Below are 57,671 nucleotides of genomic sequence, written 5' to 3' on the forward strand. Positions count from 1 at the left end.
TGTGCGGGCCAATCGGTACCGAACCATATGTGTGATCCGATGGCTGAGCCCGGACAGCATGCTGCCCATGGCGCGGTGTCGCCACAAGAAATGATGGGCCACGGCGGCCACGTCGGCATGTCGATGGACCACATGGTCCGCGATATGCGGAACCGATTCATCGTCGCGTTGGTCCTGTCGATCCCGATCATGTTGTGGTCACCGATGGGGCGCAACATGTTTGGGTTCACGCTGCCGGCGCCGTTCGGGATGCGCGATGACGTCTTCACGCTGCTGCTGAGTCTTCCAGTCGTCTTCTACAGCGCATGGATCTTTTTCGATGGGGCCTGGCGTGCGCTGCGGGCTCGCACACTCGACATGATGGTGCTGGTCGCCGTCGCCGTCGGCGCCGGCTGGCTCTACAGCTTCGGTGTGACTCTGACCGGTGGTGGCGAGGTCTTCTACGAGGCGGCTTCGGTACTCACGACGTTCGTGCTGCTGGGGCATTGGTTTGAGATGCGTGCGCGCGGCGGCGCCAACGATGCCATCCGCACGCTGCTCGAGCTCGCACCGCCGACGGCGGTAATCGTGCGCGACGGCACGCCGGTAGAAGTGCCGACTGCTGATCTGGTAGTCGGAGACCTGTTGTTGATCCGCCCCGGCGCAAAGATTCCGGTCGACGGCGAGGTGGCCGACGGGCATTCCGAGGTGGATGAATCCATGGTGACCGGCGAGAGCCTGCCGGTCACCAAAGACCCGGGATCGGCGGTGATCGGCGCCTCGATCAACACCACTGGCACGTTGCATGTGCGTGCCACCAAGGTGGGTTCTGACACTGTGCTCGCCCAGATCGTGCAGATGGTCCAGGAGGCACAGAATTCCAAGGCTCCTGGTCAGCGACTGGCCGACCGTGCGGCCTTCTGGCTGGTCCTGGTCGCTCTCATCGGCGGCGCGGCGACTTTCCTCGTTTGGTGGCTGGTGGGCGCAGGTGTCCAGACCGCATTGTTGTTTGCGATCACCGTTGTCGTGATCACCTGCCCAGACGCGCTCGGGTTGGCGACACCAACGGCCATCATGGTGGGGACCGGCTTGGGCGCCAAACGTGGTGTGCTGTTCAAAAACGCTACGGCGCTGGAGACCTCGGCCCGCATCCAGACGGTGGTGATGGACAAAACCGGCACTTTGACCAAGGGTCAGCCGGCAGTGACCGATGTTGTCGTCGACGGGATCACCGAAGCTGAACTGCTAACTCTGGTGACCGCCGTCGAGTCGGCATCGGAACATCCGCTGGCCGCTGCGATCGTGCGTTACGCGGCGAGCCACGAAATAAGACCGACGCCGGTGGATGATTTCCGCAGCGTGCCCGGGCACGGCGCCACCGCCGTCGTGGAGGGTCGCAGCGTGGCCGTGGGAAACCGAAAATTGATGGTTGAGGAGAAGATTGATTTCGGGGCCCTCATGGCCAAGCGCGATGAGCTTGCTGCAGCCGGCCGTACCGCCGTGCTGGTCGCGGTGGACGGCCGGGGGGTGGGTGTGATCGCACTGGCCGACGCCGCCCGGGAAACGTCAGCGGCAGCGGTGTCAGCTTTGCATGAGCTTGGCGTGGACGTGGTGATGTTGAGCGGGGACAACGAAGCCACCGCGAAACGCATCGCCACCCAGTTGGCGATCGACAGCGTCATCGCCGACGTGTTGCCACGTGACAAGGCCTCAGAGATTGCCGCACTGCAGCGGTCAAACACCAAGGTCGCGATGGTTGGCGACGGCGTCAACGATGCGCCGGCCCTGGCACAGGCCGACTTGGGAATCGCAATCGGCGCAGGCACTGACGTGGCCATCGAAACCGCTGACGTGGTGTTGATGCGGTCAGATCCGCTCGACGTGCCCATCGCATTGCGCATCGGGCGAGCCACCCTACGGAAGATGCGTCAGAACCTCGGATGGGCAGTGGGTTACAACGTGATCGCGTTGCCGATCGCCGCAGGCGTTTTTGAACCGCTGTTCGGGTTGGTACTGCGTCCCGAGATCGCCGCGTTATCGATGTCAGGTTCGAGCCTGATCGTGGCGGTGAACGCACTGATGCTCAAACGCCTGAAATTGCCGACAGACCAACCGGCCTAACCGCACACGAGTGCTCGACAGGCCACGGTGCGGTCCCCCGGCGAGTTGACGCATCGTGTCGGCCGTGCGGTGAAAGTCTTGTGCGCTGCAGCCCTAGATCGAGTCGGCCCGGCTTTGGTTGCCTATCCCCGGAACTCGGCGCCCGGCGCATCGTCGCGGGGCCGCTATTGGCTCTTTGCCGGCTTCGACCGTCCCCGTCGGCCCAGTACCGTGCGAAGCCGTGCCGATCTGTCCGGACCGATCTGTTCGAGGAAGTAGCCGAGCACAACTTCAGCCTGTCCCCCGCCGTCGAGCGCCTCACACATGAGCCGGGCACTGTGCTGCTCACGGGTAAGAGTCGGCCAGTACCGGTAGGCTTTGCCGTCTCGGATCCGCTCCAACCACCCCTTGGTGTGCAGATTGTCCATCGTCGACATCACGGTGGTGTAGGCGATCTGACGCTCGGCGCACAGTTCATCGCAGATGTCGCGGACCGTCACCGGCGTCTCAGATCGACGGGACCAGACGCGGTCCATGATCACCGCTTCAAGTTCTCCAAATCCGCGTATTCTCACTTCATCTCCCGGCAGCTTGGCAGCCAGCCTACGGTGTGCGCAGGATCCTCGCAGTTCAAATACGTGTCCTCTACGTACTCCATAACCACGTAGCCACCTCGTTTCTTTGTGGAGCGGCCGGAGCGCTGTCGAGGCCCGCGGCGCTGGACTATGGCACCGGCCGATAACATACTATCTACGTACATAGAACGTAATTTGGCTTCTGGCCGATTCAGTGTCGGAGGGCTGATGCCATACACCTGCGCGGCACGCGTGTTCGGTATCGCACTGATCGGTGCGCTGGCCACGGCGGGCTGCAGCACAGGCCGTGATGCCGTAGCTCAAGGCGGCAGTTTCGAATTCGTGTCACCCGGAGGCAAAACCGACCTGTTCTACGACCCTGCTCATATCTGGGGCTCATGGTGCGGCCCCTGCCGAACCGAAACGCCGCAGCTGGAGAAAGTCTTCGATGAGACCGAATCCCTGGGGGTGGCGTTCCTCGGTATCGACGTGCGCGACAGCCGCAGTGCTGCGACCGATTTCGTCACCGACCGCAATGTCCGGTACCCCTCGATCTTCGACCCCCCGATGCGTAGCCTCATGGCGCTGGGCAAGGGATATCCGAGCAGCGTCGTCCCGACGACCCTGATACTCGACCGCCGCCACCGTGTCGCGGCAATCTTTCTGCGCGCGCTGTTGGCTGAGGACCTACGTCCGGTCGTGCTGCGAGTGGCACGCGAATCGTGACCACCCACCCTGAGGGTATCGGCAATGCCTTCGCCGATGCGGCGGCGACCGGGCCACTGATTCTGGGCTTCGGCGCATCGGCCCTCGCCGGTTTCGTGTCCTTCGCCTCGCCATGCTGTGTGCCGCTGATCCCTGGATACCTGTCCTACCTCGCGGGCACGGTAGGCGTACCCGGCCGTGGCCAACACCAGGCTTGGTCCCGAGACGCCTGGCGGGTGACCGGCGCCGCGGTGCTGTTTGTCGCCGGCTTCACCGTGGTGTTCGTCGCCGCCACCACATCGGTATTTGGCGTGATCGGCACGCTGGCCCTCAATCGCGAACTGTTGGAGCGGGTCGGCGGTGTGGTGACCATCGTGATGGGACTGGCCTTCATCGGATTGATCCCGTCGTTGCAACGTGATGTGCGATTTCATCCACAGCGGGTCAGCGGCATGGGCGGCGCTCCCCTGCTGGGCGCGACGTTCGCGCTGGGGTGGACACCCTGCCTGGGGCCCACCCTGGCGGGAATACTCTCTGTGTCCGCCGGCACACAAGGCGTCACGGCAGCCCGTGGCGTCCTGATGATTGTGGCCTACTGCTTGGGCCTGGGTGCGCCGTTCGTGGGAATTGCGCTCGGCGTGGGGTCGGTCAACCGCTGGCTGGGATGGACACGGCGCCATTCACGGTCCATTCAAATCGCTGGCGGTGTCGCACTCATGGCGGTGGGCGTCGCGCTGGTGACCGGACAGTGGGCCGAGTTTGTCGGTTGGCTGCGTGATCAGTTCGTCTCGACGACGGTCATGCCGATCTAATACCGCTCCCGCCGTCATCGACAGTGGCGTCCATCTCAACCAGGGGCCCCCGCGCCGTGTAGCGCGGCGGTTGGAACGAACCGTCAGGGACACATTCCTGCACAACATGGGCACGGCTGCAGTCCGTCGCAACAGGATCCACCAGCCATCGGCATGGATATCGGGCGCGACATCGGCATGGACATTTTCATGTCGCCGTTACAGCACCACATTAGCGCCGGCGCGGCACCGCTGGTGGCATAGATGACGGCCATGGGATCGGCACCGGTGACATCGAAGTACAGCTTGCCTGCCGACCGTTGACCCTGCTCAAGGGTGCTGGGCGCCAAGCCGTTTGGGCTGGCAACCTGCCAGAGAACCTGATAGCGCTCACCGGTGGATGACACCGCGTACAGATTGGGGATGATCGGCGTCACGGTGCCGGTTACCGCCTCAACGGTGGCGTCAGCCTCCCACAACCGCCCAGCCGACCCGTAGCCGCCTGGCTGGACAGCGCTGGCGCGCAGCCCCGACACCGACCACCCAGTGACGACCGCACCATTGGCGTCAGTCAGCCGTTGCACGGCACCGAACCGGTGCGGGCAGGGATCGGACGCCGCCGCTGCGCTGGGCGCACCCACAGCCCCGAGGACGACGAGCATGAGCATCGCGGCCACGGCGGCGAGCTTTGGAGGAATACGCACGAGTACATGCCTTTCGCTGGTCAGAAACCCTCACAACAGCCTATCTACGGACTTATGCCGTAGCAACTGTCGCTCCAGCTGTACCGCAGTCGCAGAGTGACCATGCTCGCACACCCTGGAAGTCCGCGCCTTGAGCGGAATTCACGGAGAGCCACGGACTGTATACCGCCCTGGCGGTATACACCAGGGGGGTATAAGGTTGGGTGTTGTATACCCCGCTGGGGTATGGAAAGGGGTTGTTCCGATGACAGTTTCCGAGTATCAGGTATCGGGTATGACGTGCGGCCACTGCGAGCAGTCGGTCCGTGAGGAAGTCACCGGCCTCGACGGGGTGACACAGATCGAGGTCAGTGCGGCTACCGGCCGGCTGGTGGTCACCAGCGCGGCGCCTCTCGCCGACGAAGCGATCGTTGCCGCAGTCAAGGCGGCCGGCTACGAGGCGGTTCGCGCAACTGAGTCACCAACACCGTCGACCTCGCCAGCCTCCTCGTGCGGGTGCTGCTAGCTGACGGCCTACGCCTGTGGCACGGCCTCGCTCAGTGACGGGGTAGGCGTGTCGGGGTAAGAGAATTGCCTGCGACTCTGGGTCACCGCCAATGCTCTAACGCCACACAAGTGAACGGCCACTTTCCACCCGGGCCAGCGTGCCACCCGCCAACTCGACGACATCTTGATACCCCATGGCGGTCAGCGTGGCCGCAGCGATCTGGCTCATCCTGCCCGAACGGCAGTACACGGCAACAGGAGTGGCACGTTCCTGCGGCAACGCATCGCCTCGCGCCTGGATCTGATCGAACGGTATCGACAGATCGGTGCCGGCAATGTCCCCTTCGTAGGGGACGTGGACGTTGATGGTCACGCGATTCGGATCGACGACGATATCGGCGAACTGCTGGGGTCCGACCGAACGCACGTGATGCGCCTCGGCCGAAGTCGACTGCCCAGCCGGCGTCGACACCGTAGAGGTAGGCCGGGCTGCCGACTGGCAGCCGACAAGCGCAACGAGGGCCGCGCTGGCAGCGATGCCGATGGCGCCCCGCGCCAAGCATTTTCTCACGACTCCGATTATGGTCATCTATGGCGATCTCGGCCCCGCTATCGGCAATCGTCTACCGGCACCGCTGCCGTCGAGCGTTCGCAGAATCCTTGGGGCATAACCTTTCGCATCAGCACGGATTCCGAGGCGCAAGGCCGCCCCAAGGGCCGTTAATACCGCGTGATGGTCACAATCGAAAGGACACGTCAATGACAACCCATGCACAGACACCCACTGCACGCCTGCGACGGGTTGTCGGGCACCCGCTGGTCCGAACGATCGCGCAGTGCATCCTATGGTGCGCCGTGGGCGCTCGATCCCACATCCGCACCCAAGATCGCGAAACCAGGTGCTGCCCATAGTCGCTCAAAACGAAACCGACAGAGCCGAGAACGCGGCTAGTCGCGGGGACCCGATGCCCTCGGATGCAAGTGGGCACACCTGCCCGGGTCCGGGGTCGGCTGGGCGCTAGCAGGACACGTCGAGATACACCGTCTTGTAAACGACCCGCTCAACGGTGTGTTCCCGGGTGTTCTTACGCAGCTCGGTGATATCTCGACCGGGCCGCACCGCCGCGACCGTGCAGCGGTCCAGTGGGGCTGCGCCCGTCTTGTTCATGATCACCTTGTAGCCACGTGACTCCAATGTCGACACGGTGTCTTGCACCGCTCCTGGTCCGGCGGGTGCGGCTGCGGCCAGGTGCGCCGGGCCCGCGAGCAGCAGGATGGTACAAGGACCGCCGATCGCGGCCACCACAAGTTTCTTCATGGAAGAACTCCCTTCACGCACCGAGGTCTGCTATCACACTCCGTACGTAGCTACTTAGTAGATGATAAGAGGGTACAGTTCCCTGCGCGATATCCCAGCGCGACGTACAACGCTTCCATCACGTTAAAGTGTCGATATACCAATGTATTTGGGCTCTGTGCACGAGCTCGGCAGGATGTCTCGCCATGGTGGTTGCGAGTCTTCCCATAAGCGGGCGAGCAAAGTGCACCCAACCTGTGCCTCGGTGATCGCGTGCGAGCCATCGCGGGGACGAACTCAGCGCTGGGCTGCCTCCATGGGTTGCTGCGCGACGCTGAGGTGTCCGCGGCGGTCGAGCAGGTAGATCGCCAAGGCGGCGATCAGACCCACCATCACCAGTCCACCCCACAGAAGTTCATCGGCGCCGGCGTCTCGCGCCGCCTGCAGCAGCGAGCCCGTCGCCAGATTCCCCACGAGGATGCCCACACCGACAATCGTGTTGTAGAACCCGTAGTGGGTGGCCACCAGGCGGCCGCCGGCCAAGGAGACGACGGTGTCCATCTCGAACGGGAATACCGCCGCAGAACCGACCGCCAATAGCGCCGCGGCACATAGTAGGGCGATCACTGCGCCGGTCGTGCCGAAGCGGCCGGTGTCGGGAACAGCGACCAACGGCAGAAATGACGCAGCCAAGATCGTCATTCCGATCACCAGGGCGCGTCCGTTTCCCCACCGCTGGGCGAACCAGCGGGTCAGGCGTAGCTGTCCGCCCACTGCCACGACTGCCGATACGACGAATACTGCGGCCACCACGGCCGACGAGTGCTCGGGGGCAATGGTGGCTGCGTGCAACGGCAAGGCCAGATAGACCTGGAAATTCAGCACATACGAGCCGATCATCGCCGCGGCAAAACAGACGAACGACCGATTCGACACCACGGTGCGCCAGTCGTCAATGATGGCTGTCTTCGCTGTCGATTCCGCCACACCCGAAACGTGTTGGGGCAGCATGAACAGCTGGGCGATCGTCAACACGGCGAACACCGCGGCCGCCGCCGCGGCGGCGGTGCGGAAGTCCAGTGCCATCAACGCCAGCCCCGCCAGCGGACCGGCCAGGATCCCGGCCTGATAGAAGACGTTGAACAGGGCGAACGCTTCCAGCCTGCGCGATTCAGAATCGGCTGCCAGGTAGGCGCGCACCGCGGGATTGAACAGTGCGCCGGCGAAACCCGTCGCTGCTGAGGCGATCACCAGCAGCGGCAGGGTGTGGGCGAACACCAGCAAACCGAAGCCCGCCGTGCGCAGCAGACAACCGGCGACGATGAGCGGTTTATAGCCGAATCGGTCGGCCAGGGTGCCGCCCACGATGAACATTCCCTGCTGGGAGAAGTTCCGAACGCCCAGGACCAAGCCGATCACCCACGCCGCCAGCCCGAGTGGACCGGCGAGGTAGCCGGCCAGGTAGGGCATGAGCATATAGAAGCCCAGATTGATGCCGAACTGATTGATCATCAGCATCCTGCTGGGCCAGCCGAAGGTCGTGAACTGGCGGAATACGCCCATCAGCACCGACTCTCGACCGGATCGACGATATGGCGGGTCCGTGTCCAACGAGTGATGACGTGCGTGCCGGGATCGGCCACAAGCTCGGGATCGGCCGGGGGCTGGTTCTGTAACAGTCCATGGCCACGGCAGTAGTCGTCGTTGTAGACGGTGTCGAAATACCGCTGAGGGCCATCGGGGAACACTGCGGCTACCGTGGTATCGATCGGCTCAGCACCCGCCACCCAACCGGCGACGAGCGCTACCGCCCCCACGCTCCAGCCGCCGCTGGCGTAATGCGTGGCGGCCAGGGTGCGGCAGGCCCACACCGCCTCCTCGGGGGCCACCCAGTGGACTTCGTCGAACGCCCCGTAGTCGACGTTGCGCGGGTAGATGCTCGATCCCAGTCCTCGCATCAGCCGGGTGGCCGATGGCTGACCAAAAATGGTCGAACCGACGGTGTCCACACCCACCAACCGTAGATCAGGGTTGAATTCCCGCAATACCCGCGCCACCCCGGCAGAGTGTCCCCCGGTACCCACCGAGCAGACCAGCACGTCGATATCGCCGAGTTGCGCGCGCAGTTCCAGCGCCAGTCCACGATAGGCGGCGACGTTGTCGGGGTTGTTGTACTGGTCGGGATACCACGAATGGCGATGGGTGGCCAGCAACTCGACTACCCGGTCGCGGCGAGCCTGCTGCCATCCACCTTGGGGATGAGGTTCGCGCACTACCTCGACATCGGCGCCATAGGCGGCCAGCATCCGGTGCATGATGGGCTCCATGCCAGGGTCGGCGACCAGGGTCACCGGGTGACCGTAAACCGTCCCGGCCAAAGCAAGTCCTAAACCTAATGTGCCGCTGGTGGATTCAATGATCCGGGCACCGGGGCGCAGGTCACCTCGCGCGCGTCCCCGCTCAACCATGTGCATGGCGGGGCGGTCTTTCATTCCGCCGGGGTTGAAGCCCTCCAGCTTGGCCCAGAATCCCCGCGCATCGGCGGTGAACGGCTCGGATATCCGCAGCACCGGGGTGTTGCCCACCATTGATGCGACTCGTTGATCGCCGGCCAGCCGATTGGGGCCTGCGGCCAGATCTTTGGCGGCAGAAACAGACAGAACTTCGTTCATGGACACACAGCTCCTGTGATGTAGCCGCACGTAGCGCACGGCGTAGTGGTCGACGAGCAGGCGGGCGGGCACCGGCGCAGGCCGTTAGGCCGCGGGCGCCTGCCTGCTCAACGCCGATCGATACAGAAGCGGACCAGCATTTGCCAGCCCGAGGGCCTATTGGCTCCCGCGTGCAGCGGAGGCCCCCGTTGCGTCGCTGCTGCGGCACACATCTCGCAAAGCCACAGCGCGGCTAGCCCGGCGGCGACAGCGAGAAGCGCCAGAACCGTCGCGGCCCGCGGCAACACCGCCGCGGCAGAGGTATCCGGGGCCGCCACCGCGTCGTCTCGTTGAACGTGGGGATGATCCAGGCTGACGACTGCCGCTGCCCCGGTCGCAGCGGCCAGCACATGAGGCGCGTGGCGCTGCGTACCGCCGCTGGACACGGCTCCGGTCAGTCCGGCACTGACGATCATCAGCAGGGCAACGACACCCAGCGTGGTCGCCGACCGCAACCACGCCGTCCCAGAAACGGTTTTGTGCCCCACAGTGTTAACCACAGTAGCAGCCAGTACTGCCTCACTACGTAGATGATCTAGTCGATGCCAGGACGTTACGGGTTTGCGACACCATGACGGAACAACCCGGATGCCTGGTCATCGCAGCGACCAGCCCCCTCCAAGCATGAAAATGTGAACTTCCCCAGAATCGGGTCCACACAGCAAGCGGTCGCGGGGGGGGCTGGGCCGCACTTGCCTCGCCGCTGCGTTCGCTGAATTGCGGCTGGTCGCACCTGCCGGCCAAGCGCAGGTGGGTGTTCACGCGGGCGGGCCGCCCGGGTTCTGATTCGGGATGTCGGTGATGGGCAGGTTGGGCGCTGGCTTGGGTGATGCGGTAGGCGGCAGCGTCGGTGTCTAGTTGGCGGCGATGTCATGGATGGCGTTGACCGGCGGGCCTCCGTCCGGCCCGGGCGGCTGCTGGTCAGCGTGCACCGGCACGTCGGCGGGGCGATCCCACAGCATCACGTTGTTGACCGAGACCGCCACATCCTGGCTGCTATCGGTACATCCGGTCTCCTCGGCGCGACCTTCCCGAATCTCGACATTGTCGACGCGGATAAGCGAGACGCATAGCTGGGTGGCCATGTCGCGCACGGTGGCCGTTATCTGTAGTTACTTGCCGGGTGTACTCGACTGTCGCCGACGATAGGTTGTCACCGCGTTTCAGATCGTGAAGGACAGGCTTATCTGTAGGCCTGTACTCGGTGGTCTGTGAGGCCGGGGATCCATAACGTAAGTTCCACGGGATTGATCTGCCCGCGGCGACGACTTGGTCGCCGGACACGTCTCCCCCAGCAAGGTGATGGGCAGGTTCAGAGCGGGTGATCGATGAATCGATGAATTTCTCATATTGGGTGGATCCTGCGGCGTCACGATCTGGCCATTGTTCATCGGTGTATTCACCGCGCTGGAACCAACCCGAATACGCCTGGGTTAATACGGGGTAGGGGTATGTGAGGTCATGCTAGAATGAACGAGTGTTGCCGTCCGCTAGTGGCTTGCAACCTGTCCGGGAGTTCCCGTCGGGACGCTTCCTGGTGATTTCAGACCGCACCCGACAGCGGTGGTTCGTGCTGGCCGTGTTGGCTGTACTGGTGGCAGCGATCGTCTCGCTGCAGTGCGCGACACGCACACCGCATACCGGGCTCACGGCCACGCCACCCCATCATGCGCTCACGGCCATGGTCGCGCATGACCATATCGGGCTGGCCCCTGCCTACCTGTGTGCCATCCCGGCTGGCCTGACCGCGCAGGTCAGCACCCTGGACGTGCCGCGCGGGTGGTGGACGGCCGGGCTGGTGCTGGTGGCGTGCGTGCTGTTTTATGCGGCATCGGCGGCTTTAACCCGTGCGCCACCTGCCCGGACTGCACCCGCGGCCGTTGTAGGTGGCCGCGCCCTCATTTATCACCTCTGCGTGCTTCGACGCTGACATCGGCAACCGGCCGCTGCATGCCTGTGTGGTATGCGCGGACCGGCCCATAGCCGAGCTTCAGCCATCGCCGCATCACTGATGTGGTCCTCTCACGTAGGGATTCATTGCCATGACCAGGAATTTCTGTGCCCGCACCATCGGATTTACGCTCACCACTGTCGGCTTTGCCGCAGCCGCCGCACTGACAGCACCCGCCGCGGGCGCAACTCCCGGCGCCGGCGGCAACGCTCAAGACGTCATCAACTCCATCAAAGCGCAGGGTGATCAAGTCGTGATCACGAAATCCGGCAACAAGCCACTATCGCAATGCGTTGTCACCTCGGTACGCCAGGACTCGGCGGTGTACGGCCTACCGCCCAACAGTGCTTACCCGGGCAACAGTCGAGTGCTGAAGTACCGGACGTTTCACGTCGATGTGAAATGCTAACGACCGGCGCCAGGGCGCGGTCGCGTCGCGATCCGATCACGTACCTGTCAGGGGTAGCGCCGGGTCGTACTGGCTTGGCTGCCAAGGTGATCCGAGCCAAGCGCATCAACCGTCGACGCGGTGGGCTGCGGTTGGTGGTACTGCTCATCGCCGTGATGTCCGCGCTGCCGATGCTGCACTGCCTCACCGACGAAAGCTCGCACCACGCCGCGCCGGCCGCGCAGGATGCGGTGAGCACCGACGCGCAGACCACCGGAGTGTCGGCGTCGGGCACCGATCTTTTCGCCAATCAGTCGCATGCCGACACCGCCGCGCACGCCGTGGTCTGTCAGACGATTGGTTCGCTGACCGTTATCGCTCGGGGTAACAACTCGCTGCGGGCCGTGCTGGTGGCTGTGGTGGTGGCCACGGCAATACTGGGGGGTACGGTCATCTGCCGGAGCCCGCCGCTGCGTCGACATTTGGGCACCGTGCGCTCGGGGTGGCTCCTCCTCACTGATCTCTGCATCAGCCGCCGCTGACGGCGGTTTTGGGGTACGGCGGACGGATTTCGCCGTACCCGGCCACACCGCCCATGTCAGCTTTGGCCGCACACTGTGGCCCGTACACAGGGGATCAGTCATGAACTGCAGCATCGCTTCATCGTCACCCGTCACGCCCAATCGCTCGGGTGCCCGATTCCACGATTTCGGCACGATGGTCGGCAACACGCCGGTGTTGTGGGTATCGGAGCCGCTCGCCGGGCCCGGCGACGGTTTTTGGGCCAAGCTTGAGGGTCACAACCCCAATGGCATGAAAGACCGTCCCGCCCTGCACATGGTGAAGCAGGCGAGGCTGCGCGGCGACCTCAAACCCGGCGCCAGGATCGTCGAATCCTCCAGCGGAACCTTGGGATTAGGCCTTGCGTTTGCTGGAATCGTCTACCGGCACCCAGTCACGGTGGTTACCGATCCCGGGCTGGAACCGATCATTGCGCGCATGCTCACCGCCTACGGCGCCATCGTCGACGTGGTCGGTGAGCAGCACCCGGTAGGTGGGTGGCAGCAGGCTCGCAAAGACCGTGTCGCCGAGCTGCTATCGGCAGAACCGGACGCGTGGTGCCCCGACCAGTACGAAAACCCGGACAACGTCGACGCCTATCACGGCCTGGCCCAGGAGCTGATCGACCAGCTCGGTACCGTCGACATCCTGGTCTGCTCAGTGGGCACCGGCGGGCACTCGGCTGGCGTGAGTCGCACTTTGCGCCAACATAATCCGCAGCTGCGTCTGATCGGTGTCGATACCATCGGCTCCACTATCTTCGGACAGCCCGCCGGCACCCGACTCATGCGGGGCCTGGGATCGAGCATCTATCCGGGAAACGTCAACTACTCAGCGTTCAATGAGATCCACTGGGTGGCCCCGAATGAGGCGGTGTGGGCGTGCCGGGCACTGGCCGCTACCCATCACGCCAGCGGCGGGTGGAGCGTTGGCGCGGTCGCGCTGGCTGCCGGCTGGGCAGCCCGGCACGCCGAATCGGGCACGTGCGTGGCCGCCGTCTTCCCCGACGGGCCGCTGCGCTACCACGGCACCATCTACGACGACGAATACGGCAAGCGTCACAACCTGCTGGGCCGCCCACCGGCGAGAGAACCCGATACCATCGCCACGCCATCACAGCGCGTCGTGGACCGTTGGACCCGGTGCTCCACCGTCATCGATCCCATCGGACGCACACCATGACTATCCAAACGCGGTACTTGGGTTAAGTCGAGGATCTGTGCACGGTGCCCTGATGATCTGCAGTTGGTATCCGTAGGCCTCGTGACGTGTCCGTAGCCACACATGCCCCTTGCGCCCTCGACGGCCTTCGCGTCAACGCCGGTTCGCATGAAGGAACGGCTGAGGCGCAACCCGAGCTAGGGTGATCGGACCGGCACCTCAGCCGCCCAGCGCATACTATCTTAGATAGTAGATGCCGAAAGTTCGCGTGCCCACGTCCTTCTGTCGTGGCAAGACTGCCAGGCCTGCAGACACCGAGGCGGCTTTCGAAGGACGCTGGAAACGCCGGGAGCGTCACTCACATACCGGCGCGACTCGCAAGAATGCTTGCAGCCATCTCCCGGAGTGCACGAATGCACCTCGCCGGGGCACGCACAAATCCACGTGCCGCCGCCGGCCCCGCCCAACTACCCCAACTATCAAGTAAGGTTAACCCCGTTGCGTGAACATCCTGATCGCCGGCCTTTGATGGCGCGGTCGACGTGGATCGCCAGGGATTCGCGGGTGAACTCGTCAATGATGTTGAGCATCTTGATGGTTCGTCCATCGGCGGTGGTGTCGAACTGAAAGTCCATAGCCCAGATCACGTTCGGCCAGATCGGGCACTTCGCCCCGACCGCAGTCCCGATGCCGGTCAGCCGTTTCTTCTTGCGGCGCTGAGGAACTCGTAGCCCCTCCTCGCGCCACAGCCGGCGGATGCGCTTGTTGTTGACGACCCATCCCGCTTTCGTGCTGCAATCGCCGCTCGTCGCCAGCCCCAGCGGGGCCGGTCGGTGGAAGAACGTGCGCAGCCAGGACCGCAGCTCGGCTTCCTCGTCGGTGATCGGTGATCGGTGCTGGTTGCAGACGCATCGTGGAGCGGTGAATGCCGACCACCGTACAGGCTCGACGGCCTGGTTGGCGACCAGCTTCTTGAGCCGAGCGTTCTCGGCCTCGAGTTCTTTGAGGCGTTTGGCGTCGTTGGCCTTCATCCCGCCGTACTGGGCGACCCAGCGATGCCACGTCGACTCAGTGACCTGCAGATGCCGGCACACCTCATTGAATTCCTGGCCGGTTCCGAGGAGCTTGTTGCCCTCGGCGAGCTTGCGGATGATCTAATCCGGCGTGTGCCGCCGGCGCTTGTTTGATGCCATCTCGTCGTCGATTCTTCCTGCCCAAACACGTGGGCAACAGAGTCGCACAACAAGTGGACCACTACGAAGGGCTCACCTCAAAGCCGCTTTACCCGATGTCCACCAAACGGGGTCAACCCCACAAGGCGGGCCTGGGCGGTGCTTGACCTGAGCGAATCAACGGTCAGTCATCACCTGGGCCAGCTCCGCAAAGCCGGGCTGGTGATATCGGACCGGCGCGGCATGAACGTCTTTCACCGCGTGAAACCCGAAGCCCTACAAGCACTGTACGTGGCTCTCGACCCGAACCGCTGCACCTGCCTTAGAAAGCCAGGTCGTCGGCGCTGCCAGTGGTCTTGGTCCCCGGGTCCGGGATGGTACGCCCCACCGGTTGGGCAGCCGTCTTAAGCACGGCAGCCGCGTGTCAACGCAGGGAGGGGCTCGGGTTAACGCACCGCCGCATGCCCGGCGGGTCGAATCGAACCACTCAACTACAGAGCAGCCCAGATGCGCCAAGGGCGAAGGTGCCCATCGGGGCCAATGCGATGAGAGTGGTGGCGCCGGCGAGGCCGACGCGCGCACCCAGGCGTTTACCCGAGGCGGGTGGGCGTGCCAAACGTTCGGCACGACTCAGCAACGCGACATCAGCGGCGCCGAGGGCCTCAGCCGGTGCGGCACCGGCAAGGGCCAGCAGTCCCGCGAGCAGCGTGCGCTGGCCGTAACGACGGGCGGCGGCATCGTCGGCACACATTTCCAGCAATCGCGTAACGTCGGTGGCTGCTCGGGTCATCAATGCCACCCGCGGCAACACCATTGCCAGACTGCGCAGCACGGTCACTATCGTGGCATGGTGTCCATCGAGGTGCGCCCGTTCGTGAGCCAGCACCGCCGCTAACTCCCGAGGATCGAGAGCGGCGACCGCGCTGCTGGTGACAACGATCGCCGGCGGGTTGCCGGCCACGCAATAGGCGGTGCGCTGCTCGGCATCAACGATGTAGACATGGGGTTGGTCGGTTGGCCGTCCGACCAGGCGCGCCGCTTGGGCGTGAGTGTCGGCATGGGCACGCAACCGGAGAATGGTGTGCAGCAGTTTCACCCCAAGGCCGATCACAGCGACGATCAGGGCAAGCGCCGCCGTCAGTAGCCCCAATTGTGCTGCGCCGCCGGCCCGTCCGGCCGCCAGATCGCACAACAACTGCATACAAGAGGTCAGCAGCGAACCGTGCTGACTGCCGTGGGATAGCACCTCCAGGGCCACCAGAGCGGGAATGGCGATCCCGGTTGCCAACACGCTGCCGATCGCGGTCAGCCACGCCACGATGCCGAACCTGGGCGCCGATCCGCCGCGGGTGAGGAAGCCGAGCGCCTTTGGCCCCAACGCCACCATCACCATGCTGAAAATCAGCAGGCAGGCGGCGACGCTCACCGCTTCTTCGCCCTGTTCGACCGCCTGGCCAGCGTGCGCAGCGCGGCGCGCAACCGATCGGAGTCCTGCGGGTCGATCTGCTCGATGAAGTAGCTGAGAACCAGGTCCGACTGCCCACCGCCGTCGAGGGCCTCACGCATCAACTGAGCCGAATGTTGCTCGCGGTTCAGGGTCGCCCAGTAGCGGTATGCCCGGCCGTCACGGTCGCGCTCCAACCAACCCTTGGTATGCAAGTTGTCCATCGTTGACATCACGGTGGTGTAGGCGATCCGCCTCTCATCGGCGAGCTCGTCGAAAATGTCGCGCACCGTGACCGGCTCTGGGTCACGATTCCAGATGCGATCCATGATGTCGGCCTCGAGTTCACCGAATCCCCGTACGCGCACTGTCACCCTCCACGATCGTTGTTGTGAGCCTACCTCGACGCGCCTGTGCTCCGCCGACTCGACGCGTCGGCAACCACACAACGACCTGTGTCGATGAGGCGTCAGGGGTCCTCGCGCGGATGCCGTATCAACAACAGGCCGAGCACGATCAGTAAGGCGGCCATCGGGAATTCGAGCGCCATTCAGTCCGCGCTCCGACCCGGAGACCGGCCAGGTGCGCAATCGGGTGGGCAACGGCCATGGCCGCTCCGACCAGCACTGCGAGGCCTGCGATCGCGCGCCGATCTTCAGGAGTGAACGTTTTCGATGGCCGCCTAGAGTCGCGAGATTGGGTGGATGCATGCTGGGCTGAGCGCGCAGAGCTGCGGCTGGCAAGGACGACTACATGGATGGGTACGTAGTACTGCCGGGAGTCGTTGTGGACCGGAGCTCAAGGGTGAGCATTGTGTTAGACCGTGGTGCAGGATGCGACGGCGATCACGGCCGACAAACTCAACAACGCTGGCACCCCGACGACAAGGGCCGCGCCGCAATATGCGGCGACACCGGCGAGTCGGCCGGACCCGCGGCAGCTCTGCGCACAAAGGCGGGCCATCCGCAGTTGGGTGCACTCACCGGCGATGCCCAGGGCCGCTGGCGGCGTGGCTGTGTGTTGCAGTGCCCGTAGGGCCTGCAGCAGGCGGTGATGGCCGTGGGAGCGTGCGGCGTGGGCGTCGGCATCCAATTCGACCAATGTGCGCACCAGCGACGGGGATTGACGCATTAGCGGCAACCATCCCAAACCTGAGGCGACCGTATCGGCGAGAGATACGAAGAGATGATGGCGGCGTGCGGTATGGGCGTGCTCGTGGGCCAGCACGGCGCTGACCGTGGCGGCGTCGAAGACCCGGTATAGCCCCGTGGTGGCCACAACCAGCGGCGGTTGGCCGGCCAGGCTGTAGGCCAGGGGCTCGGCGACGGGCAGCCACACCACCGTCCCGGGACGGGGACGATGACCGGTGAGAAGCCAGTTCATCTCGAAATGCCTGCCGTGCAGGCGGTGCCGCATCCGGCTGTGGTGGCTGAAACGCCAGCCGCCGCCGATCGCAGCGACCAGGAGAATGCCTGCGCTGACCGCAGCGGCTGCGGTGCCTACCGGGCTGGTGTCGAAAGGGTGTGCGCTCAGCCGGCAACGGTGAAAGAGTTCAGCGAATGCAGGTAGTGCCAGGGCGGTGATGATCAGACTCACCATCGCGCCCCATGTACACAGCAACACAGCTGCGCCGATGCCGCGGCGCAACAGTGCACGCAGCGCCACCGGGGTCAGACAGCCTGCCGCTACGCCGGCCAGGGCCCACCACGCCACCGCGGTCATCGCCGGCACCGACGACGCGGTCGGTTGCCTGGCCGGCCGCCCGATACGCCGAGCGGCCCCACCCGCACCACAGACAGCTCAGTCCGGGCGCCGCCCGGCACCCGCGCTGAGCGACGTTCGCCACACACTGGCAGGTGCCGTTCGGGAACGTGCATCACGAACTCATGGCCGTGGCAATGGAACGGGCGACCTGCTCAACATCACGGAACACCAGCACGTCCTGCAAGCGGCGCACCGAACCGTCAGCCTTCACTAGGTAGCTCAGGGGCAGCAGCGGTGGCGCGGTCAAGGCTGCTGCGACGTTGTCGGCGTAGGACGGGTACCCGATCTGCAAGTCGCGCATCAGCGCGGCTGCCGATGAGGACCGGTCGCGCACATTCACACCGATTACTCGGACCGCGTTAGGGCTGTCCGCGTAGGCATCCAGAATGGGCATCTCCTGCCGGCACGGCGCACACCACGACGCCCACAGATTCAACAGTGTGGGCGCACCTGAGACCGCGCGCCCGAGATTGACGCTGCGTGCAGAACCCAGGCAGCGGGCCATTACATCGGCCAGCGGTGGCACCGCTACCGCGTCACGGGCAGGCGCGGGACAGGCGGTGGTGCCGCCCTCGACCGCGGCGGAGTTCTCCACGGTGGCGGCGCGGTGGTGGGTGGTCGGTGGTCGTGACTGAGGTAGGCCAACCGGATCGGCGTGTGCGGCCACCAGAACTCCGGCGACGCCGAGGAGGCCCAGTACGAGGGCCGTGACTGGCCGAGCGGCGCCCATCAGTGCTCATACTCCGGCACGGTGTCGATCACCGGGGGCGCCGCGGTCAACGCGGCGGCGGTGCTGACGGGGCAGCGGCGGCGGGCCGAAATCCGTCGCCATAGAGCCCACCCCAGCAGAGACAGTGACGCTGTGGCGAGAATGGGTTGCACCGGCGCCCACACGTTGAGCGCGCCGCTGACACCCAGGGCCGCCACGACCAGTTTGTTGCATACCGGGCACCCGACGGCCAGCGCTGAGCCCAGGTTGGCAACGATCCCGGTGCGCCCCGGTGCCGGCGAGGCACCAGAGATATCACCCACGAACGTCACTGCCAACCCGGCGCTCATGGCGGCGGCAAGTACCCACACCGCGTAACTCCACCACGGCGCCGGCGTCATGCGCACAAACCACGGATTGGCGATCAGCGCGCTGGGAATACCCACTGCCAGACCCACCGCTACCAAGACGGCCACGGCCACCGCGCACTGCCGCCAGACCTTTGGCTGCCCGACCACGCCATCACCTCCGGCATACGCGTCCGCGATCATCTCTACAGATAGTACTGACCTAGATAGTAGATGAGGGCGGACGTGTCTGACGTCGAATCAGTTGCTACGCCATGGTGTTGTATGCGCGAACTGTTATCTTCCCGCGCCCTCGCCGGCTTGTCGCTGCGCGCCGATCGCTACCACACCGGGACTGTGGCAGATGTTCCCTGTGTGACGAGAGAAATATACGGTGCAACTACGTACTGGGGTAGTTCCTTAGAATCTGCGTGGTCGAGGGTGACCCAGCGCGTGTGAGCTGCCGACGGTGAACCAGCACCCTGCTGAGGGAGACCTTCGATGAGGCTTGTCTGTCGCATTGCCAGCAGTTGCCTCATCTTTGCGGTCACCGCAGCCTCGGCAACGCTGAGCAACCCGCTGGCGCACGCCTCCCACACTGGTCAGGTCCATACCGACAACTCCCCGGTGTCGGCGGTCGTCGAGCTGGCCGAGGCCAACCAACGACTGGCTGAGGTAGGTGCACAGATTCAGGGCCAGCAGGAAGGGGTGAACAAGGCCCTGCTGGAAGTCTCCCAAACCCGCGATGCCGCTGCAGTTGCTCGTCGCGACGCCGATATCAGCCGACAGCAACTCATCGAGGCCAACTCCACCATCGACACCGAGCAACGACGTTTCGACCAGCTGGCGACCTGGACCTATGTCAGCGGGCCCCCGAAGATGCTAGTGCTGGCGTCAAGCCCAGACGAGGCGATCGCCGCCAGCGCTGACCAAGCGCTGACCAGCCGATATCGCACCGTGCTGACACAGTTGCAACGTGCACGCACCGAAAAGACAAACAACGAATCGGCGGCACGAGCGGCCACGCAGCGCGCCGAACAAGCCCTCACCGCCGCCGGTCAGCGGCAGGACGCCGCGGTTGCCACTTTGGCCCAAGCGCAACGCCAGTTCCGTTCCCAACAGGGGTTCGATTCACCTCCGGCACGCGGCGGTGTGTTCGCAGCGTGGTGTACCGGTCGGCCGGGCGAACTGGACCGCGATGCACTAGCCCCCATACCCCATGGGGGTATACAATGGTGTCATGGCACCTGCATCTCGCGGGTACACGTCGCGGCAATCGAGCACATGAAAGGCAGATCATGACCGAGCATCGCCACCACGACCACGACCACGGATCGGTGCCTGCCCCCGATCTCGTCCACGATCCCGTGTGCGGGATGACGGTGGATCCTCACACGAGCGAGTACCGCATCGAATACGACAGTCGGACATACCACTTCTGCTCGGCGCACTGTCGGTCCAGGTTCCAGGCGGACCCGGGCGAGTTCATCGACGCCGCACAGACCCCGGCCGCTGCGCCGGCCGAATCCTTCGGCGAGAACGTCGAATACACCTGCCCAATGCACCCGGAGATCCGCCGGCCCGAACCCGGGTCCTGCCCGATCTGTGGCATGGCTCTCGAACCCGTCGTGATCACCGCGGACACCGGACCGAGCCCCGAACTCTTGGACATGACCCGCCGCTTCTGGATCGGCCTGGTCCTTACCGCCCCGGTGTTCGCCCTTGAAATGGGCGGGCACCTGTTCCCCTCACTCCACCACCTCGTCCCCGCGACGGTCTCGACGTGGATCCAGTTCGTCCTGGCCACCCCGGTGGTGCTGTGGGCTGGATGGCCGTTCTTCGTTCGCGGCGCGCAGTCGTTGCGCACACGCAACCTCAACATGTTCACCCTGATCGCGATGGGCACCGGGGTGGCCTGGCTCTACAGCGTCGTCGCCACCCTCGTGCCCGGTGTTTTCCCGGACGCCTTTCGCGCAATGGACGGCACCGTCGCCGTGTACTTCGAGGCCGCCGCTGTAATCACCGTGCTGGTGCTGCTCGGGCAGGTCCTGGAACTGCGGGCCCGGGAGCAGACCTCCGGCGCAATCAAGGCACTGCTCGATCTGGCCCCGAAGACCGGGCGCCGCATCAACGCCGATGGCACCGAGGAAGAAGTAGCGCTCGACGTCGTGCAGATCGGCGACCTGCTGCGGGTTCGGCCCGGCGAGAAGGTTCCAGTCGACGGCACGGTGCAGGACGGGCGGTCCTCGCTCGACGAGTCGATGGTCACCGGCGAATCGATGCCCGTCACCAAGACCTCCGGGGACACCGTGATCGGCGGCACCCTCAACCGCACCGGCGCACTGGTGATCCGTGCCGAGAAGGTCGGCCGCGACACCATGCTCGCCCGCATCGTTGCGATGGTGGCGCAAGCCCAGCGGTCCCGCGCACCCATTCAGCGGCTCGCCGACCAGGTCGCCCGAAAGTTCGTGCCCGCGGTCATCGCGATCGCCGTCGTCGCGTTTGTGGTGTGGGCACTCGTCGGGCCCTCACCCTCGCTGGCATACGCACTTGTCGTCGCCGTGTCGGTACTCATCATCGCCTGCCCCTGTGCCCTTGGCCTGGCCACCCCGATGTCGATCATGGTCGGCGTCGGTCGGGGCGCCGAACTCGGTGTGCTCATCAAGAACGCCGAGGCCCTCGAGCGCCTGGAGAAGGTCGACACCCTCGTTGTCGACAAGACCGGCACGCTGACCGAAGGACGCCCGTCGGTCACCGCGGTCGTGCCCGACAACGGCATCGACGCCAACGACGTACTACGCCTGGCCGCCGGCGTCGAACGTGCCTCCGAACACCCGTTGGCGCTCGCCGTTGTCGAAGCGGCCGAACGTGCCGGCCTCACCATCCCCGCCGTCACCGACTTCGACTCCCCCACCGGTCGCGGCGTGGTCGGCACCGTCGAGGGACGCCGCGTCGCCCTAGGCAACGCCGCGTTCCTCGAGGACGAGGGAATCGACATCTCCGCGTTCGCCCATCGGGCCGATGACCTCCGCCACGACGGCGCCACTGCGATCTTCGTCGGCGTCGATGGCCGCCCCGCCGGTGTCCTCGCGATCGCAGACCCGGTCAAAGGCACCACCCCCGAGGCATTGACCGCGCTGCGTGACGATGGCATCGAAGTCGTGATGCTCACCGGCGACAACCGCACCACCGCTGAGGCGGTCGCCCGCCGACTCGGCATCAGCGAGGTGGAGGCCGAGGTTCTGCCTGATCACAAGAGCGCAGTCGTGCAGCGACTCCGGGAACAGGGCAAGATCGTGGCCATGGCCGGCGACGGCATCAACGACGCCCCCGCACTCGCGGCCGCCGACGTGGGCATCGCGATGGGATCGGGCACGGACGTGGCCATCGAAAGCGCCGGGGTCACCCTGCTGCACGGGGATCTGACGGGGATCGTCCGGGCGCGGAGACTATCGGCAGCGACGATGAGCAACATCCGGCAGAACCTGGTCTTCGCGTTCGTGTACAACGCCGCCGGCATCCCGCTCGCCGCCGGAGTCCTCTACCCGGTGTTCGGGATTCTGCTGTCGCCGATCATCGCCGCCGCCGCGATGGCCCTGTCGTCGGTCAGCGTCATTGGCAACGCGCTGCGGCTGCGCTCGAAAAAGTTCTAACCCGCCCCTGGCACCGGCTCCCCTCGATACCTGCCACGGTAGGTATCGAGGGGTTTCCATCGAGCCCATAGCGCACTCGCTGGCCAACCACACGGCCAAGGTCAATGCGTTTCCTGACCGTGAGCAACTTGGTCATCTGTAGTGCCAGTCGTGCCTAACCTGGTCGTAGCGACCTGAAGACAGGACACGTCGATGACCATCACCACCATCCCCCGGATTATCCCCGCTCAGCCCAACAAACCGGTCCTAGACAATGTTTCCGAGCTCCAGGCCTTCGCCCGCGCAATCGCCCTCGATGGTGTCTGGACCACCGACATCGCGCAAGCGACCGCCAGCATGTTCGACGGTATGGCCGCCACCTGGAACACCCAACACAGCACGAACCGATTCGACGCGGTACGCGACGCACTGCGGCGGGGCCAGATACCCGTCGGCGGACGCTGCCTTGAAGTCGGATCCGGAACCGGACAGATCACCCCGCTGCTAACCGACCACTTCGACGAGGTCTTCTCTGTAGACCTGTCCATCGCCATGCTCACCCAAGCAGCCAGCTGCACCAGCTTTCGCATCTGCTGTGACGCCGCTCGATTGCCGTTGTGCGATCACGCCTTCGACGCCGCCGTACTCGTCGATACGTTCTGCTCCGCCCACGAGCTCGCCCGCGTCCTCAAAGACCGCGGACACATCGTCTGGATCAACCTGCTCGGCCAAGACGGACCGTTATTCGTGCCCCCCACCGACATCGCCAGCGCGCTCCCCGGCGCCTGGACTGGTACGGAGAGTGCAGCAGGCTGGGGAAGCTGGAGCGTACTGTCGGCAACCTCAGTGACCTCCCCATCGAAGCCGGCCAGCACCCCGTCCCCGTCATACACACGCCGGCTGCTCCCCACCGCTTTCAGGGGCACCGTCAACGCAAAGCACTGCCTTTCACCCACTGCTCCCAGGGCACACTCCAGTCGCCGTTCTGCCAGACCTGCAGGGGCTCGCCGCCGGTGTTGCGGACCTCAACGACATCGCCGGGCTGGGAGAAATCGTAGAACCAGCGAGCGTTGTCGGGGTTGAGGTTCAGGCAGCCGTGCGACACATTGGTATTGCCCTGAGCCCAGACGGTGCTCTCCAACTGATGCAGATAGATCCCGTCGGTGCTTATACGGGTGGCCCAGGAGATCGTTTCGCGGTATCCCAGCCGGGAATTGATCGGCAGGCCGTAGGTCGAGGAGTCCATCACCACGGGATTGGCCTTGTCCATCACCGTGTAGATGCCGCGCTGGGTCCAAAATGAGAGGGTTTGTCCGTTGACCGTCTCGGTGCCGCCCATGCCCATCGAGGTCGGCATGGTGCGGACCAGTTGGCCGTTGTTGAACACGCTGACCTGCTTGGTGGCGTCGTCGGCGATGGCGACGTGTGCGTCGCCGATGACAAAGCCCACATGCACATCCTCTTGCCCATACAGGCCCCCACCCAGGGCCGCTCCGTAGATGTTGGCCTGCACCGTCACCGCGGTTCCCGGGGCGAAGTACTGCGCCGGGCGCCAATGCACAGTCTGATTGTCCAGCCAGTACCAGGATCCGGTCACCGCCGGTGCAGTCGACACCACCAAGCGCCGCTCGGCGGCGGCCTGGTCGACGATCGGTTCATCAAAGCGCGCCACCACGACCGTGCCGATGCCGTAGGTCGCGCCGTCACGCACGTCGGCGCCCGACGTCGTGGTCAGCCGGACCCGGGTCTGATTGCCCGGAACCAGCGTCGAGAACGTCGAAACACGTTGCAGCCGGGCCCCGTCAGGGGCGGTGGCGGTCGCGGTGACGGTGTAGGTGCGTCCATAGCCCAGCGGCACAGCAGGCTTCCACACCGCACCGTCGGGCGTGGTGACGCCGACGATGCGGACGCCCTGTTCGTTAGTCATCGCGACCTCTGACAGCGAAGCAAAGCTCGCCGACACCCTCACCGGGCCCAGTGGGTCCACATCGGTTGCCCCCAGACCCGGGGAGATCACCAGGTCGGCCGGCGGCCGCGGCGCATCGGCGCTGTGCTGGTAGCTGCCGCCCGCGCGATCACACCCCCAACAGTGCGAGAGGCCCACGGCGACAACCACCCCGAGCGTTCCGGTGAGCACCAGCACCACGGCCAACACCCGCACGCCGATTCGGCGGTCCACGGTCACACCAGCCTCCCGTCGCGGAGCAGCCGCGCATGCCCCGTCATCTGAACTACACCGATCACATCATCTACTAAGCTACATAGTAGACGATGTGATCGTCGCCGCCTCGGCTCACCGTGCGATCGGCTTAAGGTGACGCCTCCCAGGCCATTAGGCGGACGTGGGCTCTTGCACGCGACAGCGGCCGTTCGGGCCGGTCCCGCATCACGGCAACCCGCAATGTCCTCCACGGCCGGTCCGCACAGGCCTGATGCGACACCTCTGTGTGACGGGCCCCGAAGGCATCGCAGGACACACCGGCTGGTTGCTTTCCCGGTGGCTTAAGCCTGGTAATCCACACTGGTCATCATGCCGGCCTCTTGGTGATAGGTGTTGTGACAGTGCATCATCCACACGCCGGGGTTGTCGGCGACGAACCGCACCTGCAGCTTTTGCATCGGCAACACGATGGCGGTGTCTTTGCGGGCGCCGGGGCGGCCGTCGGCGCCGACCACTTCGAAGGTGTGTCCGTGCAAGTGCATCGGGTGCCACATCATCGTGGCGTTGTTGAATGTCAACGTCACATGTTGACCCTCTCGGACCTGCAGCGGCCGGGTCTTTGCGAACGGCAATCCATTGATCGTCCAGTCGTAGCGCATCATCGAGCCGGCCAGATCCGCCGACAAGTTCACCTCGGCGGGCGATGGCGGCAACACTGCCTCCTTGGTGGCGGCCAAGTCGCTGACTGTCGCGACGCGGCCCTGCAGCTCGCCCGGGGTGTAATCGGCGGCCGGGGTTGCCCCTGTCCCGGTGACCAGCAAGGCGCGCGCGGTGGCGTTCTTGCCCTCCGCCGCTGCTACCAGTGGGAACACCCCGTCTCCGGCGGTGACGACCACGTCGTAGCGCTCCCCCATTCCCAGCAACACGGCGTCAGCGTCGACGGGCGTTACCGGGAATCCATCGGTATGGGTGATGGTCAGCCGGTGTCCTGCGAGCGCCACTCGAAAGGCGGTATCAGACCCGGCGTTGATGAGCCGAATCCGCACCCGGTCCCCAGGCTTGGCACGAAACGTCGTGGGCGCCTGGGGGATACGCCCGTTGATCGCATAGTATGGGTAGCTCACGTCGCCGGCGTCCCCGCCGAGCAACGCACTGTTGCCCATACCGCCATCGCCCATGCCTTCCATCCCCGGCATACCGTTGTGGCCGCCCCCGCCGCGCAATCCGTCGTAGATCTGGGTTGGGGTCGGGCCCACCCCGTCAGTCCAGTCATCGAGCATCACCACCCACTCGGCGTCGTAGCGGCCAGGGTCGTTGGGGTCATCGACGATGACCGGAAAATACAGGCCGGTGTCGGCGTCCAGGCCGGTGTGCGGGTGGGCCCAATAGGTTCCCGGGTGCGGCACCGAGAACCGGTAGGTGAACTCACGGCCGGCGTCGATGTCGGGCGTGGCCGGCGAAGCGCCATCCATGTCGTTGCGCAACGCAACCCCATGCCAGTGCACCGAGGTGGAGTGATCCAGATGGTTGCGCACCGTCACCGCCACCTCATCGCCGACTGAGGCCCGCACGAGAGGCCCGGGTACAGAACCGTTGTAGGACAACGTGTCTACTGTGCGGCCGCCCAGATCAACGGGGCCGCGCTGAGCGGTCAAGGTGGTCGACACGGTGCGGCCGCTGTGGGGGCGGCGTGCTTCGGCGGCGGCGATCGCGCCCGACGAGGGGGAAGTGGAGGTCGGAGGTGTCGTACCAGTGTTGCGTTGACACCCCGTTATCGCGGTGGCACCCAACGCGACCGACGCCGCAAGGAACCCGCGGCGGCTGAACTGCGGTGTTCTGCCGGTATCAATCATTGCCGGGGTTCTCCTGCTTCGTGTGATCGCTCGTTGCCGATGCGCGGTGGTGGACGCCGGCCCGCACGCGGGGACCCGGTGTCAACATTGCCGCAATCACCGGTGCCGGCCGAACCTCATGTCCGTCGCGGGAGCGGGGACTGAACAACGATGCCGCCGTCGCGATCGCGACAACCCAGCACACCACCAGCGCAGCGGTCAGCAGCAGCCAGACATCCCAGTCGGCCCCCGCGACGAACCCGCCCACCGTTGATCCCACAGACATGTCGGCCTCCTTACCTGTTCCACCATGACCGCCGCACATCATTGAATCGGTATGGGTCGTGTGAAGATTCGTTGAAGAAACTCACCGATCGTTTACGTCGCGCGATGCAGCCGCACCATTGACACATGACTGATGCGCCGCGGGCAGCGGCCGAGGGCTCGCAGTACCGGGCACTGGTCGTCGATGACGAGACGGCGCTGGCCGATGTGGTGGCCAGCTACCTCGTTCGGGAGCAGTTCAGCGCCCACATCGCTCATACCGGGCCTGATGCGCTTGAGCTGGCTCGCGCTGTAGATCCCGACGTGGTGATCCTCGATCTGGGGTTACCTGGGATGGACGGATTGGAAGTGTGCCGCCAGATTCGCACCTTCTCTGATGCCTACGTGGTCATCCTGACCGCCCGAGACACCGAAATGGACACCATCCTCGGGCTTACGGTGGGCGCCGACGACTATGTCACGAAACCGTTCAGCCCGCGCGAATTGGTTGCCCGCATACGCGCCATGTTGCGCCGCCCGCGCATCGCCACCGATCCGGGGTCCGCCGGGGGTGCGGCGCTGCCGGCGCCCCTGCAGATCGGGGCGCTGCATATCGACGTTGCCGCCCGCCAGGTATCGCTGGCCGGGGCGCCGATCGCGTTGACGCGGATGGAATTCGACATTCTGGCGGCGCTGGCTGTCCGTCCAGGAATCGTGTTGAGTCGACGCCAGCTGTTGGAGGTGGTGCACGACGGTCCATGGGTGGGCAACGATCACCTCGTCGACGTTCACATCGGGCACGTGCGGCGAAAGCTCGGCGAGGACCCGGCCGCGTCACGCTATGTCGTGACCGTCCGAGGGGTGGGCTACCGCATAGGGAACGGACAATGACACCGCGGCGGCAAGTGATCCCCGGTATTGGGATGCGGTTGCTGATCGCGCAATCGGCTGTGCTGCTCGCCGGGGCCGTCACCACCTGGTTGGTCGCTGCGGTGGTAGGGCCGCCATTGTTTCGCGAACACCTGCACCGAGCCGGTATCCCGCCGCGCTCAGCCGAACAACTGCACGCCGAAGAGGCCTACCAGTACGCGACCATGCTGTCGGTTGGTGGCGCCGTGGTCGTTTCGGCCGCGACGGCAATTCTGGTGACCTGGTATGTCAGCCGGCGGCTGCAACGCTCGGTCGCTGATGTCGCTGCTGCGGCCACCGCCGTTGCAGACGGCGATTACGGCGTCCGGGTGCCGCCCCCGGGTCTGGGCGCCGACTTCAACTCATTGGCACCCGCTTTCAACCACATGGCCGCACAATTGCAAGCCGTCGACGCCAACCGGCGCCGACTGTTCAGCGACCTTGCCCACGAAATCCGCACCCCGGTATCGGTCCTGGACGCATACATCGAAGCAGTCGAAGACGGAGTGCGATCGTTGACCACCGACACCACCGCGATGCTGCGAGACCAAACCCGAAGACTCGTCCGGTTCTCCGCAGACGTCGCCGCACTCGCCCAGGCAGAAGAAGGCGCCTCATCGATGTCGATGGCCCAAATGGACATCTCCGATGTCATTCTCACCACCATCGCAGCGATCAGCTCCCGTTACCGCGCCAAAAAGGTGCAGCTGCACACAGCGCTGCCTCCGTCGTTTCCACCGCTGCACGGCGACGGGCAACGACTGGCCCAAGTGCTCACCAACCTGCTAGACAACGCGCTGCGCCATACACCCGCGCACGGCCTGGTCACCGTCAGCGCCGAACACCGAGCCGCAAGCATTGTGGTACGGGTCACCGACACCGGTGACGGTATCTCTCCCGAGCACCTCCCCCACGTCTTCGACCGCCTCTACCGCGCTGATCCGGCACGCACCCGCGAGCCCGGCGGCTCGGGGTTGGGCCTGTCTATCGCCAAGGCGATCATCGAGGCCCACAGCGGCAGCATCAGTGTTGAAAGCCCCAGCACCACAGGACAAACCACCTTCACCGTCGAGTTGCCGACAACGGCGACATCGAACTGATAGCGGCATCCGGAGGCCACATGAGGTGTCAGTGCAATGCGGGCGCGGGCTGGGACACGTTGTGGCACCGCGTCCACCTCGTCACCACCCGTTCGGCAGGATGGTCGATCACCGCGGGTTGCCGCGGCGGTTGGTCGATGAGCAGTTCGTGCTCGAGGCAGTAGACGTCGTTGTAGACGGTGTCGAAGTAGCGTTGAGGTCCGTCGGGAAAGACCGCGGCAATGGTCACGTCCGCATCGGCGGTGCGCGCGACCCAGTCAGCGACCAATGCGACTGCCCCGACGCTCCACCCGCCACTGACGAAATGGCGGCTGGCCAGGTAGCGACAGGACCACACCGCCTCGGCCGGCGCAACCCAGTGCACCTCGTTGAACGCCTCATACGCGACATTGCGGGGAAAGATGCTCGACCCCAGCCCGCGCATCAGACGGGTGGTCGCCGGCTGGCCGAAGATGGTCGATCCGACGCTGTCCACGCCGATCAACCGCAGATCCGGATTGAATTGCCGCAGAGTGCGGGCCACTCCGGCCGAATGCCCACCGGTGCCCACTGAGCACACCAGAACATCGATCGGGCCGAGCTCAGCGTGCAGTTCCATCGCCAGGGTCCGGTACCCGTCGACGTTGTCGGGATTGTTGTATTGGTCGGGATACCAACCGCCGGGTTCGGCATCGAGAATCTGTGCTGCCCGCTGCTTGCGGGCCTGTTGCCAGCCGCCGCGGGGATCCGGCCGTGCGACAAGGTCGATGCTGGCCCCATATGCCGACAGCATCCGCCGAACAATCGGCTCCATCCCGGGATCTGTCACCAAGGTCACCGGATGCCCATACACCATGCCCGCCAGCGCAAGACCCAAACCTAATGTGCCGCTGGTTGATTCAACAATACGTGCACCCGGTTCCAAGTCACCGCGCACTCGGGCGCATTCGACCATGTGCATAGCGGGCCGGTCTTTCATTCCGCCGGGGTTGAACCCTTCTAGCTTGGCCCAGTATCCGCGATCGCCGTGGGCCAATCGTGCCGGCACCCGCAACAGTGGTGTGTCGCCCACCATCGCCGCGGGGCGCTCGCAGCGTCGAAGAAGCCGTGGATGCAAGGCGTGGCTGCCCGGAGGGGCGCTCAGAACATGGTTCATCGAGTGCCTTTCTCACCGTCGTAGGGGTCCGGCACCGGAATGGAATCGCCGCCCACGACGGCGTGGTCGGCTGAGGGTAGCAGGACTGCCTGAGATCCACGCCCGGAGGTAACCTCCTGAAACGCGTAACCTAGCAATGCAGTTGGGTCGCGTCAGCGCTTGCACGCCAGGTCGACAAACACTGTCGGTGCCGCGATAGGCTGCGTGCGTACTCCGGTCCGGATCGGCACATTCTGTGAGGCTTTGCGGCCGGGTCGCACCGCGTTGACGGTGCACTTGTTGAGCGGTCCGTCGCCGACTCTGCTGACCAAAACGTGGAATCCTTGTGCTTGCAGCATCCCGATCGTTGACTGGGCATCAGAAGATCCCGTCGGTGCGGCCACAGCCGAACTCGCCAACGCGATCGGCGCCGCGCCTGCCGCTACCGCGATCGCAAGGCCTGCTAATGCGGCTCTTCCGACTTGATGGGGGTCTGGTGTGACCGATTGGGTTCGTGTCGGTGACTGATTGAGGGCTCGCGCCCTTGTCAACTGGGTGTTCTCTACGCATCCAGAGCAAAGGCGCGAGCATGTCTGACAATAGTGGTTCCCTGCTGCTTGGACTCGACGGCATCACCGTGGAGTCCGTGCAAGTCGATGACGGCGATGTCCGCATCGTTGAGGTGGGCACAGCGCTCGAGTGGGTCGGGATCTGCCCGGACTGCCGAACCAGATCGTCGCGGTCGAGGGGTTGGGTCACGACTCGGCCCCGGGACATCAAGATCGGTGCGGACCGGCCGCTGATCATGTGGCGAAAGCGGAAATGGTTGTGCACCAACACCTCCTGCGAACGCAGGTCATTCACTGAGTCGACGCCGTCGATCCCGCCGCGGGCTCGGGTGACGGTGCGAGCCAAGGCGGAGATGGCCCTGGCGGTCCTCGACGACGACCGCTCGGTCAAGGCCGTCGCCGCCGCGTATGGCTGTAGCTGGAACACCTGCCATGACGCGGTGATCGCCACCGCGGATCCGGTCCTGGCCGGTGAACCGCCCCCGGTGCGGGTGCTGGGCATCGATGAGACCCGCCGCGGGAAGGCCAAGTGGGAGACCTGCCCGGAGACCGGGGCCCGGGCGTGGGTGGACCGCTGGGACAGCGGCCTGGTCGACATCACCGGCGCCGGCGGGTTGCTGGTCCAGGTCAACGGGCGTGCCGCGCGGCCGGTGACCGACTGGCTGACCCAGCGCGAGCAGGCGTGGAGGGACGGGATCGAGTTCGTCGCGATCGACATGTCGGGGGCCTACGCCAAGGCCGCCCGCGAGGCGTTGCCGCACGCGAAGCTGATCGTGGATCGCTTTCATCTCGTGAAGAAGGCCAACGAGATGGTCGATCGGGTTCGCCGCCGCGTCACCCAGACCTACCGCGGACGCCGCGGGCACAAGAGCGATCCGGAGTGGATCAACCGCCGCCGGCTGCTGCGCGCCGCCGAACGGCTGACCGACGATCAACGCCACACGCTGTTCGAGAAACTGACCTGCGCAGACCCCAACGGGGACATCGCGGCGGCCTGGATCGCCAAGGAACTGCTGCGAGATGTGCTGGCCTGCACCGACCGTGGCGGTCTGCGCTACGAGATCGGCGACGCGCTGTACCGGTTCTACACGTTCTGCGCGGCGTGCTCGGTACCCGAGATCGTCAAGCTCGCCGAAACCATCTCCGCGTGGCAGGAACCGATGATCCTGGCCATCACCACCGGGCTGTCCAACGCCCGCAGCGAGGGCTACAACAGAATCGTCAAACACGTCGGCCGAATCGCGTTCGGATTCAGAACACCGGACAACCAACGCCGCCGCGTACGGTGGGCCTGCACCCGCCAATCACGGCGAGCGCCATCCAGAACCAGGCTCCGCCCCTGCTAAGTCGGAAGAGCCGCATTGACCCCGACAATCCAAGCGAACGCTGCCGGATCAAAGACGGCACGAAAAACGGCGAGCAACGCAGCGTGACGATTCCGCCTCATATCCGCGACGACGTGAAAGCGCATCTGAGCCGCTACGTCGGCAAGAGTCCCGATGCACTGCTATTCATTCCGGCGCGTGGTGGCTGCCATCTTGATGACCGGGTGTTTAACAAAGACGTTCTGAGCAAGCCTGCCAAAGATGTTGGCAAAGACGACATTTCGGTTCACGATTTGCGCCACTTCGCGGGAACGAAAAACGCTGCTGTGTCGTCGCTGGCTGAGAACATGGCACGGCTCGGACATAAGACGGTCGGCGCGGCGCTGCGTTATCAGCACAGCCAGGACGGACGTGATGCCATCGTGGCCGCGAATCTGAGTGCCAACGCGCTGGCTGAGCTGACCAATACTGCGCAGGCCGAAAATGCTTGATGAGAGCGTGCCGGTATGGACGCGTGAAGGGTTGACGGCATACGGCTTTGAGGGATTCGTACCCTTCGCTGCGCTTCCGACCGCTGGCGTGCCGCAAGACAAGCCCGGTGTCTACTGCGTGATTCGTCCAAGCACCGATGAGCCAATTTTTCGCCCTATCAGTCCCGCTGGACACTTCAAAGGCAAGGACCAAACCGTCCCACTCGCAGACCTGAACAAACAATGGGTGCAGGGTGCAACGGTGGTCTACATCGGCAAGGCATGTCTCGGCGGCAAAGAGGACCGAAGTCTGTGGAAACGGCTCGATGAATTCAGAAGGTTCGGCCACGGCGAGCGGATAGGACACTCGGGCGGAAAACGCATCTGGCAGCTAGCAGACAGCGCAAGTCTGTTGGTCGGTTGGAAAGAGACCGCCGACGACGAAGCGGAACGAACCGAGCGCCGACTAATTGAGGCGTTCCGGCGTCACTACGGGCGTTTGCCCTTCGCCAACATGAAGTGACTCGACCCACGACGACCACCCTAATAGCTGGCTAATAGTTAGAGACGCGCCGCGCTGGTGTGTTTGTGCAGGTAATCGGCCTAATGCCCGCAGGTTTCGTACCTGCGGATGCATGCCGGAGTAGCACGCGCAACGAGCAATCACGCTGTGACACAGCGGGTTTCACTTCTCACCAGGTTCGGGCAGCTCATCGCCGAATCGCAGCGTGTTTCGTCTGGAATCTCTCGCTTGATTCGGGCCGCTGAGTCAACGCTGAAACGCCGAGACTGGCGAGCCGGTGTCATTTGTTGGGCCACGCGTCGATGACAGCGCAGCGGCGATCTGGGCGCGTACTCCCGCCAGTGTGGCGACGACGACAGCCCCGGGCACTTCCGCTTTGTGCCGCAGGCCGGTTTTTTCTGAGGCACAGCGCCCCCGGCGTGGCATTACAGGCCAGAGTGTCCCACCAAATCACGAAAGCGCGAGGTTAGCGACCGGGGAGGCCGAGCCACGGAAACACCGGCCGGTTGGCGGGCGGCGCCACTGTGCCCGGCCGCGACCTGATCGACACATGGCCGTCGCTTGAGCAGGTGGTGGTGGTGACGTCGTGGCTCTGGCAGGTCGGTCGGGCGTCGACGGCAGGAGCCGAAACGAGCGCCGCTACCGTCAAACTCGCCACGAGCAGTGCTGACTTTCCTGGAGTTGTCATTTGTCCCTCGCCCTTCAAGCGGCTGCGCCGATTAACACAATGGTCATGCGCTGCATGCGCTGCGATTCGCTCACGCATCAGGGGCAGTCCGATATGACAACGCCGGCGTGCGGACCATGGGGCGTGTTGTTTTCCGCCGCTCGCCGGAGCGCATCCTGACGGGCAGCCTCGACAGTCACCCCGACACCGCCGGCCACATGATCGTTGTAGTCGTCAGCAACGGACACGATACAGAGATTGTCGTTGGTTACCGCGTCGCTGCTGCAGTCTTGACCACCGTCGGCCTGGCATGCCGCGATCACGGCCGCCGCAGCCTCCTCTGCGGTGTCGCCGGTTGCCCGATAACCCACCAGGGCTCCCTGGAATGTACCGGTACCGACCGCCGCGTACATGCCCTCGCGGTCCTCGACAGCGCCGCCTGGTCCACCCGCCCAAGCGGTGCTTGTCGAGATCCCTGCGGCGATGACGCCCGCAGCCGCGAGCGCCGAAATCATACGGGTACTGGCCATGCCGGTCCTCTCATCAAAGCTATCTGGGGTTGTCGCCCGCCACGGTTTTGGTCCACGACGCTGAAGGGAATGTCCTGAGGTCGAGCAGGATAGCACGGCCCAGTCGACGGACAAGTGCGGCATACCCCGACCGTCTACGGCTAAACCCCGTAGACGAGTCCCGGATTTCGCCGATAGGCGCGACGGCGCCCCCGGCGTGGCGGGATCCACCCAATGCGATACGGACGGGATGCGGCACACCCGAGACGGTGGCACACCCGAGACGGTGCGGAACGTGCAGATCGCCGCTCAGCGGACGCGAGAGGCACCAGCAAGCGACCGCTCTAGCGTTGACCATGGGTTCGCGCGTCCAAGGGTCATTTTCAACCCGCCAGGGGGTCAGGTTCGGCAGCGCAATTCAGACCAGGGGGTCAGGTTCGGCAGCGCAATTCAGAGTCGTGCGTGTGCGGCCTGTCGTCTGCCAGGAGGATGGGACCAGTGTGAGCTGATTTTGACAGGGTGATGGGACCACCTGGATTGCCAGTTATGGGACCACCGGCGCGTCGCGTCGGTGGTCTCTTCATCTGTTCGTTTGATCGCCGTGACGGTCCAAGTCACGGAGGCGGCGGGCATGGCTTTTCGGGAGGTCAGTGTGAACGAGATCAGGGAAGTGCTGCGGGTGTGGCTGGGGGTCGCCGGGCTACCGGCACCGGGCTACCGCACGATCGCCGCGCATTGCGGCGTGGACCGCAAAACGGTGCGCCGCTACGTCGAGGCCGCGCAAGCGGCTGGTCTGCACCGCAGCGACGGCGTTGAGGCCGTCGATGACGGGTTGATCGGGGTTGTCGCCGACGCGGTGCGCCCGGTACGCCCGGATGGCCACGGCGCAGCGTGGGAACAGCTGCTGGGGTTCGAGGACCAGATCACCGCGTGGGTGGCCGGCGATGGTGAGCAGCGTCCGTTGACGATCACCAAGATCGAGACCCTGCTGGCCCGTCAGGGGTGCGTGGTGCCGTATCGGACGTTGAACCGATTCGCTGGTGAGCGTTGCGGTTTCGGCCGCAAGGACACCACGGTGCGGGTCGCCGACGGGGATCCCGGGGTGGAATGCCAGATCGATTTCGGCTACCTCGGGATGCTCACCGACGCCGATGATGGGCGGCGCCGCAAGGTGCACGCGCTGATCTTCACCGCCGTCTACTCCCGGCACATGTTCGTGTGGCTGACCTACTCGCAGACCCTGGTGGCGGTGGTCGCTGGCTGCCAGGCGGCGTGGGAGTTTTTCGGCGGCGTGTTCGCGGTGCTGATCCCGGACAACCTCAAGCCGGTGATCGCTGCCGCTGATGCGGTCAATCCCCGGTTCACCCAGGGGTGGCTCGACTACGCGGGCCATGTCGGATTCCTCACCGATCCGGCTCGGGTGCGCTCCCCCAAGGACAAGCCGCGAGTGGAACGCGCAGTGCAGTACGTCCGCCGAAACTTTTGGGACGGTGAAACATTCATCAGTATTGAGCAGGCGCAGCAGGCTGTCACCGTGTGGTGTCTGCGTACTGCCGGGACCCGTATCCACGGCAGCACCTGTGCACGGCCGGTGGAGGTGTTCACCACCGAGGAGCAACCGCTGCTGCTGGCGGTGCCGGGCGCCTACGACGTGCCGGTGTTCAAAGCGGTCAAGGTGCACCGCGACTTCCACGCCGAAGTCGCCAAAGCCCTCTACTCGCTTCCCGAGCAGTGGATCGGCACCACCGTCGACGTGCGTGCTGACGGTGAGCTGGTGAAGTTCTATCACCGCGGTGTGCTGGTCAAAGTCCACCCCCGTCAGCCTCCGGGTGGCCGCAGTACCGACCGTGCCGATTTACCCGAGCACAAAGCCGTTTACGCGCTGCGGGACTTGACGACGCTGATCGCCACCTGCGCCGCGCACGGCCCCAATATCGGGATCTACGCCGAACGCATCCTCGACGATCCGCTGCCGTGGACGCGGATGCGCACCGTCTACCGACTCCAGGGTCTGGTGCGTCGTTACGGCGCGCAACGCGTCGAGCAGGCCTGTTCGGTGGCACTGGATCTCGATGTCGTCTCGGTCAACAAGATCGCCTCGATGCTCGAGCGTGCCACGGAGAACACGATCCCGGTACTGCCGCTGGCCGTCGGCCACACCGCTACCCGGTTCTCGCGTGATCCCTCTGAATTCAGCACCACCTCAACATCATTGACCGTGATCGCCAATGCCGACTCCGAGGGGATCTGCTGATATGACTACCACCAACCGCGTGGCCGCAGACCCGGTGGGCGCTGACCTGCTCCGACTGCTCAAAGCACTCAAACTCGGTGCCCTGGCCGACACCCTGCCCGAACGGGCCGCACTTGCCCGCCAGCACAAACTCAGCCACATCGGATTCCTGGAAACACTGCTCGCCGACGAGGTATCCCGACGCGAATCCCGTTCAGCCGCCCTGCGGGCGGCCAAAGCCGGACTCGACCCGAGCATGCGCTTCGACTCTTGGACCGCACAACAGGACCTGCGCTACGACCGCACCCTGCTCGGCGACCTGACCTCGCTACGATTTCTCGACGCCGGACAGTCCGCAATCATCCTCGGGCCCGTCGGCGTAGGCAAAACACATCTGGCAACAGCCCTGGGACACATAGCCATTCGGCGCCGCCACAGCGTCCTGTTCGCCCGATCCGACAAACTGTTCACCCGGCTACGCGCCGCCCGACTCGACCACACCGTCGACGCCGAGATCCGCCGGCTGGCGGCCGTCGACGTCCTGATCATCGACGACTTCGCGCTGCGCTCCCTCGACGCCACCGAAACCAGCGACTTCTACGAAATCGTCGTCGAACGCCACCAGAACAAGACCACCATCGTGACATCAAACCGGGAACCCGCCGAATGGTTGACCATGACCGCCGACACCCTGCTCGCCCAATCAGCCATCGACCGACTCACCGCTGCGGCCCACACCCTGGTCATCGAAGGACCGTCCTACCGCCAACGCACTCGACCCGGCCAGCTTGACCCAGAAGAACCCGACGAGCATCCTCGATAACGCGCCACGGTGGTCCCATCCCCCTGGCAATCAGGTGGTCCCATCACCCTGGCAAGCGACACGGCCCGCGTGGGGTATCGCGGTGTGCGGTTAGCTGGCCTCGGCGAACAGGGGTGGACGGGGTGGACTGGGTGGACGCGGTCTGCGAAAAACGCGCTCCGGCCCCTCTACGCGATATGAAATCTATCTATATGACCTGGTCGTTTGGTTTTCGTGTCCGACCGAATTTTCACAGCCATGTCCACCCTGTCCACTGTGTCCACCCTCTCAGCGAACTTCGCAAGCTCGTTTGCTGGCTCTTCCGACTTGATGGGGGTCTGGTGTGACCGATTGGGTTCGTGTCGGTGACTGATTGAGGGCTCGCGCCCTTGTCAACTGGGTGTTCTCTACGCATCCAGAGCAAAGGCGCGAGCATGTCTGACAATAGTGGTTCCCTGCTGCTTGGACTCGACGGCATCACCGTGGAGTCCGTGCAAGTCGATGACGGCGATGTCCGCATCGTTGAGGTGGGCACAGCGCTCGAGTGGGTCGGGATCTGCCCGGACTGCCGAACCAGATCGTCGCGGTCGAGGGGTTGGGTCACGACTCGGCCCCGGGACATCAAGATCGGTGCGGACCGGCCGCTGATCATGTGGCGAAAGCGGAAATGGTTGTGCACCAACACCTCCTGCGAACGCAGGTCATTCACTGAGTCGACGCCGTCGATCCCGCCGCGGGCTCGGGTGACGGTGCGAGCCAAGGCGGAGATGGCCCTGGCGGTCCTCGACGACGACCGCTCGGTCAAGGCCGTCGCCGCCGCGTATGGCTGTAGCTGGAACACCTGCCATGACGCGGTGATCGCCACCGCGGATCCGGTCCTGGCCGGTGAACCGCCCCCGGTGCGGGTGCTGGGCATCGATGAGACCCGCCGCGGGAAGGCCAAGTGGGAGACCTGCCCGGAGACCGGGGCCCGGGCGTGGGTGGACCGCTGGGACAGCGGCCTGGTCGACATCACCGGCGCCGGCGGGTTGCTGGTCCAGGTCAACGGGCGTGCCGCGCGGCCGGTGACCGACTGGCTGACCCAGCGCGAGCAGGCGTGGAGGGACGGGATCGAGTTCGTCGCGATCGACATGTCGGGGGCCTACGCCAAGGCCGCCCGCGAGGCGTTGCCGCACGCGAAGCTGATCGTGGATCGCTTTCATCTCGTGAAGAAGGCCAACGAGATGGTCGATCGGGTTCGCCGCCGCGTCACCCAGACCTACCGCGGACGCCGCGGGCACAAGAGCGATCCGGAGTGGATCAACCGCCGCCGGCTGCTGCGCGCCGCCGAACGGCTGACCGACGATCAACGCCACACGCTGTTCGAGAAACTGACCTGCGCAGACCCCAACGGGGACATCGCGGCGGCCTGGATCGCCAAGGAACTGCTGCGAGATGTGCTGGCCTGCACCGACCGTGGCGGTCTGCGCTACGAGATCGGCGACGCGCTGTACCGGTTCTACACGTTCTGCGCGGCGTGCTCGGTACCCGAGATCGTCAAGCTCGCCGAAACCATCTCCGCGTGGCAGGAACCGATGATCCTGGCCATCACCACCGGGCTGTCCAACGCCCGCAGCGAGGGCTACAACAGAATCGTCAAACACGTCGGCCGAATCGCGTTCGGATTCAGAACACCGGACAACCAACGCCGCCGCGTACGGTGGGCCTGCACCCGCCAATCACGGCGAGCGCCATCCAGAACCAGGCTCCGCCCCTGCTAAGTCGGAAGAGCCGCTAATGCTGAGCGTAATGTGAAAGACATCGACCCTTCCTTTCAATAGAAGATTCGTCTACCGCTCAGCCTAAATGCGAAAACGGCGCGCTATTCAGAACTCATATCGAACCCAAAATATTGCGCATATCGAACGTCCAGGACATTTTCAGCTGGTACCGTGAATTTTCACATTTTGGGTGCGCTGCCGTCACGTACTGGAAATGTCATCTCGTAGCGGCAGCCGCACGATAAACGAGGTCTGCCCCGGCGCGGATTCGACACGCACCGTGCCATGGTGCGCTTCGACGATCGACGCTACGATCGCCAATCCCAAACCAGTACCTGTTTCTGGGTCACCCGGATTCTGTGCTTTGACAAACCGGTCGAACAGGTTCGGCAGCAATCCAGGGTCGATGCCGGGGCCGTCGTTGGCAACGATCAGCTCGACCCAGCCCACACCTGCGCCCGGCACAGCCAGTGTGGTCGTGACGATTGTTCCAGGTGGGGTGTGGACCCGGGCATTGGTGAGCAGGTTGCTGATGAGCTGATGCAGACGGGCGCGGTCCCCGAGGACACACACCGTCGTTTGGGGTAGTACGGTCTGCCACGTGTGCTCGGTGCCCACGACAGCGGCGTCGTTGACCGCATCGACGACCAGTTCAGACAGATCCAGTTCGCCATAGTCAAGGTCTTGTCCCTCGTCGAGTCGGGAGATGAGCAGCAGATCGTTGACCAGTCGGGTCATCCGGTGCGATTCGGCTTCAATACGGGCCAGCGCGTATTCGGTGACTACCGGCAGCTCCGCACTGTCTTGCCGGGTCAACTCCGCATAACCTTGGATCGCCGTCAGGGGTGTGCGCAGCTCATGACTGGCGTCGCTAAGAAACCGCCGGGTGCGCCGATCGGACTCCCCGCGGGCGGCCAGAGCATTGTCAACGTTGTCCAGCAATCGATTCAGCGTGTCGCCGACGATGCCCACCTCAGTGGTGGGATCCGTGTCGACGGCGCGGACACGCATCGTGATCCGGTGGTCGTCGTCGGCCAGGGGCAGGTTGGCGACATGGGCGGCGGTGGCGGCGACCCGCCGCAAGGGCCTCAGCGATGACCGCACAACCGCGACCGTGCCCAGCGACGTCGCAGCAAGCGCCGTCACGATCAGTGTCAGAGTCCACAACGTTTTCTCTTTGAGAGCACGATAGGCAGGAGCCAACGACACTGCCGAAACCAGGCGCTCACCGCCCTCGATCGTCCGGCTGCGCACCCGGTACGGACCTAAACTGCCCAAATCGATAGTGAAAGCCGGCCCGTTGCGCCAGACGTGGTTCTCGATTACCCCCATCACGTCCGCCGGCGCCGGTCGCGCATCGCGTTCGTAAAACACGGCCGATTCGACCACTTCGTTGCCGTGCAGCACCGCAATGACGTTGTCGATACCTTGTCCGGTGAAGTGGGTAAGTTCTTCGGCCAGCGCAGGGCCGTCAGCATGATCCTGTAACGCGTACTCGAACGCGGACAGTGATTGCCCAACTTGGTAGTCACTGACGTTGGTCACATAGCTGCGCAATGTCAGAATCGATACCGCCCCGACAGCCACCAACACCACCGTCACGACAGCGCACACACCGAAGGCCAATCGGCTCAGCAGCGAGCGCGGCGGCCACCCCCGCACGCGACTACTACGTGCCATCGGCCGGCCGCAGCATGTACCCGACACCGCGAGCGGTGTGAATCATCGGTGCTCGCCCGGCATCGACCTTCTTGCGCAGATACGAGATGTAGAGGTCAACAATGCTGGTACGACCCGCAAAACGATAGTTCCAGACCCGGTCGAGAATCTCGGCGCGGCTCAAAATCCGCCGCGGATTGCGCATCAAGTACCGCAACAACTCAAACTCGGTACCGGTCAGCGTGATCGGGTCGTCATCGCGGGTCACCTCACGTGAGGCCCCGTACAACACGAGCCCGCCCACCCTCAGCACCTCGTTGTCGGGTGCAGGCAGCACACTCGATCGGCGCAGCAGACCGCGCAACCTGGCAACGAGCTCTTCAAGACTGAACGGCTTGGCCATGTAATCATCGGCACCGGCCGTCAGACCAGTCACCCGGTCGATCACCGAATCGCGGGCCGTCAGCAAGAGGGTCGGCGTGTACTGGTCACCGCCGCGCACCTGCCTGAGAATTTCCAGCCCATCCGCATCAGGAAGCTGAATGTCCAGGACGAGCGCATCGGGGCGCATCTCGGTGAACTTCTGCACCGCTTCCCGGCCGGTGTGAGCAACACCGACCTGCCACCCTTCGTAGTGCAGGGCCATCTTCACCAAGTTGGTCAACGCCGGCTCATCGTCCACCAGCAAAATCTTGATCGGCGTTGCATCGCCGCCATCCAGACCGCTGACCGGGCCGTCACCCACGGCCCCCCGGAATTGATCATGTGCTGTTGACACAGTTGTCATAGCTATATGTTCCGAAATCCAAGTAATGCCGTCACTACATTCATGCCGTTCCCATATAGTCCCTGTTGGCGGCCGTCACCGAATATTGCCGCTGCGTGAAATTAATCCCAACCTGCCGCGAATCAACGTCAAATCGCATAACTCGAAGGCACTGTCGAATCTCGGATGGGGGCACCACAATTCCATGAAACCGCGACGCCGCACCGTAAACCGGTGAGCGTTCTCCTGTCGCCACTGGTGGCTGAGCCACAGAAGTTGTCTATTCAGAAACTCGATGTTGTCCTCAGCGGAGCCATGCGGTGCGGGTCTCGATGTGCGCCGGAGCCTAGCGCTCTCGCAGCTACAGTGACTTGAGAATCTCCTGCATGGTGGCGATCTCCTCATGCTGGGCGGTGACGATCGAACGCGCCAGAGTCACTGCCGCAGGAAACTGGCCACCGTCGATCTCCTGCTGGGCCATCGTGATCGCGCCGTTGTGATGCTCAATCATTTGAGTGAGAAACAACTTTGAGGCCTCCACCCCCTGGGCGGCGCGCAGAGCGGTCATATCTTGCTCGGTCATCATGCCCTCCCCCATGGTCGCCATACCGTGGCCGGGCATGGTTGGCATCCCGGTCGCCGATGGCATCGCCGGGACGTCCCACTCGGTCAGCCATTGCGACATCTGATCGATCTCGGGGTCCTGAGCAGCTTTGATGGCGTTGGCCAGCGACACCACGCGCGGATCGACGCCCTGCTTGGCCAGGATCATGTCCGCCATTTCGACTGCCTGCCGGTGATGGGGGACCATGCCCTGTGCAAACGCCACGTCGGCGCCATTGTGGGCCTGTGTCGGGGCGCTGCTCGCGGGCGTGGTGAGTGGTGATGGCGTCAGCGATGCCATCACCGAACTGTCATGAGCGGCATCATCGCTACCGCTGCAGCCGCTCACCGTCAGCGCGATGCCCATCACCCCGGCAGCTACAGCAGCCATACGCTCTGCACGCATTTCGTGTCCTTTCGTCGCCCCAGACCACATAGGCACGATGCCTTACCGCCCAGCGTCGCCGTTGTTTGGCCGCCGCTGTCTCAGCTCCTCTCCAGGGTGACCGCCGAATCTTGTGACCAGTTCGGCTTTCGATAAAGAGTCGGTAAAGAAACCCGCTCGGCGCCGCGCCGCAATACACGGAGTCGGTACATAAGTAGCATGTGCCGACATCTCGTGGTAGGCCTCCCGCGGTGTCCGACGCGCGATGAGTCGACCACGTCGCCACGGCGAGGTCGGCGTGCGTAACTCACAGGGTGGGGATCCTGGAGGCGCCGGTGAACATCACCCCGCGGCACCTCGGATATCCATCACGCGGTCGGGTACATACGATCGATGCGCGAGCCCATCGATCCTCGGCGACGCGGCCGCTCTACGCCGTCGCTGCGCTGGCTCCAAGACTCGTGGATGTGCAGTCAACTTGTACAGCACCGCTTGCATCGGCTGCACCCGACTCGACTTCTCACACACGGTTGCCACGGGAAGAAGTGCCTGCTGAGCAGTAGACCGCACCAGGCACGGTCCTAGAACACTTTGGGTATGGTCAGCAGGAGACGAAATGGGTTTGCTCCCTTTCGCTTTATGAAATCTTCATCGAAGGACTAAGGCAGCTACATCCCCAGCGGGCACGCTAGAGGCTAACGCGATCACGATGGGAAAGTAACGAAGCCAGCGACCCCTTCACCATCAAAACAGAAATCTACTATATCCGTACGTACCTAGTAGACTGTCGTGCATGCGCTGCGCAGCCCGTTCGCACGGCCATTTCGTCTACACCCTGCGCTGAGGAGGCACCATGTACTACCAGAGCGCACATCGCCGGTCCGCCCCGATCCTGGCAGCCCTAGGGGTCTCGGCATCGCTGCTGACTGGCCCTGTCGCGATGGCGGACCCGCAAAGTCCACCACCGCCCACGCCCTTCGAGTCGGCGCCCACTCCAGACCCGGCGCCACCGCCAACAGCCGGACCTGTCGCTGGGACGGCTGAGCCCGGCCCGCTACCAACGCCGTTCACACAACCGTTGAGCTCCGACACTGCTGCCGGACAGAACCCGCTCCCGTTCACGGGCCAACCTCCGTTCCTTCCGCCATCGTTCAATCCGGTCAATGGTTCGACAGTCGGTGTCGCAAAGCCGATCTACATCAACTTTCAACGCCCGATCGCCGATCGACAGATGGCGCAAGACGCAATCCGCATCTCCTCCAATCCACCCGTCCCCGGCAAGTTCTACTGGATGAGTGACACCCAAGTCCGATGGCGGCCAATCGATTTCTGGCCCACCGGCACAGTCGTCAATGTCGATGCCGCCGGCACCACATCCAGCTTCCGCGTCGGTGACGCACTGGTCGCCACGATCGACGACAAGACCCACCAAATGCAAGTAGTCCGTAACGGCAAACTGGAGAAGACGTTCCCGGTATCACTGGGGAAACCGGGTTACGCGACACCGAACGGCACCTACTACGTGCTGGAGAAATTCCCCGACATCATCATGGACTCCTCGACCTACGGGGTTCCGGTGAACTCGGCTGAAGGCTACAAACTCAAGGTCCAAAACGCCGTCCGCATCGACAACAGCGGCATCTTCGTGCACAGCGCGCCCTGGTCGGTAGCCGACCAAGGAAAACGCAATGTCAGCCATGGCTGTCTCAACCTCAGCCCTACCAACGCGCAATGGTTCTTCGACAACTTCGGCAGTGGCGACCCCGTGGTCGTCAAAAACTCCGTTGGCATCTACAACCAACCCGATGGAGCGCAAGATTGGCAGATCTAGGCGAGATCGGCTGCCCATCGACCCACACGGCAGCCTGAGCGGGACTCCCCACAACATCCTCCGTGCCACATGCGTCCCGGCGCCGGCTGACGCTTGACACGGCCGCGATCATCACGGTGTGCACCAACATAATTGGACTGTCCTCGACAGTCGACTACCCATGCGGGCACGCAGCACAACAACCTTGCACGCCACCGTCTGAGGTCGCTGGGCCGTCCACATGATGCCCAATAAGATTGCGGACGTGGGTTTGTTGGCGCCGCGCTCGGGGTAGGCCATCGGAACTGCGGATTCCGATAGTAGAAGGAAGGTCACCCAATGAGCACCTCAGCCACCATCCTCGAAACTCACCCCCGCACGATCGCTGAAGACTTCCGGACAGTCTTGGCCGCCTGCCTCGACGCCTGCCTGGACTGCTCTCAAGCGTGCACTCAATGCGCCGACGCGTGCCTCAGCGAGCCAGCTATCGACACACTCACCGCCTGCATCGCAGCCAACCTCAACTGCGCCGACATCTGCACCGCTACTGCAACCATCAACGCCCGACAAACAGGATTCGACCCCGAACTCGCCCCAGCTCTAATCGCAGTCTGCGCAACCGCATGCCGAGTCTGCGCCGATGAATGCCAACGCCACTCATCGCATCACCAACACTGCAAATTCTGCGCCGACGAATGCCGAAGGTGCGAACAGGCATGCCGCGCCCTCATCGAACAATTCAGCTGACCGCCTCGAAAATCGAAGCATCTCGGCCATCTCGAACCCGCCCCGCTCCAAACCCGGGTACACCTCGGCTCTCGCCCGGGGGCTCAGTCGACTGCGCATTCTCGACCCACCGCGTGCGACGCCCGTGGCCACCTGGTCATGGATGCTGACCTACGGTGCTGGAGGCGGGCAAAACCGCCCATCCGCGTTGCAAGCCCACTGACCCGATGAGGGGGACAAGTCGAGCCCAGCGACCAGGAACTCGGTTCCACACCGGCCCACAGCTATCCGCATACATTGCATCCCATCGGTCTGCGGACCGCTGATCCCGACATATTCGCCCGTCCATGCTCCGCAGACCGCCCTGCAGGCAGCAGGTCTCATGCCGATTCAAGGCCTGCCCACGGCGTCTCGGGGTACTCGATCACGACGGCATACGGGAGTATGTAGTAGCTCAGGATTATCGAATCGAAATCTGCAGAAGATTGGGGACTTTAGGCACTAGTCGCCGCAGCGGTGGCGGTGCGACCGTAGGTGGAGGATGACACGAAAGGGAACTCCCATGAAGACTCATTTCCACCATCTGCTGACGATCAGTGCAGCAACCCTCGGCGCCGCGGCAGCGATTAGCGCTCCTGCTGCAGGGGCGGCTCCGCAAGAATGCTTGCAGCCATCTCCCGGAGTGCACGAATGCACCTCGCCGGGGCACGCACAAATCCACGTGCCGCCACCGGCCCCCAACTACCCCAACTACCAAGGCGGGCCAGGGGGCGGTCCCCCGCATCTGCCTTGGATCGGCTAGCTCTCGCATCGTCAAACAGCCCGCGCACGCGTGCCCTTGATGGCCGAAAGTTGCAGCACCGGGCCAGGTGTACCGTCACGCCTGGCCGGATCGTCGATCCTTTGGCGGTCACACCGTCGCTTGTGACCGGTCGCAAGCAGGGTTGCTCTTTGGCGCGGGGAGCGCCCGTGAAGAACCCGAGATCCTATGCCCGACACGGCAATCGTGTGATCCTGACCGGCCAGCCTCGCCATACAAGAGCTTCCGTCACACTCGAAAACGATTCGCATCAAGGAGACCGTTGTGATGATTTGGAACGACCACGACATGGGTTGGTGGGGTTATGCCGGGATGGGGATAGGCATGGTGCTGTTCTGGGCCCTGTTGATTCTCGCGATCGTGGCGTTGATCCGACTCATCACCAAACCGCTGCAGTCTTCGACCGCAGCGGTACCCACGCCCGAACAGGTCCTGGCTGACCGGCTCGCGCGCGGGGAAATCACCGAGTCGCAGTACCGCGAGAAATTGGCCGTTCTCCGGGACCACCCGCCACAGTGAAACGCTCATGACTGCCCTGCAACACACCGCTGCGCGGCGTTCCGACGACGATCGCCGCGTCGCAACAGCGCATCGTTTTCAGCAAGGTCGAGGACCCCAGCGTGGTCGCAAGCATCGACAGCTCGCGTCGCGCCAGATCGCGCCCAGTGCGTTCCACCGTATCGTCACGTGCCTACCCCATTTGTAGAAGTGCACCACGGTCTTTCGCCATCCATTTCGAATTCGATGCTGCCAGCGGGCAACCGGTTCGCTGAGCCGCGCAATAGGCGCTGCTACAGTCCGTGGTGCGGGTCGACACCGTAACCACCGTCCCGCGCGGCGGCAAGCGATGCGCCGCATGATCGCGCAGGGGTGACGATCAGGTCACCGATTCGCCTCCGTTGCAGCGTTTCCCGGTGGGCGGTGTCAGCCCGCTCTACCTTCGTGTCGTGTCCAACGCCGGACGAGTGACAGCGAAAACCCGCCGCAGCGGTCAGGTCGAATACCGGCCCGCTGAGGGACTGCCCGTCGCCTGGGCAGGTGCAGGTGAGCTCGGGTCGGTGCCGTTCGAAACATGCGCTCCCATCCGCAAACCCGCCTCCTACAAGGGGCAGAAGAACTTCACCGGGCAATGGTGGAGCGCCACAACCGGCACGCATCTGGCCTTTGACTCCTGGGTTAAACGTGATTTCCTCATTAGCGCCGATTTTGATCCGGCGGTCGTGGCCATCTCGGTGTGGCCGTTCACGTTCCAGTTCAGGTCACGCTCGGGAAAGCTGCGCGATCACACTCCGGACGTGTTCTTGCGCTTTGCGGGCGGGAATGCCTCGCTGGTCGACGTGCGCACAACAACATCGGCCAGTGAGCGCGACAATGAGGCATTCGCCGCTGCTGCTGCTCTGTGCGAGGGCGCCGGGTGGTCCTATCTGCGGGCCGCCGAACAGCCCGTTGTCCGTGCCGCGAATCTGCGCTGGCTCGCCGGCTACCGCCATGGGCGAAACCGTGACCACGTCGTGGCTGCCACGATCGACAGCCGACTCGCCGAGGGACCGCTGTGCATCGACTCGCTCGCCGCCGCGGTCGGCGAACCAATCGCCGTGTTGCCCACCATCTATCACCTGCTGTGGACACACGAGGTTGTCGCCGATGTCGACACCGCACCGCTGAGCGGCCACACACTGATCGAAACCGGCCAGACATGACCATCGAACGAGGCCGAATCTCTGTTGGCGACTTCTGCCACTACGACGACACCCTGTGCGAACTGATCGCCACCGACGGGATGATCGCCAAACTGCGCCGCGAAGACGGCCGACATATCGCGATCAAGATCGCTGAACTGTTCGACGACAAGTCATTTCGTGTGATGCCCTCCACACTGCGGCGACGACCCCTGCCGCCCGATGACTTCGACTCGCTGCCCAGCGACGTGCGTAACCGCGCGCTGCACTGGGAACACCACATCAGCGAGGTCCTCGATGGGCGGCCCGTCGGTTCGGACGTAGCAGCTCGAATCCGCGACGAGTACAACGTCGCGGCAACCTCTTTAGGCCAGCGTGAACGCACCAAAGTGGCGGAGTTGCGCGCCGACGGCACCCCCGTGAACCTGAAACACTTTCAACGGCTGCGGCGCCGTTACGAAAAGACTGGCCTGGAAGGGTTGATCGATCTCCGCCACCGGCGCCACACCTCGACCACCGGCCGGGTCGACGACCGATACGTCGGAATTCTGCTTGAGGTGCTCGCCGAGAACACGCTTCAGTCGACGCGCACCCAAACGGCATTGAAGTGGCATGTCGATCAGCGCGCAGCTGAACGGTTCGGCCCAAATCTGCCCATTCCGTCGCACGCGACGTTTCACCGACTGCTGCGGCGGCTACCGCAAGCCCGCCACGCCACCGGGTCGGCACGAACCCGCCAGAGCAAAAGCCATCAACCTGACGGCGTGCACGGTACAGTGACCGCCACCCGCCCGGGCGAGTGGATGCAGATCGACACCACACCCTTCGATGTCAGCATCCGATTGGACGACACCGTGACTGGGCGCGTCGAACTGACCATCCTCGGCGACATAGCCACCCGCACCATCGCGGCCGCGGTGTTGCGGCCCACCACCAAAGCAGTCGATGCCGCGCTGTTGCTGGCCAAGTCGATGACCCCAGAACCCATGCGCCCCGGATGGGTTGAGGCGGTGCGAATGTCGAACTCGGTCCTGCCCTATCACGTCATGCGGTCACTCGATGAACGACTCGAACATGCTGCGGCCCGGCCGATCATCATCCCGGAGAACATCGTCTACGACAACGGTGCGGTGTACCTGTCGGCCACGTTCCGCTCAGCATGCCGCTCGCTCGGCGTCAGCATGCAACCCGCCCACAAGGATCAGCCCACCGACAAACCCGTCGTGGAGCGGGCTTTCGGCTCGGTCAAGACGCTCTTCGCCCAATATGTCACCGGGTATCTCGGATCATCGGTGGAACACCGCGGCAAAGGCGCCGACAAAGCCGCGGTGTTCTCGCTCCCCGAACTGCAAGATCTCCTCGATGAGTGGGTCGTGGTGTGCTGGCAGAACCGCCCACACGAGGGCTTGCGGGATCCGCTGAACCCCAAACGTCTGCTCACCCCCAACGAAAAGTACAGCGCCATACTCGGATACAGCGGCTATGTTCCCACCCCGCTCAGCGGTGATGATTACATTGCACTGCTGCCCCGCACGTACCGGGTCATCGGCGCATCCGGGATCAAGATCGGCCACCGCGTCTACCAAAGCGACGAACTCAACCCCATCCGCGGTCAACTCTCCGGCGTGACGGGCAAAGGCAAATGCTGGCGAGTGCACTACGACCCCTACGACATCAGCCGCGTGTGGGTGCGCAACCACCACGGTGAAGGCTACCTGCAGGCCTACTGGACCCAACTGCACACCATGCCCGAACCGTTCGGCGCCGCGATATGGGATTACGCGCGTCAACTCGAATCCGAACGAGGCCAACGTGGCGACTCCCAGGAAAACATCAAAGCCGCCGTCGACGATCTGCTCCAACGCGCCAGCACCGACCCTCCCAAACCGTCACGGCGCCGCACCGCCAAACAGGACCGGCGCATCGTGGCCCGCACCCGCGCAGCAGCCCAACAACCACCCACCATCGCTGCTGGGCCACAAGAGGTCTGGCCCGAACCGTTGGCCGCCGAGGCCCCACCCGAAGACGTCGCCGATGTGATCCCCCTACCGGTGTTCGATGCAGAGAAGGAAGCCCAAACATGGTGAGAAAACGCGCGGTCGCAGAGTCAGACGACGACCAATCAGACGGCGGCGACGTACGCCGACTACCCGCAGTCACCCTCGATGGATGGCGGCACTTCGTCAAATCCAAACCGATCACCTTCGATCTGCTCGACCAGGACAAGTACCACCAACTCAGTGGCAACGCCCAACTCGACTACGACGACCGAAGAATGGCCTACCACTCCGAATTGGTGACCATCGAAACCTCGGTGGTCCGGCGCATCACCCGCCAAGGCCGCCTACTGACCCTGCTCAACCAACGCGAAGGCGGCGCCCGCCGCTCCATGATCGTCTCCGGGCCCTGGGCCAGCGGCAAAACCACCACCATCAAACTTCTGGGCAAGATCCACGAGCAAACCGTGTGGCGACGCTATCCGGGCCAAGACCGCATCCCCGTCGTCTACATCACCACCCCACCCAAAGGTTCCCCACGCCAACTGGCCGCCGAGTTCGCGCACTTTCTGGGCCTGCCGACCCGCGCCCGCCACAACACCACCGACATCGCCGACGCGGTCTGCCGCGTACTCACCGACGCCCGAACTGAACTGGTCATCGTCGACGAGATACACAACCTCAACCTGGCCAGCGCCGCCGGCGAAGACATGTCCGATCACCTGAAATATTTCAACGAACACATGCCCGCCACCTTTGTCTACGCGGGCATCAACGTGGAGCGTTCCAACCTGTTCGCCGGCGTGCGCGGGCGGCAGATCTCTGGACGATCAGTGCTCATCCAAACCGGGGTGTTCGGCTTCGACGACGAATGGAAATCCCTTGTCGCCACGCTGGAGTCAGCTCTTCGACTCTACAACCACCGGCCCGGAACACTTCTGCGCAATGCCAAGTATCTGCACCAACGAACAGGTGGTTCCATCAGCAGCCTCAGTCACCTGGTCCGGGCCAGCGCGATCACCGCCATCCTTGCCGGCGAAGATGCCATCACCCGCGCCACTCTCGAAGACACCGTCATCGACCACGCCGCCGAGTCGGTCACCAGTAGACCCACAGTCGCCAAAGCGATCTAGCGCCATGACATCCCTCACTGCAGCCCTGCAATCCCCCGCCCGGAGCCTTCCGCGGCGCGTCAAGCCTCTGCCCAACGAAGTTCTTGACGCATACCTGAGCCGACTCGGAGACGCCAACGGGATCGACCGATACAAACTGTTGACGTTGCTGGGCGGCCGGGACGGATCGCTGCGTGGGGGGCTGTCAATCGCGGCCCGGATCAGCGACCGCGGGATCGCCTTCGCGCTCCCGGAATTGCGGACACCCGCCGACCTGATCACCTATCCCGAACTCATCGGCCGGCCACGCGCCGCGTACACCGGGCCCGCGTGCCCCCAATGCGCCTCCCGACACGGAATTCGCAACTACTTCCCCCGCGTCTGGACCACCCACGACAATGTTCTGTGCGCCAAACACGGCATGTGGCTCAACGGCCCCCTGTTCAAAACCGACACCGGCCGTCCGGCCATCACACTTACCGGCGCCACAAAACACGACATCACCCTCGCCCATCAGCGCCACCAACAACTGATCATCGAGCGCGGGCGCCAGCTGACCCGCCAGGCGATCGCCGACGCCTACACCATCATGGAGCACTGGAACCATTGGACCCTGCTGCCCTCCGTCGCCGAACGCAGCTGCGAACTAGAACTCGATCCCGCCCGGCGCGGTGCCAGCACCGTCGTACGCAATGCGGCGACCTACCCCGAAGCGGTCGCCCTCGCCACCGAACTGACCAACTCCCGCCATCGCCGACGGCTCGTGAGCGGCCCCCGCCACAGAGTCGCCTACGTCTACGCCGAGATCTGCATGACCACCATCGGCGAATTTCCATTGCCGCACCGGGCATTCGAGGCGCTCCACCAGTGGAGACAATCCCTGATCGAGCGGCGCGACAATCCCGATGCCCACGAACCAATGCCAGAAGTCGAGCAGCTTTCCACGCGCATGTGACGGCAAGGGCACCCGACCCGCAGAATGGTTGGAATGCGCGGTCGCTGGGTGCGCAACGGCCGAGCGCCGTGCAACTGCGTGGCCGTCAATCGCCGCACCAGGTCGCTGTCTGTCTGCAGCGAAGAACCGCAACCGGTGGTAACCCGCCGCCGTTTATGCAACCTTCTGTCAGTCCTCGGTGACATAGTCGAGCGTTGGTCTGCGGTGCCGCATCACGCGGTGTCGGCGGGAGATGAGGATGGCAAATGGATGTACGCCGGGTAGATATCGAGCACTTTCGCGGAATCGCGCGGATGTCGTGGCGGATTCCGGCAGGCACGGGGTTCGTAGCGTTGATCGGCCCCGGCGATAGTGCAAAATCGACCATCTTGACCGCGATCGACATGGCGCTCAGCGATCGCTGGAACCTGGCCATCAGCGATACCGACTTCTATCTGGGCGACGTCGAGGTGCCAATAATGATTCGGGTCGCACTCAGCGATGTTCCGGCGGCAATCCGGCGCCACGACACACTCGGGATGTCGCTCGCCGGTATCGATCATGCCGGGGACCTTTACGAGGATCCTGACGATGGGCTCGACCCATGTCTCGTTGTCGATCTCACGATCGACAAGCATCTCGAACCGGTTTGGACCGCGCATCGCCCGAACAAGCAAGCCCCTCCCGTCGCCGTTACTGCCTCCGCGCGCCAGATCATCGGGGCCTTCAAGGTAGATGAGCGGATAAACACGCATCTACGGTGGTCGCGCGCGTCGGCACTCGGCCGACTCACCGACGCTGCACACCGCGCAGACGAACTGCTGCTCAACGCCAACAGAGCAGCCCGCAAAGCGGTCTCGGGCGCCATCCCGGTAGAGCTCGCTGAACTGGTCGGCACCGTCCAACAACGCCTTCACATTCTGGGCAGCGGCGAGTTCACAGACCTGCAGCCCGGCCTTGACCTATCCCTGTCCACGGCGTCAGGCAACCTCGCTCTCTACGAGGGTGCGGTGCCGCTCAGCAACTATGGACTAGGTACCCGCCGGTTGGCCGGCGTAGCGGCACAACAGTTGGCCAACGAAGGCAAGGGCGTCATCCTCGTCGACGAAGTCGAGTACGGCCTCGAACCTCACCGCCTCGTCAGCCTTCTGGCCAATATCAAGAAATCTGCGTCGCTGACGCTGGTCACCACTCATTCGCCGACTGCACTGCGACACCTCAACGTTGACGACCTCGGGATCGTACGGATGAGCTCAGCGGGAACCCTGACCGTGAGCTCGTTCGCAGCCGAACACACCGAATTGCAGCGACTAATCAGAAGCTCGCCCGAAGCATTTCTGGCGCGACGCGTAGTGCTCACCGAGGGCAAGACCGAATATGGATTCCTTCTCGAACTACTCCACCAGTGGGACGAAGAAGTGACCGCGGCAGGTCTGCCCTCGTCTGCGGCTATCGGCGTTGTGGCAGTGGAAGGCAGCGGTGGTGCCACCATCGACTGGGCAAGGGTGCTGACCCAGGTCGGTTACGACGTCGTTGTCTTCATCGACAGCGACGTCCCCAAAGACCGCGCCGCGGCGGACGAACTCGAGGCGGAAGGCGTCGCAGTCATCCGGTGGAGGTCCGACCATCACATCGAACGCGCAGTTACCGACGCGCTGACTGCTTCCGAACTCACTGCCCTGATCGCGCGAGCCATCGAACTGGCCGATGACCCGTCCGCATCGCCAAACAACTACCTGGCTCAACTCAAAACCCGCGGCTTACCCCCCAGCACAACGACACTGGCGGCCGAGACCTGGGTCGCTGACGGCGTTGGTATCGAAGCTGCCCGCGAAATTGTAGCGACCGCAGCCCACAAATCCGGATGGTTCAAGCGCGTCGATAAGGGCCGCGCCCTGGCAAGGTTCCTGCAAGGTGCCCGAGGCTATCCGGACTCCGATACCGCATCAAAGATCGTCGCACTTCGCGCCGCGATTTTTGCGCCCTACGACGCCACGCCTTACAGCGAGCCTGATGCCGCTGCCATCGCGGAGCTGGCCGGACAGTGACAACCGCACCGCTCATCTCCAGGTTTCCGTGCTCCGTGGAACTTGCTGCCGGCGGCGGCAAGACGTGGCTTCTCGTCGATACCGTCCGCCAAGTCGCTGGAGGCTCGGGAAAGACATTGGTGCTCACCCACACGCACGCAGGTGTGCATTCCATTCGAAACAAGATGCGCACGCTCGGTGTAGCTTCTGACGCGGCACACGTTGGCACCATCACCAGCCTCGCATTCGAACTCGTGCGTAGCTACTCCCGCATCGCCGGAATGGACGTTCCCCCCATACCGGACTGGGCAGACTCTAACGACTACATCGAGGGTGCGCGCCGCGTCATGCGGAACCCTCACGTCCGCGACGTGTTCAAGGTCAGCTATAGCCATCTGCTGGTCGACGAGTACCAAGATTGCTCGCTGGCCCAGCACATGCTGGTGACCGAGTTCTCCCATGTCATCTCGAACTGCGCCGTCTTCGGAGATCCCCTGCAGGGCATCTTCGGCTTCCGCGACCCGCTCGTCGACTGGAACACCGACGTGCTCCCCCACTTCCCCGCCCATTCCTTCGACTACTTCCCCCGCCGGTGGATGGAGCACAATCAACCGCTCGGGCACTGGCTTTACCGGATGCGCGATCGATTGCGCCCTGGAGCGTCCCTGACCATCGACAACGATGCTCCCTCAGGCGTCACCTTCATCAAAGGAACACCGCGGAGAACGGAACTCATACAGGCCGCATTGCGGCCTCGTCCCGACGGCGAATCGGTCGTCATCATCACACCGCCCGACAAAACGTCAGCCCGAACGATCGCGGCCCAACTCAAGGGCACGTACGGCACCATGGAAGATGTCCGGGGCACGTTCATGATTGACGCCCTAACCGAACTAGAGAACGCCGCACCGGAGCGCCGCGCACGGTGGCTGGCCGACATGGCGAAGTCGTGCTTCACGGGCTACGCAAACGTAAACAAGACGGTGCTCAACAAGCTTGCGACTGGGCAACCCGTCGCCGGTCTGACCCGGCCCGGGCTTGAACAGACACTCGCCGCATTCGACCGTGTCCTGACCGACCCCACCTTCGCCGTGATCAGCGACGCCATGCGGGACATCCGCTGCGCGAAAGAAGCTCAACTGCATTCCCGTGAAGCGTGGACCGACATCGCCGCCGCCCTTGAACGATGTGGTACTGACCCCGAGCGGTCGGCCGTTACCGAACTCGGCCGCATACGTGATCGCCTCCGCCACAGCGGCCGGCCAGCCACCGCTCGGGTTGTCTCACGCACAGCGCTGATAAAGGGACTCGAGTTCGACCACGTGATCGTCGCAAACCTTGAACGACAAACCGACCACTGCAATCTCTACGTAGCACTCAGCCGAGCGCGCAAAACACTCACGATCATCGGCAAGGACAACACGATCACCATCACCGAGACGAAACGAACGCCCAATACAAAAGGTGGACGGTCGACCTCCGACGCGCCCAGGAACGCCAGTCATTGACATGTGACATTTGCAGGAATATTCTCATCAACTATGTCACGTCCGGACGAGGTGCAGCTCGAAAAGCTGGGCATGATTGCTTCCGAACTGCAGGAGGTGATCGCCGAGCGTGGCTACCGTGTTGACGTCGCACTGAATGTCGATCCTGCATTTGGCAGCGGGCAAGCCCGGGCGTGGCTATTGCGCGACCTCGTGATGGATGCGATCGATGAATCGGCATCACGCGTCGGCGTTGAATTCCAGACAATCAACGGTGGCGGCCGAGAACTGCAAACGGTAGGTAACGGCGTCATCCACCGCTTCCGTTGCAAGAGTGCATCGCGGATTTCCGACGATCAGATCGAGGTCCTCGCGAGTTCAGACTCGCCCCTGGTCGTAGAGGAGGGCGGGATGTACGCGGTTGAGCCGTGGATCTTCGGGTACATCTCGTCAAGCCCTACAATGCTCGACGAAGTGTTCATCGCGCCAATCCTGGATTTCGTCGAGGGCAATCCGGGGCACTTCGACTTGGGTCGTCCAATACAGTTGCTCGGCTCCGAACTGCCGCCTAAGGGCTCGGGCTTCAAGCCTTCCGACGAAGGTCTGGAAGGTTTTGGGGATGACGACGTGGCGTCCGGTGACGCAGACAGCGACAGCGCCTGACACGACAGATATCGCGTGAACTCATATCGAAAGGAGTTCGGAGTGCGACGGCAGAACGATCTCGGTGAGCGCATCAACAGGCTGCGCCTCGTCGCCGGCATCGGTCAAGTCGAGTTCGCCGAGCAACTCGGCATCGCCAACGGGTCGGTATCAAAGATCGAGAACGGCAGGATGCTGGTCTCAGACAATCTTATCGAGGACATCGCCAAAGTACTCGATTGCACCGCAACGTTTTTGAAGGCACCTGAAGTGGTGGGCCCAAGCACTCGCCCATGGTTGCGTGCGTACGCCGATGCGTCAAAGAAAGCGGTTGACCAGCAGGCTGCAGACTGCGTTGTTGCCACTGAAGTCATTGAATTACTCCACCTTCGGCGCATACCTGATCAGATCCCGATCTTCCAAGACAGTCTGTCTGACGATGACGCTATTGAGCAGTTCGCGATTGACGCGCGCGCCGCGGCCCAACTCGGCGAGAACGATGTCGTCGGAAATTCGATCCGCGCGGCGGAACGGCTTGGATGCCTAGTCCTTCCGATGCGTAACGAACTTGGCAGACATCTAGGCCTTTCGCTGCGCGCCGGACAAGTCCCTGTGTTGTGCGTCAGTCAAGCCGCAGAAAGCGGAACCCCCGGCAGCGTCCCAGGCGATCGGCAAAGATTCACTGTCGCACATGAGATTGGCCATTTAGGGCTTCATGCAGGATTGGGTCCCCCCGAGACTGCAGAGGAAGCGAATCGTGTTGAGAAACAAGCACATCACTTCGCCGGTGCATTTCTCTGCCCGGGCGACGCACTCCTGCAAGATCTCCGCGATGAAGGCGGGCGCGTCACACTTCGCGCACTATCGCGGCTGAAAGAGCGATGGGGAGTCTCAATTAAGGCTCTTGTCATGCGATTTCAGAGTCTGGGTGTCATCGACACAGACCACGCCCGAAGCCTCTACAAGCAGATCTCAGCACGAGGCTGGAACAAATCCGAGCCGGTACACGTCGGTCCTGAGGACGCGATATGGCTCAAACGTGCAATCCAGCAGTCCGCCGCTGGATCGGCCGACAGCTTACAGTCAGCGTCACGATCCGTGGGCATCGGCATGTCCCATTTGCTTCGCTGGACCGAGTGGGTGCCCGACGTCGACCGCGAATCTGCACCAGTGCTAGAGATCGACCGGGCAAAACGAGCCCGCCGACGGCAAGCTGCACAAGACAACCATGGCTCCGTAGGTTCTGTCTTACCACTAGCGGGGAAGCGCCAACGCTAAAGTATCCGCTGGTCACGACGACTGGCCTTCCTTGCCCGCGCCAGCATTTTGCACGTCCGTGTCATAGCCGCCTAGGGGAACGTCCACGCTTCACTGCGACGGCTAGTCAACCTCGATCCCGAACGATCACAGGGCGGTGCACAAGGATGCTCAATCCATCGGGAGCCGACGGGCGACTAATGGGCATCGAAAAAGTGAGAAGCCTCTAGGGCGCATTTCCCAGTCTATCGGTTCCGTGCAGGTCAGAACTCTGCCGTGGGCACCGATTGATTGAGAAATGACACCGGCACAACGTGAGAGCTGTCCGATTCTGCCCTGTTTTCCGGAACCATCTGAGAGTCGAGTTGAGCCTGGTCGCTCGGGTGTTTTCCGACAGATGAACGGGCTGAGCGGTCTGTGCGACTCTCCGGATCCGCGACTACCTGACAGCGCCGGACTGGCATTCTGGAACCATCTGATTGTGCCGGATTCCGATGGCATCTTCGCGGACCGGGCCATGGCTGATGCCCCTCCCCTCCGGGCTTCACTATGCCTTATACGTCACGTGACGTTTATGTTCCGGTATGGCTTAAATGCGGGAGGAGCGTGAATTGTCTTCTCGACCATGGGGTTTCGGGGTTGAATGGGCTAACGGGGGAACTCAAGGAGCCTGTGGCAGTCGCGTAGCTCCTGGTCGACGATGTCGATGGCCGAGGTGTGCGAGAGGAGTACCAGTGTCTTGAATTGGTCGAAGGTGATGCGGCGGCCGGCGAGCTCGATGAGCCGAAGGATGAATTCGCGGTCAGGTGTCGCGCCTTCGATGATGCTGTCTGCAATGGCGTCGTACACCGCGCGCTGCTGAGTGGCCGACAAGTCACTGCCGTGCAGCAGCTCGGCCAGCAAGGCCAAGCTGTCGGGTTCATCGTTGCAGGCCTTGCGACTCACTCCGACAGTCTATGTCGCATGTCCCATCCGAGAGCGTGGTTTTGTCACTGTGACACTTCTCCCTCCGGGTTGCTGACGGGAAAGTCACTGATGCACTTCGCTTTTGG

47 protein-coding genes and 6 pseudogenes (1 of these 53 cut by a window edge) are annotated in these 57,671 nt (G+C 63.9%); 30 read left to right on the forward strand and 23 right to left on the reverse strand.

From position 1 onward, the window contains the following. A protein-coding gene (locus JOF57_RS11135; protein WP_209916455.1) for a heavy metal translocating P-type ATPase crosses the window boundary here: on the forward strand, nt 1-2,100 show its 3' portion. 204 nt of this gene lie to the left of the window's left edge; the window shows 2,100 of its 2,304 coding nt (coding positions 205-2,304); its start codon lies beyond the left edge, outside the window; the stop codon is at nt 2,098-2,100. A gap of 164 nt (nt 2,101-2,264) precedes the next feature. On the opposite strand, the gene JOF57_RS11140 is transcribed toward JOF57_RS11135, so the two are convergent. Further along, complete coding sequence (locus tag JOF57_RS11140) at nt 2,265-2,654, reverse strand: BlaI/MecI/CopY family transcriptional regulator (RefSeq protein WP_079633039.1); 390 nt, start codon at nt 2,652-2,654, stop codon at nt 2,265-2,267. Between the two features lie 228 nt (nt 2,655-2,882). Here JOF57_RS11140 and JOF57_RS11145 point away from each other — a divergent pair, with 228 nt between their 5' ends. Beyond that, nucleotides 2,883-3,380 (forward strand): TlpA family protein disulfide reductase, encoded by a 498-nt coding sequence (locus JOF57_RS11145; protein ID WP_209916457.1) that lies wholly within the window; start codon nt 2,883-2,885, stop codon nt 3,378-3,380. Further along, nucleotides 3,377-4,171, forward strand: a complete 795-nt coding sequence (locus JOF57_RS11150) for a cytochrome c biogenesis CcdA family protein (RefSeq protein ID WP_209916459.1) — start codon at nt 3,377-3,379, stop codon at nt 4,169-4,171. The genes JOF57_RS11145 and JOF57_RS11150 overlap by 4 nt, the downstream gene beginning before the upstream one ends. Before the next feature lie 83 nt (nt 4,172-4,254). Here JOF57_RS11150 and JOF57_RS11155 read toward each other — a convergent pair whose 3' ends face one another. Next, nucleotides 4,255-4,818, reverse strand: a complete 564-nt coding sequence (locus JOF57_RS11155; protein ID WP_209923252.1) for a DUF1942 domain-containing protein — start codon at nt 4,816-4,818, stop codon at nt 4,255-4,257. A gap of 280 nt (nt 4,819-5,098) precedes the next feature. Here JOF57_RS11155 and JOF57_RS11160 point away from each other — a divergent pair, with 280 nt between their 5' ends. After that, on the forward strand, nt 5,099-5,359 hold the full coding sequence (locus JOF57_RS11160) for a heavy-metal-associated domain-containing protein (protein ID WP_209916461.1): 261 nt from the start codon (nt 5,099-5,101) through the stop codon (nt 5,357-5,359). 96 nt (nt 5,360-5,455) lie between these two features. Here the strand turns inward: JOF57_RS11160 and JOF57_RS11165 are convergent, their stop codons facing one another. From JOF57_RS11165 to JOF57_RS11190, 6 genes and pseudogenes are all read right to left on the reverse strand, one after another. Next, nucleotides 5,456-5,911: a rhodanese-like domain-containing protein gene (locus JOF57_RS11165; RefSeq protein WP_307870000.1), complete on the reverse strand. Its 456-nt coding sequence runs from the start codon at nt 5,909-5,911 to the stop codon at nt 5,456-5,458. A gap of 447 nt (nt 5,912-6,358) precedes the next feature. Next, nucleotides 6,359-6,658, reverse strand: coding sequence for a hypothetical protein (locus tag JOF57_RS11170; protein WP_079633034.1), 300 nt, complete (start codon nt 6,656-6,658; stop codon nt 6,359-6,361). 276 nt (nt 6,659-6,934) lie between these two features. Further along, a complete protein-coding gene (locus JOF57_RS11175) occupies nt 6,935-8,200 on the reverse strand; it encodes an MFS transporter (RefSeq protein WP_209916465.1) in 1,266 nt (421 codons plus the stop codon). Continuing rightward, nucleotides 8,200-9,309 carry a PLP-dependent cysteine synthase family protein gene (locus tag JOF57_RS11180; RefSeq protein WP_209916468.1) on the reverse strand — a complete coding sequence of 370 codons (1,110 nt, stop codon included), beginning with the start codon at nt 9,307-9,309 and terminating at the stop codon, nt 8,200-8,202. The genes JOF57_RS11175 and JOF57_RS11180 overlap by 1 nt, the downstream gene beginning before the upstream one ends. Before the next feature lie 107 nt (nt 9,310-9,416). Then, a complete protein-coding gene (gene lpqS, locus JOF57_RS11185; RefSeq protein ID WP_209916470.1) occupies nt 9,417-9,836 on the reverse strand; it encodes a putative copper homeostasis (lipo)protein LpqS in 420 nt (139 codons plus the stop codon). A gap of 270 nt (nt 9,837-10,106) precedes the next feature. Beyond that, nucleotides 10,107-10,256, reverse strand: a pseudogene (locus tag JOF57_RS11190) (polysaccharide deacetylase family protein); the annotation flags it as partial. 569 nt (nt 10,257-10,825) lie between these two features. Here JOF57_RS11190 and JOF57_RS11195 point away from each other — a divergent pair. The 4 genes from JOF57_RS11195 to JOF57_RS11210 all read left to right on the forward strand — a co-directional run bounded on the left by JOF57_RS11195 (nt 10,826) and on the right by JOF57_RS11210 (nt 13,430). Next, nucleotides 10,826-11,278, forward strand: coding sequence for a hypothetical protein (locus tag JOF57_RS11195; RefSeq protein ID WP_209916472.1), 453 nt, complete (start codon nt 10,826-10,828; stop codon nt 11,276-11,278). Nucleotides 11,279-11,390: 112 nt separating this feature from the next. Beyond that, nucleotides 11,391-11,708, forward strand: coding sequence for a hypothetical protein (locus JOF57_RS11200; protein ID WP_209916474.1), 318 nt, complete (start codon nt 11,391-11,393; stop codon nt 11,706-11,708). Between the two features lie 74 nt (nt 11,709-11,782). Then, nucleotides 11,783-12,229 (forward strand): putative copper homeostasis (lipo)protein LpqS, encoded by a 447-nt coding sequence (gene lpqS / locus JOF57_RS11205; protein ID WP_209916475.1) that lies wholly within the window; start codon nt 11,783-11,785, stop codon nt 12,227-12,229. Between the two features lie 175 nt (nt 12,230-12,404). Further along, nucleotides 12,405-13,430: a PLP-dependent cysteine synthase family protein gene (locus JOF57_RS11210; RefSeq protein ID WP_209923254.1), complete on the forward strand. Its 1,026-nt coding sequence runs from the start codon at nt 12,405-12,407 to the stop codon at nt 13,428-13,430. Nucleotides 13,431-13,936: 506 nt separating this feature from the next. Here the strand turns inward: JOF57_RS11210 and JOF57_RS11215 are convergent. Then, nucleotides 13,937-14,563 (reverse strand): annotated as a pseudogene (locus JOF57_RS11215) (transposase); the annotation flags it as partial. Nucleotides 14,564-14,737: 174 nt separating this feature from the next. Between JOF57_RS11215 and JOF57_RS11220 the strand changes: the two are divergent. After that, a pseudogene (locus tag JOF57_RS11220) lies at nt 14,738-14,896 on the forward strand (ArsR family transcriptional regulator); the annotation flags it as partial. 172 nt (nt 14,897-15,068) lie between these two features. Here JOF57_RS11220 and JOF57_RS11225 read toward each other — a convergent pair. The 5 genes from JOF57_RS11225 to JOF57_RS11245 all read right to left on the reverse strand — a co-directional run bounded on the left by JOF57_RS11225 (nt 15,069) and on the right by JOF57_RS11245 (nt 19,049). Beyond that, a complete protein-coding gene (locus JOF57_RS11225) occupies nt 15,069-16,007 on the reverse strand; it encodes a M56 family metallopeptidase (protein ID WP_209916477.1) in 939 nt (312 codons plus the stop codon). After that, nucleotides 16,004-16,393: a BlaI/MecI/CopY family transcriptional regulator gene (locus JOF57_RS11230; RefSeq protein ID WP_087078076.1), complete on the reverse strand. Its 390-nt coding sequence runs from the start codon at nt 16,391-16,393 to the stop codon at nt 16,004-16,006. The genes JOF57_RS11225 and JOF57_RS11230 overlap by 4 nt, the downstream gene beginning before the upstream one ends. A 448-nt stretch (nt 16,394-16,841) precedes the next feature. Continuing rightward, entirely contained in the window at nt 16,842-17,747 is a 906-nt protein-coding gene (locus tag JOF57_RS11235; protein ID WP_209916479.1) for a M56 family metallopeptidase, read from the reverse strand. A 154-nt stretch (nt 17,748-17,901) separates the two neighbouring features. Further along, on the reverse strand, nt 17,902-18,519 hold the full coding sequence (locus JOF57_RS11240) for a TlpA family protein disulfide reductase (RefSeq protein WP_209916481.1): 618 nt from the start codon (nt 18,517-18,519) through the stop codon (nt 17,902-17,904). Beyond that, nucleotides 18,519-19,049 (reverse strand): hypothetical protein, encoded by a 531-nt coding sequence (locus JOF57_RS11245; protein ID WP_234938101.1) that lies wholly within the window; start codon nt 19,047-19,049, stop codon nt 18,519-18,521. The genes JOF57_RS11240 and JOF57_RS11245 overlap by 1 nt, the downstream gene beginning before the upstream one ends. Nucleotides 19,050-19,346: 297 nt before the next feature. On the opposite strand from JOF57_RS11245, the gene JOF57_RS11250 reads away from it, so the two are divergent. The 3 genes and pseudogenes from JOF57_RS11250 to JOF57_RS31420 all read left to right on the forward strand — a co-directional run. Continuing rightward, entirely contained in the window at nt 19,347-20,147 is an 801-nt protein-coding gene (locus tag JOF57_RS11250) for a hypothetical protein (RefSeq protein WP_209916483.1), read from the forward strand. Then, on the forward strand, nt 20,144-22,498 hold the full coding sequence (locus JOF57_RS11255) for a heavy metal translocating P-type ATPase (RefSeq protein WP_209916485.1): 2,355 nt from the start codon (nt 20,144-20,146) through the stop codon (nt 22,496-22,498). Before JOF57_RS11250 ends, JOF57_RS11255 begins: the two co-directional genes overlap by 4 nt. A gap of 348 nt (nt 22,499-22,846) precedes the next feature. After that, nucleotides 22,847-23,125, forward strand: a pseudogene (locus tag JOF57_RS31420) (class I SAM-dependent methyltransferase); the annotation flags it as partial. A 280-nt stretch (nt 23,126-23,405) separates the two neighbouring features. Here the strand turns inward: JOF57_RS31420 and JOF57_RS11265 are convergent. From JOF57_RS11265 to JOF57_RS11275, 3 genes are all read right to left on the reverse strand, one after another. Further along, nucleotides 23,406-24,662 carry a L,D-transpeptidase gene (locus JOF57_RS11265; RefSeq protein WP_307870001.1) on the reverse strand — a complete coding sequence of 419 codons (1,257 nt, stop codon included), beginning with the start codon at nt 24,660-24,662 and terminating at the stop codon, nt 23,406-23,408. A gap of 317 nt (nt 24,663-24,979) precedes the next feature. Continuing rightward, nucleotides 24,980-26,491 carry a multicopper oxidase family protein gene (locus JOF57_RS11270; protein ID WP_209916487.1) on the reverse strand — a complete coding sequence of 504 codons (1,512 nt, stop codon included), beginning with the start codon at nt 26,489-26,491 and terminating at the stop codon, nt 24,980-24,982. Further along, the gene (locus JOF57_RS11275; RefSeq protein ID WP_131830852.1) at nt 26,484-26,756 is read right to left on the reverse strand and encodes a hypothetical protein; all 273 of its coding nucleotides are present in this window, start codon (nt 26,754-26,756) and stop codon (nt 26,484-26,486) included. The genes JOF57_RS11270 and JOF57_RS11275 overlap by 8 nt, the downstream gene beginning before the upstream one ends. A 125-nt stretch (nt 26,757-26,881) precedes the next feature. Between JOF57_RS11275 and JOF57_RS11280 the strand changes: the two genes are divergently transcribed. Together JOF57_RS11280 and JOF57_RS11285 are read left to right on the forward strand one after the other, a co-directional pair. Further along, nucleotides 26,882-27,625, forward strand: coding sequence for a response regulator (locus tag JOF57_RS11280; RefSeq protein WP_079633019.1), 744 nt, complete (start codon nt 26,882-26,884; stop codon nt 27,623-27,625). After that, nucleotides 27,622-28,743 (forward strand): sensor histidine kinase, encoded by a 1,122-nt coding sequence (locus JOF57_RS11285; protein ID WP_209916490.1) that lies wholly within the window; start codon nt 27,622-27,624, stop codon nt 28,741-28,743. Before JOF57_RS11280 ends, JOF57_RS11285 begins: the two co-directional genes overlap by 4 nt. Before the next feature lie 28 nt (nt 28,744-28,771). On the opposite strand, the gene JOF57_RS11290 is transcribed toward JOF57_RS11285, so the two are convergent. Then, on the reverse strand, nt 28,772-29,878 hold the full coding sequence (locus tag JOF57_RS11290; protein ID WP_209916492.1) for a PLP-dependent cysteine synthase family protein: 1,107 nt from the start codon (nt 29,876-29,878) through the stop codon (nt 28,772-28,774). A 507-nt stretch (nt 29,879-30,385) separates the two neighbouring features. Between JOF57_RS11290 and JOF57_RS11295 the strand changes: the two are divergent. The 3 genes and pseudogenes from JOF57_RS11295 to JOF57_RS11305 all read left to right on the forward strand — a co-directional run bounded on the left by JOF57_RS11295 (nt 30,386) and on the right by JOF57_RS11305 (nt 32,744). Next, nucleotides 30,386-31,772: pseudogene (locus JOF57_RS11295) on the forward strand (ISL3 family transposase). 83 nt (nt 31,773-31,855) lie between these two features. Then, complete coding sequence (locus JOF57_RS11300) at nt 31,856-32,242, forward strand: site-specific integrase (RefSeq protein ID WP_209916494.1); 387 nt, start codon at nt 31,856-31,858, stop codon at nt 32,240-32,242. Further along, the gene (locus JOF57_RS11305; protein ID WP_209916496.1) at nt 32,235-32,744 is read left to right on the forward strand and encodes a hypothetical protein; all 510 of its coding nucleotides are present in this window, start codon (nt 32,235-32,237) and stop codon (nt 32,742-32,744) included. The genes JOF57_RS11300 and JOF57_RS11305 overlap by 8 nt, the downstream gene beginning before the upstream one ends. Before the next feature lie 765 nt (nt 32,745-33,509). Here JOF57_RS11305 and JOF57_RS11310 read toward each other — a convergent pair. After that, nucleotides 33,510-33,941, reverse strand: coding sequence for a DUF4189 domain-containing protein (locus tag JOF57_RS11310; RefSeq protein ID WP_209916498.1), 432 nt, complete (start codon nt 33,939-33,941; stop codon nt 33,510-33,512). A gap of 610 nt (nt 33,942-34,551) precedes the next feature. Between JOF57_RS11310 and istA the strand changes: the two genes are divergently transcribed. The 3 genes and pseudogenes from istA to JOF57_RS11325 all read left to right on the forward strand — a co-directional run bounded on the left by istA (nt 34,552) and on the right by JOF57_RS11325 (nt 38,715). Further along, nucleotides 34,552-36,174 carry an IS21 family transposase gene (istA, locus tag JOF57_RS11315; RefSeq protein ID WP_209915585.1) on the forward strand — a complete coding sequence of 541 codons (1,623 nt, stop codon included), beginning with the start codon at nt 34,552-34,554 and terminating at the stop codon, nt 36,172-36,174. A gap of 1 nt (nt 36,175) precedes the next feature. Beyond that, a complete protein-coding gene (gene istB / locus JOF57_RS11320) occupies nt 36,176-36,976 on the forward strand; it encodes an IS21-like element helper ATPase IstB (protein ID WP_209915583.1) in 801 nt (266 codons plus the stop codon). A gap of 352 nt (nt 36,977-37,328) precedes the next feature. Then, nucleotides 37,329-38,715: pseudogene (locus JOF57_RS11325) on the forward strand (ISL3 family transposase). Nucleotides 38,716-38,916: 201 nt separating this feature from the next. On the opposite strand, the gene JOF57_RS11330 reads toward JOF57_RS11325, so the two are convergent. The 3 genes from JOF57_RS11330 to JOF57_RS11340 form a co-directional block, all read right to left on the reverse strand. Further along, nucleotides 38,917-40,395, reverse strand: a complete 1,479-nt coding sequence (locus tag JOF57_RS11330; protein WP_209916500.1) for a sensor histidine kinase — start codon at nt 40,393-40,395, stop codon at nt 38,917-38,919. Next, nucleotides 40,385-41,161: a response regulator transcription factor gene (locus tag JOF57_RS11335; protein ID WP_209916502.1), complete on the reverse strand. Its 777-nt coding sequence runs from the start codon at nt 41,159-41,161 to the stop codon at nt 40,385-40,387. The genes JOF57_RS11330 and JOF57_RS11335 overlap by 11 nt, the downstream gene beginning before the upstream one ends. Nucleotides 41,162-41,501: 340 nt before the next feature. Next, nucleotides 41,502-42,149, reverse strand: a complete 648-nt coding sequence (locus tag JOF57_RS11340; RefSeq protein ID WP_209916504.1) for a DUF305 domain-containing protein — start codon at nt 42,147-42,149, stop codon at nt 41,502-41,504. Between the two features lie 832 nt (nt 42,150-42,981). Here JOF57_RS11340 and JOF57_RS11345 point away from each other — a divergent pair. The 10 genes from JOF57_RS11345 (at nt 42,982) to JOF57_RS31340 (ending at nt 56,640) form a co-directional block, all read left to right on the forward strand. Next, the gene (locus JOF57_RS11345) at nt 42,982-43,959 is read left to right on the forward strand and encodes a L,D-transpeptidase (protein ID WP_209916506.1); all 978 of its coding nucleotides are present in this window, start codon (nt 42,982-42,984) and stop codon (nt 43,957-43,959) included. A 1,789-nt stretch (nt 43,960-45,748) separates the two neighbouring features. Continuing rightward, the gene (locus JOF57_RS11350) at nt 45,749-46,003 is read left to right on the forward strand and encodes an SHOCT domain-containing protein (RefSeq protein ID WP_407666563.1); all 255 of its coding nucleotides are present in this window, start codon (nt 45,749-45,751) and stop codon (nt 46,001-46,003) included. Between the two features lie 395 nt (nt 46,004-46,398). Then, on the forward strand, nt 46,399-47,184 hold the full coding sequence (locus JOF57_RS11355; RefSeq protein ID WP_209916507.1) for a TnsA-like heteromeric transposase endonuclease subunit: 786 nt from the start codon (nt 46,399-46,401) through the stop codon (nt 47,182-47,184). Next, a complete protein-coding gene (locus tag JOF57_RS11360) occupies nt 47,181-49,250 on the forward strand; it encodes a TnsB C-terminal domain-containing protein (protein ID WP_234938104.1) in 2,070 nt (689 codons plus the stop codon). Before JOF57_RS11355 ends, JOF57_RS11360 begins: the two co-directional genes overlap by 4 nt. Next, the gene (locus JOF57_RS11365) at nt 49,244-50,293 is read left to right on the forward strand and encodes an ATP-binding protein (protein ID WP_209916508.1); all 1,050 of its coding nucleotides are present in this window, start codon (nt 49,244-49,246) and stop codon (nt 50,291-50,293) included. The genes JOF57_RS11360 and JOF57_RS11365 overlap by 7 nt, the downstream gene beginning before the upstream one ends. A 4-nt stretch (nt 50,294-50,297) precedes the next feature. Then, the gene (locus JOF57_RS11370; RefSeq protein ID WP_209916509.1) at nt 50,298-51,227 is read left to right on the forward strand and encodes a TniQ family protein; all 930 of its coding nucleotides are present in this window, start codon (nt 50,298-50,300) and stop codon (nt 51,225-51,227) included. Between the two features lie 245 nt (nt 51,228-51,472). Further along, nucleotides 51,473-53,254: an ATP-dependent nuclease gene (locus JOF57_RS11375; protein WP_209916510.1), complete on the forward strand. Its 1,782-nt coding sequence runs from the start codon at nt 51,473-51,475 to the stop codon at nt 53,252-53,254. A gap of 35 nt (nt 53,255-53,289) precedes the next feature. Continuing rightward, nucleotides 53,290-54,741, forward strand: coding sequence for a UvrD-helicase domain-containing protein (locus JOF57_RS31335; RefSeq protein WP_307870002.1), 1,452 nt, complete (start codon nt 53,290-53,292; stop codon nt 54,739-54,741). Nucleotides 54,742-54,774: 33 nt separating this feature from the next. Further along, nucleotides 54,775-55,383 (forward strand): hypothetical protein, encoded by a 609-nt coding sequence (locus JOF57_RS11385; protein WP_209916512.1) that lies wholly within the window; start codon nt 54,775-54,777, stop codon nt 55,381-55,383. Nucleotides 55,384-55,425: 42 nt separating this feature from the next. Then, the gene (locus JOF57_RS31340) at nt 55,426-56,640 is read left to right on the forward strand and encodes a helix-turn-helix domain-containing protein (RefSeq protein WP_209916514.1); all 1,215 of its coding nucleotides are present in this window, start codon (nt 55,426-55,428) and stop codon (nt 56,638-56,640) included. Nucleotides 56,641-57,267: 627 nt separating this feature from the next. On the opposite strand, the gene JOF57_RS11395 is transcribed toward JOF57_RS31340, so the two are convergent. Beyond that, complete coding sequence (locus JOF57_RS11395) at nt 57,268-57,564, reverse strand: hypothetical protein (protein ID WP_209916516.1); 297 nt, start codon at nt 57,562-57,564, stop codon at nt 57,268-57,270. Between the last annotated feature and the right edge of the window lie 107 nt (nt 57,565-57,671).

Origin of the sequence: Mycolicibacterium lutetiense (genome assembly GCF_017876775.1) — a bacterium.
Classification (GTDB): Bacteria; Actinomycetota; Actinomycetes; order Mycobacteriales; family Mycobacteriaceae; genus Mycobacterium; species Mycobacterium lutetiense.

Bases quoted from the DNA above. Each gene is read 5' to 3' on its own strand.
- JOF57_RS11235 (WP_209916479.1), bottom strand. From the start codon at position 17,747: ATGACCGCGGTGGCGTGGTGGGCCCTGGCCGGCGTAGCGGCAGGCTGT.
- JOF57_RS11200 (WP_209916474.1), top strand. From the start codon at position 11,391: ATGACCAGGAATTTCTGTGCCCGCACCATCGGATTTACGCTCACCACT.
- JOF57_RS11290 (WP_209916492.1), bottom strand. From the start codon at position 29,878: ATGAACCATGTTCTGAGCGCCCCTCCGGGCAGCCACGCCTTGCATCCA.
- JOF57_RS11145 (WP_209916457.1), top strand. From the start codon at position 2,883: ATGCCATACACCTGCGCGGCACGCGTGTTCGGTATCGCACTGATCGGT.
- JOF57_RS11180 (WP_209916468.1), bottom strand. From the start codon at position 9,309: ATGAACGAAGTTCTGTCTGTTTCTGCCGCCAAAGATCTGGCCGCAGGC.
- JOF57_RS11245 (WP_234938101.1), bottom strand. From the start codon at position 19,049: ATGATCGCGGACGCGTATGCCGGAGGTGATGGCGTGGTCGGGCAGCCA.
- JOF57_RS11170 (WP_079633034.1), bottom strand. From the start codon at position 6,658: ATGAAGAAACTTGTGGTGGCCGCGATCGGCGGTCCTTGTACCATCCTG.
- JOF57_RS11240 (WP_209916481.1), bottom strand. From the start codon at position 18,519: ATGGGCGCCGCTCGGCCAGTCACGGCCCTCGTACTGGGCCTCCTCGGC.
- JOF57_RS11310 (WP_209916498.1), bottom strand. From the start codon at position 33,941: ATGGCCAGTACCCGTATGATTTCGGCGCTCGCGGCTGCGGGCGTCATC.
- istA (WP_209915585.1), top strand. From the start codon at position 34,552: ATGGCTTTTCGGGAGGTCAGTGTGAACGAGATCAGGGAAGTGCTGCGG.
- JOF57_RS11160 (WP_209916461.1), top strand. From the start codon at position 5,099: ATGACAGTTTCCGAGTATCAGGTATCGGGTATGACGTGCGGCCACTGC.
- JOF57_RS11275 (WP_131830852.1), bottom strand. From the start codon at position 26,756: ATGTCTGTGGGATCAACGGTGGGCGGGTTCGTCGCGGGGGCCGACTGG.
- JOF57_RS11370 (WP_209916509.1), top strand. From the start codon at position 50,298: ATGACATCCCTCACTGCAGCCCTGCAATCCCCCGCCCGGAGCCTTCCG.
- JOF57_RS11360 (WP_234938104.1), top strand. From the start codon at position 47,181: ATGACCATCGAACGAGGCCGAATCTCTGTTGGCGACTTCTGCCACTAC.
- JOF57_RS11280 (WP_079633019.1), top strand. From the start codon at position 26,882: ATGACTGATGCGCCGCGGGCAGCGGCCGAGGGCTCGCAGTACCGGGCA.
- JOF57_RS11345 (WP_209916506.1), top strand. From the start codon at position 42,982: ATGTACTACCAGAGCGCACATCGCCGGTCCGCCCCGATCCTGGCAGCC.
- JOF57_RS11285 (WP_209916490.1), top strand. From the start codon at position 27,622: ATGACACCGCGGCGGCAAGTGATCCCCGGTATTGGGATGCGGTTGCTG.
- JOF57_RS11365 (WP_209916508.1), top strand. From the start codon at position 49,244: ATGGTGAGAAAACGCGCGGTCGCAGAGTCAGACGACGACCAATCAGAC.
- JOF57_RS11335 (WP_209916502.1), bottom strand. From the start codon at position 41,161: ATGACAACTGTGTCAACAGCACATGATCAATTCCGGGGGGCCGTGGGT.
- JOF57_RS11155 (WP_209923252.1), bottom strand. From the start codon at position 4,818: ATGCTCATGCTCGTCGTCCTCGGGGCTGTGGGTGCGCCCAGCGCAGCG.
- JOF57_RS11210 (WP_209923254.1), top strand. From the start codon at position 12,405: ATGGTCGGCAACACGCCGGTGTTGTGGGTATCGGAGCCGCTCGCCGGG.
- JOF57_RS11340 (WP_209916504.1), bottom strand. From the start codon at position 42,149: ATGCGTGCAGAGCGTATGGCTGCTGTAGCTGCCGGGGTGATGGGCATC.
- JOF57_RS11270 (WP_209916487.1), bottom strand. From the start codon at position 26,491: ATGATTGATACCGGCAGAACACCGCAGTTCAGCCGCCGCGGGTTCCTT.
- JOF57_RS11385 (WP_209916512.1), top strand. From the start codon at position 54,775: ATGTCACGTCCGGACGAGGTGCAGCTCGAAAAGCTGGGCATGATTGCT.
- JOF57_RS11375 (WP_209916510.1), top strand. From the start codon at position 51,473: ATGGATGTACGCCGGGTAGATATCGAGCACTTTCGCGGAATCGCGCGG.
- JOF57_RS11250 (WP_209916483.1), top strand. From the start codon at position 19,347: ATGAGGCTTGTCTGTCGCATTGCCAGCAGTTGCCTCATCTTTGCGGTC.
- istB (WP_209915583.1), top strand. From the start codon at position 36,176: ATGACTACCACCAACCGCGTGGCCGCAGACCCGGTGGGCGCTGACCTG.
- JOF57_RS11330 (WP_209916500.1), bottom strand. From the start codon at position 40,395: ATGGCACGTAGTAGTCGCGTGCGGGGGTGGCCGCCGCGCTCGCTGCTG.
- JOF57_RS11255 (WP_209916485.1), top strand. From the start codon at position 20,144: ATGACCGAGCATCGCCACCACGACCACGACCACGGATCGGTGCCTGCC.
- JOF57_RS11175 (WP_209916465.1), bottom strand. From the start codon at position 8,200: ATGGGCGTATTCCGCCAGTTCACGACCTTCGGCTGGCCCAGCAGGATG.
- JOF57_RS11305 (WP_209916496.1), top strand. From the start codon at position 32,235: ATGCTTGATGAGAGCGTGCCGGTATGGACGCGTGAAGGGTTGACGGCA.